Below are 57671 nucleotides of genomic sequence, written 5' to 3'. Positions count from 1 at the left end.
TACCCGCGTACCAACTCCAACTATGTTACGGAGCAGAATATTCCTGAAATGCACAAGACGCTGTCGGCCCTTCAAGGCACGCAGTACGACGATTGGGTGAAGGGTGCGAACCGTAACCTGGTCCATAAAGGCAACAAGTTTATTTGTAATCCGTCCAAAGTGGAGGATCACCATGCGATTCTGCCAACGAACCGCAAGGCGAACGGTCTAAGCACGGACGAGGCCAAGCTCTATGATCTGATCGTCCGCCGCTTCCTCTCCCAGTTCTATCCGGCAGCGGAATATAAGGTGCATACGGTGATGACGGAAGTGGAAGCCGAGAAGTTCAAGACTACGGTCAAGGAGCTGCTGAGCCTCGGCTGGAAGGTGATCTACGCAGACCAGAAGAAGGACAAGTCTAGACCGGCCAAGGGCAAAGGCAAGGAAGACGAGGAGGAAGAAGAGCTTGAGGTGAACGAGCCGTTCTCGGTTCAAGCAGAGGGTGAAGTGATCTGCAGCGATGCGGTTGTGAAGGAGAAGGATACCCAGCCTCCAAAAGCTTACACGGAAGGAACCTTGCTGAAGGCGATGGAGAGCGCAGGCAAGCAGATTGAGGATGAAGAGCTGCGCGATGCCATGAAGGATTCGGGGCTGGGCACTCCGGCGACCCGGGCCGCTACGATTGAACGGCTGAAGAATGTCGGCTATGTGGAGATGCAGGGGAAAAAGATCGCCATCACCCAAAAGGGGCGGACGGCGGTTGAACTGATCCGCGGAGCAGGTGTGGAGCTGCTGACCTCCCCGGAAATGACCGGGCAGTGGGAGCGCCGCCTCAATGAAATTGCCCGCGGGACCGCAGCGGACGGGCAGTTCATGGAGAATGTGAAGCGGTTCGCTTCGATGATTGTGGACAAGGTCCGCGTGCAGTCGCGCGCCGCTAAGACCTCCTTCGAAGGGGATACGCCTTCGCTGAACAGCGGCGGCAAGGGCCGCAGTTCGGCTGCTGCGCCGCGCAAGACTGCCGACTCCAAAGCGGCTGAGCGCAAGCCAGCGGCGGCCAAACCGCGCAGCGCGGCGTCTGCCGCTGCCGGGAAGAGCGGGGATGCCGGGCCGAAGGTTATCGGCTCCTGCCCGCGTCCAGGCTGCGGCGGCATGATCTTCATGGGCCGCAAGGGCTACGGCTGCTCCCATTATAAGGAGGGCTGCGGCTTCGTGATCTGGAAGGAGAATCACGGGCGCACGCTCACCGACACCCAGGTGAAGGCCCTGATTGAGAAGGGCCGGACCGGGAAGCTGAAGCTGACCGGTGAGGACGGCGCGCCGCTTGAAGGCAAGCTGGTGCTGCAGAATATGGATACCGGCCAGCTGGCCGTGGAATCATAATTCCTGAATATCAAAAGCGCCCCGGCCAGATTTTCATGGCGGGGCGCTTTGTTATAGGATGATGAGCTTCACCTGCAAGAAAGATTACGGGGATTCATTCAAAGCCGCTTCAATGGCGGCACTTAAGCCTTCATAGGAGGAATCCGGCAGCAGGACGCCGTTCACCATGAATTTCGGTGTGCCGTTGACGCCATAAGCTCCGGCGATTTTGAAGTCCTCTTTGACATCGTACATATACGTATGGTTCTTCAGATCCTGCTCGAACCGCTCTTGGTCAATCCCTGCAATATTGTCCTTCACGAACTTAAGGATGAACTTCTGGGTTGCCCAGATCTTGCTCTCATCGCCCTGGCTCTCGTAGAGCTTGTGGAGATACTCCCAGAACTTCTCATTATTCTGCTGATAGATAGCTTCCCCCGCACTGGCGGCCAGGTAAGAGTCCCGGTCAATGAAGGCGAAGTTCATGAAGTAGAACTGGACTTTCCCGCTGTCTACGTAGTCTTTGATGAACGTATCCAGGTAGGAGGCGGTCCAATTTTTGCAGGCAGGGCATTTGAAATCGGCGAATTCAATCACCTTCACCTTGGCGGATTCGCTGCCCAGATGCGGCTGCTTCTCGTATTTCAGCCCGTCCACCACGATCTTGCCCTTCACATCGGTGTAGTTGGGGAGATTATCGAGCGCCTCAGTGCCGGACGATTTGCCCTGTGTAAGGAAGAAGGCAAGAAGGGCGATCAGCAGCACGGCAATCACTGCAAGCAGCATAGGGAGCAGACGCCCGTGATTCGGGGTATTCCTGGAACGGTTAGCTTTGTTATTCATGGCCAGCCTCCTGCACGATGTGAAAATCTACTCAAATAGTATAATCATACCGGCGGCAGGCTGCCTATGCCATTTGTAACAATTGCCCGATTCTGATGGTGCAAGTCAATCAGCCGTGATGCTCCCGCAGCGCAGCGGTGCGGATCACCGGAGGCACCTCGTGAATGGCAGAGATGGTCATGACGGACTGCTGCATCTCCCGTTCCAGCTCAATCAGATTGTAGAGCCACTCATTCGGCTGCTTCAGATAGATGCTATTGATCCCGGCAGTCAGCGCGGGCAGTACATCTGTACGCAGGGAGTTGCCGATCATCCAGGTGATATTACGGTCGAACGGATAGGTAGTCAGGATATTCTCAAGCGCCTCCACATTTTTGTGCTGGCGGATATAGATGCGGTCATCGAAATAGGCGTCCAGCTTCATTTGGGCGATTTTGCGCTGCTGGATGGTGTCGTCGCCACCGGTATAGAGATAGAGGGAATGGCCGTCCTGCTTGAGGGTATCCAGCGTCTCTACCATGCCGGGATAAGCTTCCACCTCCTGGTCGTACACACTCAGTCCCAGCTTCATCAGCTGCCGCTCCTCGAAGGCATCCGGCTTGCGGTTATATTTGCTGCAGAAGTAACGGTAGGTGGCAATCAGCGATTTCGGGAAATTGTCGCTGGCCAGGCCGCTTGTGCTAACGGTCTCGACATCGATTTCCACCTGCTTGCTGCGCAGTTCGCCGATGGTAGGCTGGAAATCGCTGAACCAGTTAGACATCAACTCGAAATATTGTCCAAGGATAAGGTCAAAATACTTATTGCAATGCACCAGGGTATCGTCGAGATCAAAGATCACTTGTTGGGTCAAATACTTCATGAGGTTCACTCCTAAGTTGGTCTGTTAGATACGGATGTAGGACTCCAGAAACATCTGGAGCTCCGAGGCCCCGTCAGGACGTATGCTGTAGCGTTCGGTGCCTTCACCGCGCAAATGGACCCGCAGAAGCCCGGCGACTCTTAGACTAAGCAGGTGATGCATCAGCATCTCCCGGGACAGGCTCAGCTCGGACTGCATCTCCCACAGTGTCTTCGGTTCGTTCGCTACGAAGCGCAGCAGTCTCAGCCGGGTAGGATCAGAGAGAGCCTGTGTTAAACGAAGCAGCACCGTTGGAGGCTCCTCCTCATTGTCTGAGGGGACATCAACCGGATATTGCACCAGCATCAGGTTCTTGAAGAAGCAGTACGTGTTGATCGGCCGGTTATGCACGGTAGGCAGCAGCACAATCGTCTTCAGTCCGGGAATGTCCTCAATAACAATTCCGCCGGAAGCATATTCGATCAGCGGGACCATGTCCATTTTGCTTTCCAGCATTTTTTTCTCAGAGGCGTCTTCAATCAGCAGCGGCAGCAGGGTATGCTCCACATGGCGGAAATAATGCTCATACCATATCCGCAAAAGAGGCGTATATCCGTTCTTGATCCGCGCGCATTCCTCGGCCGTGAATTGATGGAAGAAAGGCTCGGTCCGCCGGAGGCAATCCTCCAGAGACAAGCTCTCCAGCTCAGCCAGGAACTGCAGCACCTTGGAAGCCTCGCCCCGGCTGTAGGCCCAGGCGTAGAGTACATCATAATCTTCGAACGGCCACTCGGCGGCCTGCTTCAGTGCAGCCAGCTGTGCGGGAGTGAAGCGGCCATCCACATCTCGGATCCAGTCGGTGCCGATGTCCAGATTGGAGGTCCATTTCTTGGTCACATATAACATGAAACTGTCCAGCAGTTCGTATACGGGGGAAACATCAATGTTCAGTTCATACTTCATTTAAGCCGGGTCACCTCCAGAAAATCAGTCACTTCTATATATTATCTCTTGTTTTGAAGAGGGTTGTCTACTATAATGTTCGGTGTTTGCCGCATGGACATCAGGTTCCGTTCATCAATGAATTACATAGGAGGATTTATTTGTGTCAGATTCTATACCGATGCCGCATGGACAGAGCGGTAGAATGAATTATTCGATTTTGATTGCCGTGATTATTCTGGCAGGGCTGAGCCAGGGGATGCTGCTGCCGGTCTTATCTATTCTGCTGGAGCAGGAAGGCGTATCGTCCTCGCTGAACGGACTTAATGCGGCTGCCTTGTATGTAGGCTCATTTGCCATGACCTTGATTGCAGAAAGGGTACTTGGCGCCATCGGCTTCAAGAAGCTAATCGCCGCGGGTCTCGCGCTGGTGCTGGTATCACTCCTGCTGTTCCCGCTCCTTACCGGCGTGAAGGTCTGGTTCGTGCTCCGCGTGCTGGTCGGGATCGGCGATTCAGCGGTGAATTACGCCGCGCAGCTCTGGGTGCTGCTCATGACACCGGCGGAGCACCGTGGACGGAACCTGTCGCTCTACGGGATGTCCTACGGACTGGGCTTCAGCCTCGGACCGCTGGGCATCAGCCTGCTGCGGTTCGGGCAGCCCGCACCGTTCCTGATTACAGCCCTGCTGTTCGTAATCGTGCTGCTGATTGTGGGCTTCAAGCTGCCTGACTCGCGGCCGGAAGCTATGGATCACAGCGAAGGCCAGGCGAGCAGATTCGGCCGGAGCTACCGGCTTGCTTGGTATGCGCTGATTCCGGCGCTGCTATACGGCTATATGGAAGCCAGCCTGAACAGCAGCTTCCCGGTATACGGGCTGCGCACCGGGTTCAGTGCAGACCAGATTGCCGCTTTGCTGCCCTTTGCAGGCATTGGAGGCCTGCTGCTTCAGCTGCCGCTCGGCATATGGAGCGACCGTTATGGCCGCAAGGCCATTCTGATTGCTGCGGGGACAGGAGGAGGCTTGGCCTTCACGCTGCTGCCGCTTACTGGCGACCATGTCCTGCTCACCCTGCTGGTGCTGATGGTGGCCGGGGGACTTGTCGGCTCCTTTTTCTCACTAGGATTAAGCTATGCCGCCGATATCCTGCCGCGCAAGCTGCTTCCCGCTGCCAATGTAGTCGCTTCCTTCCATTATAGTCTGGGAAGTATTGCGGGGCCGGGCATCGGCGGGCTGCTGCTGCAGTTCGGCTGGGGCGGCAGTGTGTTTGCCGTAATGGGCGGCCTGTATATTGTATTTGGGCTGGCAGGGTTATTGTTCTCGCCAGGGAAGAAGATATGAGGTAGAATAAGAACGAATGCTCGCATGGAATTTGATCCCGCTTTCAGAGTACACTATAGAGTAGAGTCGAAGACAGGAGAGGCTGACCTATGATTACAGTTGAACATTTGGCCAAAGCGGTCGGGGAAGATAAAACACCGGTACTTCAGGATATCGGATTTCAATTAGAACCGGGAGAATTTGTAGCGCTGCTGGGACCCAGCGGCAGCGGGAAGTCAACGCTGCTGCGCTGCCTGGCCCTGCGCGAGAAGTGGGACAGAGGGAATTTTAGGGTAGATGGGCAGGATATTATGAAGAGCCCCTTCGCCGGCAAACGCAAGATCCGCCGGGAATGGGCCTATCTGGAGCAGAACGCGGAGCTGAATCCGAACCGTACTGCACTGAAGAATGTGCTGATCGGACAAGCCTCCCAGACGCCGCTGTGGCGGATGGCTACAGGCATGGTCCGCTCAGATGATTATATGGGGGCGATGGACCAGCTCGATCTGCTGGGTCTGCTGGACAAGGCCAAGCTGAAGTCCGGCCAGCTCAGCGGCGGCGAACGTCAGCGTGTGGCGATTGCCCGGGCATTGGTCCACGGCGCCAAGGTCATCCTGGCGGATGAGCCGGTGACGGGCCTTGACCCCAAGACTGCGGAGAATGTGCTGGAGACCCTCCGCAATCTGTGCAAGGAGACAGGCCTTACCGTGCTTACGGTGCTGCCGATCGAGCTGGCCGAGCGTTATGCCAGCCGTCTGTGGGTGCTGGAGGACGGAAGAATCAAGTATGATGTCAAAGGACGCCGGCTAACCTCACAGGAGCGGCTTCATCTGTGAATTAAGGCAAGACGTTCAGTAAGGAGAGCGTAAATGAAGTTGAATATGCGTATGCGTCTACTGGGAGGAATTGCCGCAGCCGCCCTGTCGCTGTTTGCCCTGTCGGGCTGCACCTTCATCAGCGATCCGGTATCCCAGATGAGGGTGCCCCAGCTGCCTGCGGACAAGGCTTCGCTGATGGCAGCGATTAATTCTTCATTGAAGGCACTGGATGGCACTTTAACCCGTCCAGCCAATGCGGATAACAGCTCGATTTTCACCGAGGACCTGGATCGTGACGGCGTGATGGAGACGCTTGTGTTCTACCAGACGAAGAATGAAGCTGTGGTGATGCACGGGATGATTCTGGAGAAGCAGGGGGATACCTGGGTCAAGAAGCTGACCTTCGACGGCGACGGCACCATGCTGGATTCTGTGGAGCTCAGAGATGTAACGGGGGACGGTAAGCTCAATATTGTGACCGGCTATTCCCGCGGGGAAGAGAAGGGCGTGAAGGGCATGGTTGTCTACAGCTATTCCGGGGGAGTGCTGGAAGAGATTCTAACCAAGCCGTATACCAAATATATCATCGATGATCTGAATGAAGACGGGATTGCAGATATTACCGTGGTATACTTCAAGCGTAATGAATTCGCTACAATAACTACCTACCAGTACAATGACAGCTTCAAGGTGCTGGATGAGCTTGACGACCTGGACCCTTATTTCAATAGTTATTACAATATTGTCTCAGGAAAAGTAGCTGCGAATAAAGAAGGTATTGTACTGGATTCTGCTGTGGATTCGCGGTCAGCCTATACAACAGTGGTTGTAATGGAGAATAACAAGCTGCGTGTGGTGGTTCCAGGGGATGCCAGCACCTTCAAGGACCGCAAAATTGTCAGCGAGGATATTGATCTGGACGGCATTATTGAGATTGGCATGCTGGTTCCTCCCAAGGGCTGGGAGTATTTCGATCCGGAGACCATTCCGTATTTCAATTCCTATTACAAATGGGACGGGAAAAACGGCCTGACCTTCAGTACCCAGCTCTATAATGATCCGCTGGACCGGTTCACCATTAACTTCGCCCCCGAATGGCAGGAGCGGGTGACCGTGGACACAAAGTCGGTTCAGAACAAGTCGCTCAAATTCATTATGACGGATACCGGGGAGACCGTCGCTGAAGTAACGTTCTTCTCGCCTGCAGAATGGGACAATGTGAAGAACACCGGCTGGAAGCTGCTCGGACGGGATCTGGATAAAATGATCGGATACCGGGGAGAACTGGAACAAAGTACAATTGGAGGAGAGGACGGACGAATTAAATCCTCTATTGAAAGGAAGGGAATCGATGAGTAAAGTACTGATACTGGAGGATGAAGAATCCATCCGCAGTTTTATTGTCATTAACCTGAAGCGCAACGGCTTTGAGGTGCTGGAGGCGGCGGATGGCCATGAGGCGCTGCATAAGCTGAGCACAATCCATGACATTGATATCGCCTTGTTGGATGTGATGGTGCCCGGCATCGACGGCTTTGAAGTATGCAGACGCATCCGGGAGACCAATGAGCGGCTGGGAATTATTTTCTTGACGGCCAAGGTACAGGAGCAGGACAAGGTCTATGCGCTGTCCGTAGGGGCTGATGACCATGTCAGCAAGCCGTTCAGTCCAACCGAGCTGATCGCACGTATCCAGTCGCTGCTGCGCCGGGTCAATGTTCACCGCGAGCAGTCAGCCAAGGTATCGTTCCAGTCGGGCCCGTTCACCCTGGATCTGATCTCCAAGCAGTTCAAGCGGAGCGGGGAAGCCATTGAGCTTACGCCAACAGAGTTCTCGCTGGTGCAGTTCTTCCTGGAGAAGGAGAATACGCCGCTCAGCCGTGATTCCCTGCTCGATCATGTATGGGGCAAGGAATATATGGGGGACCCTAAGATCGTTGACGTCAATATCCGCCGCTTGCGCCAAAAAATCGAGAACAATCCATCGGAGCCTGAATTTCTGCAGACGGTGTGGGGGCACGGCTATAAATGGAAAGGTCAGGTACAATGATCAAGAAGGGGATGCGCAGACAGATCGTACTGCACTATATATTAGTAGTCTTTGTAGCGCTTCTCCTCGTTGAGACGATCTTCCTGCTGGCGATCCGCACCTATTATTACAACAGTATCTACAGCAAAATCACCACGCATATCAGTGTGGCTGAGACTTTTGTGAAATATGAAATCCCGGATGACAAGTCGCAGGCCCAACTGGAGAAGCTGCTTAAGTTATTCAATGTGGAGTTTACCGAGCTGGAGGTCCTGACGCTTAAAGGGGATATTATTACCAGCTCAACCGGGTTCCAGCCGGACCGGACGATCACCACCAGTGATGTCCCCGAGGCGGTAGGCGGCAATATCGGCCGTTGGGTGGGCCGTCAGGCCGGTACTAATGAGAATGTTATGGCAGTATCCAAGATGGTGCAGATCAACGCTCATGACACCTATGTCCTGCGTTATCTGACATCTATGGAGGGCGTGAACAGTAATCTGCTTAATCTGACTCTGCTCTCCATTGCCATCGGTGTAGCAGTGCTGACGATTGTTCTGCTGCTCAGCTTCGGTCTCGCCAATTCGATTGTGCGTCCGCTGAATAATATTACGGCCGTGTCGGCGCAGATGGCGAAGGGCAAGTTCACGACCCGGATCAAAGGCGATTACCGGTACGAGATCGGTGAACTCGCTTCAACGCTTAACTATATGGCGGACGAGATTGTCCGCAGCAACCAGATTAAGGATGATTTCATCTCCTCGATCTCTCATGAGCTGCGCACTCCGCTGACCAGCATCAAGGGCTGGAGCGAGACGCTGGTCTCCGGGGGCTATGACCCTGAAGAGACCAAGCTTGGGGTCGGAATTATCTCCAGGGAGAGTGACCGGCTGATCGGGCTGGTGGAGGAGATCCTCGACTTCTCGAAGCTGCAGCAGAACGAAATGAAGCTGTCGATGGGGCAGGTGGATATTAAGGTTCTGCTGCAGGAGACGCTGCTCAATATCTGGGCCAAGGCCGAGAAGAAACGGATTCATCTGCTGCTGGAATGTGAGGAGACGATTTTCATCAAGGCGGATGCCAACCGCCTCAAGCAGGTCTTCCTCAATCTGGTGGATAATGCGGTGAAGTTCTCGCCGGAGGATTCCAGTATCGTGCTGTCGGCGGAGCGTCTATCCGGTACCGAGATGGCTGTCACTGTCCGTGACAGCGGTATTGGCATTAGTGAGGCGCACCTGGCCAGAGTACGGGACCGCTTTTTCCAGGTCGATGCACTTAACGGGGGAACGGGCCTCGGACTGGCGATCTCCCAGCAGATTGTGGAGCTTCATAACGGCAAGCTGGAAATGGACAGTGAGCTGGGCAAGGGTACCCAGGTTACCGTCATTCTGCCGCTGGATGACAGCCAGCAGGGGAATGCCCGTCCCAGCAACTCACCGGTAACTTCATAAGCAAGCCAAGTGGAAACGGCTTTGGCGTCCTTACAGGGACGGCACCCGTTTCAGCGAGAAATATAAGGATAAGTTATCGTGTGAAACATATAATTTCTTATATTTATACAAAAGGGATACAGCTATCGTCCGGACAGACCGGAGCTGTATCCCTTTGTATGTAGCAGCCCTAAGGGCTGAACGATTGTTATGAAGGCATTCCTTCCGCACGCAGACGGCCAGCCTTCTCATAGACCTCCTGAAGCAGGCGGGCAGGCTGGGTACGGACCAGCGGCTTGGCAGCTACAATCTCATGCGGGCCGACAACCACAATGTTGTCTGCACTGCCTTTGATCACAGCGCCGTCCTTGATCACAGCACCTTCACCGATAATGGCGTGTTCAATCAGAACACCGCGTCCAATACGGGCACCGGGCATTACCACACTCTGCTTGATTCTGCTCTGCTTGCCGATCTCTACACCGCTGAAGATGACCGAGCGCTGAGGGCTGCCTTCGAGCTGGCAGGTCTCGTGAATCAGGCAATCTGCTGAAGCCGCTTGTTGAGTGCGTGGTCTGAGCGCAGCCAGCTTGGTCCGCTGTGCACGGCTGTACATCGGCCAGCGTGAATTATCAAGCTGGAAGCCGTCTTCTTGCAAGAGATCCATATGAGCTTCCCAGAGGCTGCCAACGGTACCCACATCTCTCCAGTAGCCCTCGAAGCGGTAAGCGAACAGTTCATCATTCGCATCCAGCATAGATGGAATGACATCCTTGCCGAAATCATGACCGGACTCCGCATTTGCGGCATCCCGCAGCAAATGAGCCTTCAAGTACGCCCACTCGAACAGATAAATACCCATGGAAGCCAGATTGCTCTTCGGAGCCTTCGGTTTCTCGGCAAATTCGGAGATCTTGAAATCTTCATCCACGTTCATCACGCCGAAGCGGCTCGCTTCATCCCAAGGAACCTCCATAACCGATATCGTTGCCTTCGCAGACTTGGCGATGTGATAATCGAGCATTTTGCGGTAGTCCATGTGGTAGATATGGTCTCCCGACAGAATAAGTACATGCTCCGGGTCCTGACTGTCAATATATTCAATATTCTTATAAATAGCATCGGCGGTGCCTGTATAGCTGTCTCTGCCTTCAATCCCAGAAGGGAGCAGTCTTACACCACGGTCACTGCGGCTGTGCAGCCCCCAGGGCTCACCTTCACCGATATGCTGATGCAAGGATTCTGCTTCGTACTGAGTCAATACTCCGATGGTGTCAATCTTGGAATTCACACAGTTGCTTAGGGGAAAATCAATAATTCGGTACTGTCCGCCGAAAGGGACTGCAGGCTTAGCCATGCTGGAAGTCAACGGGGCTAATCTGCGGCCTTCCCCGCCTGCCAGGAGCATGGCGATACATTCTTTCTTACTCATGTGTTATCCCTCCCATTTTTTTGTCAATGCTTGTAATATACACGCAGAACAAGCGCTTGAAACGACATAGGTGAATTATATTGCTGCATATCTGCAAAAATTACATGTTTATTTTCAATATTCAGAAATTGCCTGGACTTCTCTCAAAATCATTTTCAAAATCTATATATTCGGGTAATGTAATAGGTGCATCATATATCCTAAGGTGGTGATGATTTGGCCGATTTACCAAAAACAGAAAACCTCCCGTCCGCTGAAGATATTTATCTGTTCCATGAGGGCACGAATTATCGCAGCTATACGATGCTTGGCGCGCACATTGCCGTCCAAGAAGGGCAGGCCGGCGTTCGCTTTACCGTGTGGGCTCCTCATGCGGCATATGTAGGACTGGCGGGAGATCATAACAGCTGGGATGGAACATCCGATCTTGATACGTTATATAAGATACCCGATTCAGGATTTTGGAGTCGTTTTTTTCCGGGAATGGAGCCGGGAACTTTTTACAAATACAGGATTACAGGAGCAGATGGTACAAGCTTCCTCAAAGCAGACCCATATGCCTTCCACGCGGAAGTTCGCCCGGCAACAGCATCTGTTGTAGCGAATCTGGACGGCTACAAATGGGGGGATGCTGCTTGGAGGCGGAAGAGTAAAGGTCCGTATCAGGCACCCATGAATATTTATGAAATGCATCTGGGCACCTGGCGGCAAAAGGAAGACGGCGAACTCTATACTTATCGGGAGATCAGCAGTCTGCTGATTCCTTACCTGAGCGAAATGAGCTATACCCATGTGGAGTTTATGCCGCTCGCTGAACATCCATATGATCTGTCCTGGGGCTACCAGGGAACCGGTTATTTTGCGGCTACCAGCCGCTTCGGAGAGCCGCAGGATCTGATGTATCTGATCGATCAGCTGCATCAGGCCGGCATCGGGGTTATTCTGGACTGGGTTCCTGCCCATTTTGCCAAGGATGCTCATGGCCTGCGCCTGTTCGACGGTTCGCCGCTGTATGAGTATGCTGATCCGATGCTGGCGGAGAAGCCGGGCTGGGGCACCTTGTCCTTCGATTTCAGCAAGCCGGAAATCTCATCCTTCCTGATCTCCAATGCCTTGTTCTGGTTCGAGAAGTATCATATTGACGGCATGCGCGTGGATGCGGTTACGAGTATGCTGCGGCTTGATTTCGAGAAGGAACCCCATCAGTACCGGACGAATGAGCATGGCGGGCTGGAGAATTTGGAGGCTATCCGGTTCATTCAGCAGCTCAACCAGACGATTTTCCAGTATTATCCGAAGGCGCTCATGATGGCGGAAGAATCCAGTGCCTGGCCGGGTGTAACCTCACCGGTGCATGAAGGGGGCCTGGGCTTCAACTACAAATGGAATATGGGCTGGATGAATGACACCTTGGGCTACATAGAACGGGATTTCGATTCGCGCCCTTATCATCATAATTTGTTGACCTTCCCGATATGCTATGCGTATGCCGAGAACTATACACTTCCGCTGTCGCATGACGAAGTAGTGCACGGCAAGAAGTCGCTGCTGGACAAAATGCCGGGGTCCTATGAGCAGAAATTCGCCGGTCTGCGCCAGCTTCTGGGGTATCAGATCAGCCATCCGGGCAAGAAGCTGCTGTTCATGGGCGGAGAGTTCGGGCAATTCATTGAATGGAAGGATCAGGATCAGCTCGACTGGCTGCTGCTGGATTATGAGAGCCACCGGCGGATGCAGGCCTATACAGCTGCGCTGAATAAGCTATACCTTGCCGAAAAAGCGCTGTGGGAGCTCGATCATGACATGACGGGCTACCAGTGGATCGATGCCGATGACAGCGGGCAGAGTGTCGTATCCTATATCCGCAGAGGCAAACGTCCGGTAGACACGCTCTTAATTATCATCAACTTCCAGCCGGCCGAGCGCCGCCATTACCGTATCGGCGTGCCTCGTCCGGGTGTTTATGAAGAGTTATTTAGCTCGGAGAGCAACGAATACGGCGGATCGGGCTTCCATAATGAGCCGCTGAAGAGCACCAAGACCGAGTGGCATAATCAGGTGAACAGTATAGAACTGACCCTGCCGCCACTTAGCTTCTTGGTGCTTAAGAAGTCAGGCCGCAAGACCGTTTAAGGGCAGGAAGTGTCCGAATAAGCCACTATATAAGGGGGAGATGGAATGAAAGTATTATTTGCTGCGGCGGAAGCCCATCCATTTATCAAAACAGGCGGACTGGCCGATGTCATCGGCGCTTTGCCGAAAGCCCTCAAGGCGGCCGGGGTCGATGTCCGGGTAATTTTGCCCAAATACAAAGGAATTCCTGAGAAGTATTCCGCTCAGATGGAGCATGTCGCTACTCTGGAGGTCCCGATTGGCTGGCGCAATCAGTATTGCGGGATCGAAAAGGTGGTATTTGAAGGGATTCCCGTCTATTTCATCGACAATGAGTATTACTTCGGCCGTGACGGAATCTATGGCTATATGGATGACGGCGAGCGGTTCGCGTACTTCAACCGGGCGGTGCTGGAATGTCTGCCGGCCATTAGCTTCCAGCCGGATGTAATCCATTGCCATGACTGGCATGCTGCGGTGGTTCCGCTGCTGCTGCAGGCGCATTACCGCCATAATCCGTTCTACAGTGAGATGCGTACGGTATTCACCATACATAATCTCCTGTATCAGGGAGTCTTCCCGTATACCGTGCTGGGTGAGCTGCTGGGTCTGGACGACAGTTATTTCCTGGGCGTGGAGTATTACGGGAATGTGAATTATATGAAGGGCGGGATTGTCTACAGTGACCATGTCACCACCGTCAGCCCGACTTATGCCGATGAGATCCGGACCCCGTACTACGGCTATGGTCTCGATGGTCTCCTGACTGCGCGCTCTGACGCGCTCAGCGGCATTGTGAACGGAATTGATACCAAGAGCTATAATCCGTCCAGTGATACGGCAATCTTCACCAAGTACCGCTCTAACCTGGCCAAAAAAGCCGAGAACAAGCTGGGACTCCAGCAGGAGCTTGGATTGCCGGTGGCCCCTTACATTCCAATGGTAGCAATGGTTACGCGTCTGGTGGATTCCAAGGGACTGGATCTGCTAACCCGTGTGCTGGATGAGCTGCTGTACTACGATGACATTCAGTTCGTGCTGCTGGGGACGGGGGATGAAGTCTACGAACGCTGGTTCCGTGAGGCGCAGTGGCGTTATCCGACCAAGCTGTCGTCACAGATTACCTTTAGTGATGCCTTGTCCCGCAAAATCTACGCCGCCAGCGACATCTTCCTGATGCCGTCCAAATTCGAGCCTTGCGGCATCAGCCAGCTCCTCGCGCTGCGTTACGGCAGCATTCCGGTGGTCCGTGAGACAGGCGGGCTGAACGATACCGTGCAGGCATACAACGAATATACCGGTGAGGGCAACGGCTTCACCTTCAAGGATTACAACGCCCATGATATGATGCATACGCTCCGCCGCGCCGTATCGTTCTACCACAAGCCCGAGCACTGGAAAAAAGTAGCCAAAAACGCTTTCTCCGGCGACTACAGCTGGAACGTATCCGCTCAGCAGTACATTGATATTTATAACAAGATTACTGTGACTGCAGCGGAATAGGTACAGTAAGGTTTAGATGGGAAAAGGCACCCCTCAGTTCATGATGAACTTAGGGATGCCTTTTTGACGTTGTTCACCGCAACGGCGACCATGCAACGTGTTCAAAACTTAAATGTGTCTAATTTCATCAAGCCTCCACAATATGCCGGAAAAGAATCCGGTACTCGTACGGCTCCAGTGCCACATTCATCATCCCGCGTTCCGGGGCTACTGCTTCGCCGGTCAGCGCATCCAGCCAGTCACTGGTCTCCATCGGGTGGCTGAGCGTGCGTTGCTGCGGTGAATTGTTCATCCAGACCGTGAAATGGATCAGCTCATCTGCGCGCTCATAGACAATGCACGGGTCATGCTCACAGGCCTGAAGAATCCGGAAGCGGCCTTCACGAAGCGCCTTATGCTCCTTGCGCAAACTAATCATCATCCGGTAAAAGTCATACAGCTCGCGGTCCTGCTTGCCCTGATCCCATTCCATACATTTGCGGCAATCCGGGTCCTCATTGCCGGTCAGGCCAATCTCATCGCCGTAATAGATGCAGGGGGTGCCCATGAAGGTGAACAGGAAGACGACCGTCAGCTTCAGCTTCCGTTTGTCTTCACCAAGCACGGTGAGCAGGCGGGGGGTGTCATGGCTGCCAAGCAGATTGAAGACCACCTCGTTCGTCTGCTGCGGATAACGCATGAGCAGGCCGCCGATCCGGTGACCGAAGGTGATGCCGTCCATCCCGCCGTTGAAGAATTCCAGCACTGTCCCCGAGAAGGGATAGTTCATCACCGAATCGAACTGGTCGCCGAGCAGCCAGGTTAAGGAGTCGCTCCATACCTCGCCGACGATGTAGGCATCCGGGTTCGCGGCTTTGACCACCTTGCGGAAATCACGCCAGAAGTGATGGTCCACCTCGTTGGCCACATCCAGCCGCCAGCCGTCCACCTTGATCTCCTTGATCCAGTATTCGGCCACCTCCAGCAGATAAGATTTTACTTCATGATTGGCGGTGTTGAACTTTGGCATATTGCCATAGAAGCCGAACGTGTCATAGGTGGGAATACCGTCCACAATCTCAGCCGGAAAAGAGTTCACATGGAACCAGTCCCGGTAGACGGAATACTCCCCTTTGGCCAGCACATCCTGGAAGGGTGGGAACTGGTCGCTGCAATGGTTGAACACCGCGTCAAGCATGACGCGCAGGCCCCGTCTGTGGCATTCCTCGACGACCTGCTTCAGCAGCTCATTATCGCCGAAATGCGGGTCAACTCTCCGGTAATCCACAATGTCATATTTATGGTTGGAAGGGGAGACGAACAGCGGCGTGAAGTAGAGGGCGTTGACGCCCAGCTCCTGCAGATCATCCAGATGGTCCAGCACGCCCTGAAGGTCCCCGCCGAAGAAATTATTCAGCTCAGGCTTGCCGCCCCAAGGCTGCGTGCCTTCTGGATTAATCAGGGGATTGCCATTCGCGAAACGCTCGGTCATGATCTGGTAGAACACGGCATCCTTTGCCCAGGGAGGAACCCGGAACAAGTCGATCCCGTGGATATAGGGGAATTCGTAGAAGTGATTCGGAGGCGGAGGACACTCAGAGCGAATACCGTTATCGAGCAGATAGACCGTCTCCATACCCTTACTTACGCGAAAAGTATAGCTAAGCCGCTTATATTTGGGCCGGACCGCCGCTTCCCAGTAGTCGAATTTATCATCGGAGGCGGCTTTCTCCATGATAATGTCATAAGAGGTATGCTGCCAATCATACTTGTCGCCGGTAAGGGCGACTACGTAGTCCACATCATCACGTTTGGTGCGCACACGCAGATGAATCGTTTCAGTATCATAGGCATAGGCCCATTTGTCACGGGGAACATGGTACATCGCTTCAAGCAGCATAGTAGCACCTCCTGTAAGTTGGGTGGAAGCTGTAATGATTCGTGCGGCATTTGGAGATAATCTATAGTAGATAGTATTATATACCACCTTCATAGGATGTGCATTTTTTTGTCGCCGTAACAGGTTTTTGTCACAAAATCGTCTTTGCATATTCATGCGAAGTGATTTATAATAAGTCGGTCCATGGGACGGATAGAATAGAGAATATAAATAGAACAGGGAGACGAGACAAATGAACAAATGGGGTAAACTTTCTATGGGACTGCTGCTGGCAGCAGGACTCTTGGCCGGATGCGGCTCCAATAACAATAAGAACAATACCGCAGCAAGCGGAAATGGCGGTGCTGCAAGCACGGAGGCGCCGGCCAAGAAGCTGATTATGGGTACAAGCGCAGACTTTCCTCCATATGAATTCCACAAGATGGTTGAAGGTACGGATACGATTGTTGGTTTCGATATCGAGATTGCCAAGGAGATCGCCGCTGATTTGGGCCAGGAGCTGGAGGTTAAGGATCTTCCGTTCGACTCTTTGCTGAATGAGCTGGCAAGCGGCCGGATCGATATGGTGATCTCGGGACTTAGCCCGACACCGGAACGCGCTGAAGCTGTAGGTCTCTCGGACATCTACTATAAGGCAGAGCAGGCTGTCGTAGTGCGTGAAGCCGACAAGGACAAATTCGCCAGCATGGACGCACTGAAGGGTGCCAAGATCGGAATTCAGACCGGTTCCATCCAGGAGGGGATCGCCAAGGGCATCGAAGGCGCACAGCTGACCTCCCTCAGCAAAATCTCCGAAATCGTCCTGCAGCTGCAGTCGAACCGGGTGGATGCTTCCATCATGGAAGGACCTGTTGCCAAGTCCTTTGTGAAGAACGTCAAGGGCCTCGTGATCACGGATGCCAAGCCGGAGGTTGAAGATGACGGCTATGTCATCGGTGTGAAGAAGGGCAACACCGAGCTGCTCGATCAAGTGAATAAGACACTCGGACGGCTGAACTCCGAAGGCAAGATTGATGAATTTGTAGCGGCAGCAAGCGAGCTTGCTGAGAGCAAATAACACGCGAAGCCGCATATACGGTTAGCGGAGATCAAGATAGACCCGCAGCTGGCTGCGGGATTATGCTCTACCATGCAGAAAATGGCGGTGATCCGCCGTTTTCTATTTTTTTGAGAAGAGGAGGGGTTGAGGCAATGAATGTATTCGATATGGCTTATGAGTACCGCAATTTATTCTTATCCGGTCTGCAGTACACACTGCTGCTTGCGGTGCTGGGGGTATTCTTCGGTTTCGTACTAGGCATCCTGGTTTCGCTCCTGCGGATGTCCAAATGGAGAATTCTGCGCTTTATTGCCACCGCATGGGTGGAATTCTTACGCGGGACGCCGATGCTGGTGCAATTGTTTCTGATTCACTACGGGTTGACGGAGCTTGGACTTGAGTTCACACCCATTCAGTCCGGGGCGATTACATTAACCATCAACAGTTCTGCTTATCTGGCGGAGATTTTCCGTGCGGGGATTCAGGGGGTGGATCGCGGTCAGGTTGAAGCGGCGCGTTCACTCGGAATGAAGCAGGGGATGACGTTGCGCTACATTGTGCTGCCGCAGGCGATTAAGAACGTGCTGCCGGCCATTGGTAACGAATTTATTACCATCATCAAAGAATCTTCAATCGTGTCTATGATCGGGGTTGCAGACCTGTTCTTTCAGGCGAAGACCATTACAACGATTACGTATGAGGGTCTAACGCCCTATGTTATCATTGCAATCATGTATTTCGTACTAACATTCACACTATCCAAGCTGCTGGGTATATTGGAACGGAGGCTGAACACGGATGATCGAGGTTAAGAACCTGCGGAAGAGCTTTGGGAAGCTGGAGATCCTGAAGGGTATTGATCTGAATATTCACAAGGGTGAGGTTGTTGTTGTCATCGGTCCCAGCGGATCGGGTAAAAGCACCTTCCTGCGCTGCCTGAACCTGCTGGAGCAGCCCACAGGCGGGGAGATTAGCTTCGAGGGTCAATCCATTACCGCGAAGCGCCATGACATCAACGTGACCCGCGAGAAAATGGGGATGGTGTTCCAGCAATTCAACCTGTTCCCGCACAAATCCGTGCTGCAGAACATTATGCTCGCTCCGCTCAAGGTGAAGAAGCAGCAGGCTGCTGAGGCCGAGAAGTACGCGATGGAGCTCCTGCGGACTGTAGGCCTTGAAGACAAGCGCGATGCTTATCCGGCGCAGCTCTCCGGCGGACAGAAGCAGCGGATCGCAATCGCCCGGGCGCTGGCTATGCAGCCGCATGTCATGCTGTTCGACGAGCCAACCTCGGCGCTGGACCCGGAGATGGTCGGTGAAGTGCTGGAGGTTATGAAGCAGTTGGCGGTGAACGGCATGACCATGGTGATTGTGACGCACGAGATGGGCTTCGCCCGTGAAGTGGGGGACCGGATCCTGTTCATGGACGGCGGAGTGATTGTGGAGCAGGGGACACCGGCAGAGGTATTCGGCCATCCCAAGCATGCCCGCACGCGCGATTTTCTCAGCAAGGTATTATAGTAGACTGGCTAATAACCCCGCTGTATGGGGTTATTTTATTTTGGCGGAGTGCACAATGGGTGATATAGTATACAAATGATCAATCTACTTGAAAAGGAGTACATACAGATGAGAGATGATCTTTGCCGGATCGGCATTATTGATATTGGTTCCAACTCTATACGACTTGTAATTTATGACACGACGCAGGCAGGCGGCTACAAAATCATCAAGGAATGTAAGTACTCTGCCCGTTTGAGCGAGAAGATTACGAAGGAGGGCAGGCTGGAGAAGAAGGATATGGATACGATCATACCTGTTCTTCAGCAGTTCAAGGAGATTTGTGATGATTTTGAAGTAGAGAGAATCCGCGCAGGCGCCACCGCCGCCATTCGAAATGCAGCGAACTCAGCGGAGATCATCAGCTATCTGTCAGAGGCTTCGTCGATTCCGATTGAGGTGGTCAGCGGATATCAGGAGGCGTATTTCGGCTTCCTTGGGGTGATTAATGCTTTTGACGTCCAGGATGGCTTCGTGATTGATATCGGCGGGGGCAGTACCGAGGTTACCTTATTCCGCGGACGGCGTTATCAGCAGAGTATCTCGTTCCCGTTCGGTGCGGTCAACACCAATCAGATGTTCAGCCAGGGCGGCAACTGGAATGCGGATCAGCTCCGCAAGCTGCAATTATACGTAACCGGCAGGCTGGTGGAGCATGACTGGCTATCGACGGGCACAGGACTTCCGCTATACGGGCTGGGAGGAACGCTTCGCTCACTGGCTAAGCTCGATCAGAGAAACCGCGATTATTCGCTGCCTAATTCCCATGGTTACGTACTGGAGAACGAGACGATCGAACGGTTCATGGAGGTTCTGCCCGCTACCCCGTTTGAGAAGCGCAAGGATCTGGACGGGCTGTCCAAAAGCCGGGCAGATATCATCGTGTCCGGGCTGATTATTTTCCATACCGTCTATCATTACATTGGAGCCAGCCGGGCGCTGATCAGCGGCGAAGGCCTGCGTGAGGGCATGCTGCATGATCTGCTGGAGCCGGAGCAGCCGGTGCGTGACAGCGCGCTGGAGTACAGTCTGGATACGATTATCCGCTTCGATATCCGTACCTCCAAGCGGCATCTCGACCATATCAACAAGCTGGCGCTGAGCCTGCTGGGGGCCTTTGATCGGGAAGGGGACCGGGAGGAGCAGGAGATGCTGGTCTATGTGGCGATTATGCTGCACCGGACAGGCTCCAACATTAACTATTATCAATCCAAGCGGCACACTCACTACTGGCTGATGAATTCACCCATCCGGGGACTGACGCACCGCCAGCTGATTCTTAGCGCGTACATCGCTTCCTACAGCACAAAAAGCCGGAAGCAGAAACTGTCCCTGATGCATAAGGACATTTTGCTGCCTTCCGACGAGGAATGGATTCATAAGCTGGGTACATTAGTGCAGTTAAGCATTGCGCTGGACAGCACCGAGATCGGCATTGTCAGCGGGCTGAAGTCCCGTCTGCATAATCATACGCTGGATCTGGAGCTTCAGGGCGGACAAGTGCTTATCGGCCTGGAGGACATTGAGAATGCACTCAAAGCCTTCAGGAATGCTTGGTCGGTGAAGGTAAAGCTCGGCTTCCCTTCCAGCGGGTAACATCCATAGCGGCGAACTGGCTCCGGAGCGGGGCCTTTTTGTCGTCGATCCGTTCATAGTATCCGTTGGGCTGAAGGAAGCTGGATTTGACATTGTCCATCAGCGACAGCTCCAGAATCTTGACAATCTGCCCCCGGATACTGCTATCCTTCACCGGACACATCAGCTCGATCCGCCGGGTCAGGTTGCGTGTCATCCAGTCGGCACTGGACAGGTAGACCTCGGGATCGCCGCCATTCTCGAAGTAATAGATGCGTGAATGCTCCAGGAAGCGGTCCACAATGCTGCGTACCGTAATGCGCTCACTGAGGCCTTCAATTCCCGGACGCAGACAGCAGACTCCCCGGACGATCAGGTCGATAGACACTCCCGCCTGGGCCGCGCTGTACAGATAATCAATAACCTCCTGGTTCGACAGAGAGTTCATCTTGGCGATAATCCGTGCAGGCCGGCCTGCGGCGGCATGCTCCGCCTCACGCAGAATCAGCTTCTGGAGCGATAGACTCATATTGGTCGGTGCTACGATGAAGGAGTTCCAGTTGTAGTTGGCGGAGTAGCCTGTCATTTGATTGAACAGCTCTGACGCATCCAGGCCAATCTCATGATTGGCGGTGAACAGGCTAAGGTCGGTATAGGCCTTGGCCGTGCTGTCATTGTAGTTGCCTGTCCCCACGTGAACATATCGGCGCAGCTCTGAGCCTTCCTGACGGACGATCAGCGTCACCTTGGCATGGGTCTTGAGGCCGACGAGACCGTAGACCACGTGGCAGCCGGACTGCTCCAGCTTACGCGCCCAGGCGATGTTGCGTTCCTCATCGAAGCGGGCCTTCAGCTCCACGACCACCGTAACCTGCTTGCCGGATTCGGCTGCGTTGGCGAGGGCAGTAATCAGCGGAGAATTGCCGCTGACCCGGTACAGCGTCATTTTGATCGCCATCACTTGCTCATCCTCGGAGGCTTGGATAATGAAATCCGTCATCGCATCGAAGGATTCGTACGGATGATAGACCAACACATCACGGGTGCTCAGCACCTCGAAGAAATCCTCATTCTCCTCGAATTCTGCCGGATACATCGGCTCGACAGGCGGGTTGAGCAGATAGCTGAAGCCCTTCAGACTGCTGGTGAAGCTGCGCAGGAAGCCGAGATCAAGCGGACCTTCAATTTCGAAAAGGAAGTCCTCCAGCTCGAATTCAGCCTGAAGCTGCTCCAGTGCATAGGGATGGATGCCTTTCTGGACCTCCAGACGGGCAGGCACACCACGGCGGCGTTTGCGGAGCTCCTTCTCAATCTCCTCCAGCAGATCCTCCGCACCTTCTTCATCTATCGTCAGGTCGGAGTTGCGGGTCAGGCGGAATTCGCTGACAGCTACCGGATCATAACCGCTGAATAAGGTCTGAATATGATGGCGGATCACATCTTCAATGAATACGAATTGCCGTTTTTTGCTGTTCGAGCGGTGAGGCAAGGGAATGCAGCGCGGCAGATTGGACGGAATCTGCAGAATGGCGAAGTAAGGCTCATCCTCCTGGCTGTCCTTGCGTGTCAGCACGACAGCCAGATAGATGAATTGGCTGTGAACCAGCGGGAACGGACGGCTCTGGTCCACGGCCATCGGAGTCAGCACAGGGAAAATAATATCACGGTAGTATTCCTCAACCGACAGCTCCTGTGCCGGTGTCAAGTCTTCATAATCAACGAACACGATGCCCTCTTTGTGCAGGCTGCGTGAAATATCCTTAAAGGTGCGGTACTGGTCGGCGACGATCTTTGTCACCCGTTTGCTGAGGCGTTTATAGAGGCCGGAGGGCGTGTAGCCGGTAAAATCTTTTTTGGTATATCCCGCCCGGATCTGATCCTGGATGCCCGCTACCCGGACACTGATGAACTCATCCAGGTTACTGGACACAATGGCCAGGAATTTGGCCCGCTCAATCAGCGGATTCTCCGGGTCCTGTGCCTCGCCGAGCACCCGGCGGTTGAACTCGATCCAGCTGAGGTCACGGTTAAGATAGGCTGTTGCAGGACTGATATTGTTGATTTTTTTCTCATCTGTATTCACGTTCATGGACCCTCCAAGTTGCTTCAATGTCTAGTTAAGATATCGTATTCTTTCATTCTACTATTTGCTTAAGCGAGAAATGTTAAAACTGTGTAAAATTTTTGCGAATATTCAGGAAACATGGCATAATTCTGCAGAGTCTCTTCATAATGATTAAGAATATGTAATATTTACATCCTTGATAACGCTCTATTAGGGCTAATTATTTCCAATATCCACAAAAACATAGCCAATGGTTACAAAGTTGTGATATATTCATTACTGTTAGTTTACAAACTGCGCGTCACCATTGAAGGAGGCAATTCATGAAACTCAAGATCAGAGCCATCACCGCCCTGGCGGCCGTACTGGGACTCGGCACCTTGCTTCACGCAGCTCCCGTTCAAGCCGACAGCGTACATATCGCTGGAGAGACTACAACCTATTATACTCTATCCAATCATTATGGCATAAGTGTAGAAGAGCTTATGAATGCGAACCCGCAGATTTCAGCGCTAAATATTTATCCCGGGCTGAAATTCACCATTCCGGGTGATGTTCAAGCCAAGACTGTGGCAGCAGCCAATACTGCAGCAGCTTCAGTAGAAGCTGTGGACGCTGCAGAAGTTCAAGCCTTTAGTGTGCAGCCGGCAACCAACACTGTTCAAGCCTGGGGCAAAGAATTTAATTATGCCAAAGTGCTGCAGGTCAAGGCTTCCGCCTATTCCTCAGCAGCCAGCGAGAATGGCAAGTGGGGCGCAGTCGATTATTTCGGCAATACGCTGAAGCTCGGAACCATCGCCGTTGACCCGAGCGTGATTCCGCTGGGAACGAAGGTGCTCGTAACCGGGTATACCCATCCGGGCCTTCCGAAGCAAGCTTTCGTAGCTACAGCCACGGATATGGGGAGCGCGATCAAGGGCAACCGGATCGATATCTTTATTCCGGGCAGCCAGAGCTTTGTAGCCGATTTCGGTTATCAGTATGTACATTTATATATTATTGAATAAACCGATAATGATAAGTTGCACCACTACAAGTATAATAGGTATTAATGAAAAGGAAACAAAACCAGGCAGCTTCGCCGGTTTTGTTTCCTTTTTTGTTCCCCTGCTTATCAAGCGGTTATTTGCTTTTGCTGACCTGGAGCATCTGGGGAACGGTTACGAAGCTGTATCCGCGCTGGCGCAGATTGCTGATAATCTCGGGCAAGGCCTGCAATGTTCCCTGAAGATTACTGCCCCTGCCGCCGCCCCCGTGCTGTAGGATGATGGCCCCTCTGCCGGCCCGGGAGAGGATGTTATGTTTGACCTGATTTTTGGATAGTCCTCTCCAGTCGAGCGAGTCGACGTTCCAGTTCACCAGCTTATAGCCATGTGCTTTCGCCCATTTAAGCTGCGGCTCGTTGATGTCTCCATACGGCGGGCGGATCAGCTTTGGCTTGTATCCGGCCAGCAGCTGCAGAATATTCTCCGTCCGGATAATCTGGATGCGGAAGGCATTCAGACTCAGCTTGCTGAACTGGGGGTGATTATAGGAGTGATTGCCGATAGCATGGCCTTCGCGGATCATCCGGGCTACCAGGGCGGGATGCTTCTCCGCACGGCTGCCGACCACGAAAAATGTAGCTTTGACTTTATATTTGCGCAGCACATCCAGGAGCTGCGGGGTGAAGCGCGGATCAGGCACATCATCGAAGGTGAGAGCAATCATTTTGCGGCGGGGACCCTGGGTCTTGAGGGTCTCCGGGTATTTGCGCAGCAACTGGCTGAGGGAGAGGCCTTTGCTTTTTTTATGGCGCCTTACTGAAGATTGGGAAGCCGCTGATCCTGCCGGTACCGCCGTTTCCTCTTCAATAGAAGCTTGTGGCCGGGAAGATGGCAGGATCTCTTGTGCTGGCACTGGCGCAGGACTATCTGCCGCTGCAGCAGAGACAGACACAAGCTCCGCAGCCGGTGCAGGAGCAGACAGGGCCAGGGCAATGACGGTTATGAGCAGCACAATGCGGCGAAATATTACCAGTTTCATCGGAATGATGCCTCCTCCAACCACGGGTCCGGTTATTTTAGAATATAAGGGTTGTTATTTCCAAGCAGCCGTGAAATTATGCCGTACAGGCAGCAGAGCATTCAAAGATTTATCACATCCGCAAATCGTTGTATACTGAAATGGATCATAGATACGGGAAGGATGGAGACAAGAATGACCGATTTGTTCACACCTTATGAACTGAAGGCTCTGACCCTGAAGAACCGCGTGGTCATGCCTCCAATGTGCCAGTATGCGGTTGAGAAGCAGGACGGTATTCCGACGGATTGGCATCATGTGCATTATGTCAGCCGGGCTGTCGGCGGGAGCGGCTTCATTATTGTAGAGATGAGCGGAGTTCACCCCGATGGACGGATCACGAACCGGGACACCGGGATCTGGGAGGACGGACAGATTCCGGCGTTCAAGCGTCTGACGGCTGCCGTTCATGCCCATGGTGCTAAGGTTGCCATCCAGCTCGGCCATGCCGGCCGCAAGGCCGTCGATGCCGCTCCGCCGGTTGCACCTTCGGCAATCCCGTTTGATGATACCTATGCTATGCCCAAGGCGCTTAGCCTTGAAGAGATTGCGGAGCTGATTATCGCCTTCCGGGAAGCGGCGCGGCGCGCGGTTGAAGCGGGATTCGATACCGTTGAGCTGCATGGAGCCCATGGATACCTCATTCACCAGTTCCATTCCCCGCTCTCCAATGTCCGGGATGATGAGTATGGCCAAGACCCCATCCTGTTCGGTGAACAGGTGGTAGAGGCGGTGCGTGAGGTACTGCCGGCTGAGATGCCGCTAATCATGCGGGTGTCCGCCAAGGAATACGTCGAGGGCGGTTATGATGAAGCTTATGCGCTGGAATTCTGCCGCCGCTACAAGGATGCGGGCGTAGACCTGTTCCATGTATCCTCGGGCGGAGAAGGGCCGATTGGCTCGAATGGAGGCCCTAATGCGGGGCCGGCTTACCAGGTGGGGCTTGCCGAATACATACGCAGCGGATTACAGGTTCCTGTTATCGCTGTAGGGCGTCTGGAGTCATATGCAGAAGCGCAGGCAGTGATTACGGAGGCGAAGGCAGAGCTGGTGGCTGTAGGCAGAGGCATGCTCAGCGATCCGTATTGGGTACATCATGCTGCTGAGGCGCTGGGCGGAATTGATCCGTCCGAGCTGCCCGCACCTTATGTGCGCGGAATCTGGAACAAGAAATAGAGGGCATCATTTGTGAATAATGTCACAGATTTTAAGTTCCTTCTCAGGCATGGTTAATAAGATTAAATTTGAAGGAGCTTGATAACGTGGCGACGGTGATTAGTAATGAGCGGCTGGCTGAAGGAGTGTACCACCTGGTAGTTGAAGGAGGAAACAGCGGGGAGATGGGTCAGTTCTACATGCTGCGGGCATGGGGAGCCTATCCGCTGCTGTCCAGACCGCTTAGCATACATCAGGTGAATGATAACGGTGTTGAATTCTTATATCACGTAGTGGGTGAAGGGACAGAGATCCTTGCCGGACTGAATCCGGGCGATCCGCTGGAGCTGGAGGGACCGTTCGGCACAGGCTTCCCGCAGGTGGAAGGCAGGGTAGCTTTAGTGGGCGGGGGGATCGGAATTGCTCCGCTTTATTATTGTGCGCAGAAGCTTCCAGAGAGCGATATCTATCTCGGCTTCAGCCGCGAGCCGTTCCGTACAGAAGCCTTCCGTCCTCTGGCTGCTGAGCTGACCGTCGATGTAGGCGGACTGATTCTGGACAGCGTGGATTTCTCGGCGTATGACCATATCTTTGTCTGCGGCCCGCATCCGATGCTGAAGGCTGCACAGCTCAAGGGCAGCACTCTAGATCCTGCGGGTAAGCGCCCTGACGTCTATCTGTCACTGGAGAACCGGATGGCCTGCGGCATCGGCGCTTGTCTGGTCTGCAGCGTCTCCTGCAAGGACGGGCAACGCAAAGCCTGCGCAGACGGTCCTGTCTTCCTGGCTGAGGAGGTATTGTTCCATGATTAATACAACTGCAACGATTGCCGGTGTGTCCTTCAAGAACCCGATTGTAATGGCTTCGGGTACCTTCGGCTTCGGCCGTGAGTATGGCCGGTTATATGATGTGTCCCTGCTTGGCGGAATCTCCGGCAAGGGGCTTACGCTTCATGCCAAAGCCGGTAATCCCGGAATCCGCGTCTATGAGACCCCTTCCGGGATGCTGAACAGCGTAGGGCTTGAGAATCCGGGAGTAGAGGCCTTTCTGGCCAAAGAGCTGCCGTATTGGGAGACGCTGGATACCGCACGTATCGTGAATCTGGGCGGTAACACGCTGGCGGATTACGTGCTGGGTGCTGAGCTGATCCAGCGGGATGCGGATGCCCGTCTTCTGGCCGGGACGCAGGCCGTGGATATGATTGAGCTGAATATCTCCTGCCCGAACGTGAAGGAGGGCGGAATTGCTTTTGGCGTGAAGACTCCGGCAGCGCAGGAAGTGGTTCGTGCGGTACGGGCGGCTACAAGTCTGCCGCTGGCCGTGAAGCTGTCGCCCAATGCCGAGGATATTGCGGAGATGGCTTTGATGTGTGAAGCAGAGGGGGCGGACGCCGTCTCTCTGATTAACACGATCTCCGGGATGAAGATCGACGTCCGCCGCCGCCGCAGTGTGTTTAATAACCTCTATGCGGGACTATCCGGACCAGCGGTTAAGCCGGTGGCTCTGCGTATGGTGCATCAGGTAGCCCGCCGGGTAACCATTCCGGTAATCGGAATGGGCGGCATCACTTCAGCCACGGATATTATTGAATTTATTATGGCGGGAGCGACTGTAATACAGGTTGGAACCTACAATTTCATGAATTTGCGGGCGGGCAGCACACTTGTAGAAGAATTGCAGCAGTTTATGAAGGAAGAGAATATTTCCTCACTGGATGAGATCCGTGGTATTGTATAGGCAGCAAGACGGTTTGCAATGATCTTTTTGCCGCAGAATGAGAGATCTCTACAGCCTATGGTTAATATAAAGGGAGGGGAGTTCTGCTTGACAACGAATCTGGTGCATCCTGACGATATTGTGCTGTCCGAGACCGAGGTGGGCCGTGATCTGCTGCTGCTGATTACCGGGGGAGTGCGCCATATCGGTGCAGCAAGCACGGCGTACATGGACGGAGAATTCGCACGGGTGATGACCTCTGCCGTTCCCCATCATAAGGAGCATACGATCAGTGAAGCCATTGCGCTGAAGGCTGCTGCCGCATTGAACCGGACAGTCACAGTTGTGATGGGCATCCACTATGACGATCTGAGCAAAGAGGGCATCCTTGCGGTCGTAAATATTGTGAATGATAAGGTGGAGCAATATTTAGTACAGAAGGCCGGAACAAATTTTTGAAACGATCCCCATCTCCCTGCGTAAAAGATACCATTGAACAACTAACTTTTATTTTGGAGGAATGAACGATGTCTATATTCAAAAGATTGCGTGATCTGACCATGTCCAATGTGAATGCGATTATCGATAAAGCTGAAGATCCGGTTAAAATGACCGACCAGTACATTCGTGACATGACGGAGGATCTGGAGGATGCTGAGAAAGCGGTAGCTGCCCAGATCGCTATTGAGAAGAAATTCAAACAGTTGTACGAAGAGCAGGAAGCGCTCGTGAACAAGCGTAATCAACAAGCTCATGCAGCCGCTCAAGCCGGTAACGCCGATCTGGCCCGCCGTGCTCTTGAAGAGAAGAAATCGGCAGAAGCCAAGCTTGTAGAGTACAAGGCCAGCTTCGACCAGAACAAGGCTTCCGCCGACAACCTGCGCGGCAAGCTTGATGAAATGCGCAAACAGCTTACCCAGATGAAGAACAAGCGGGAGACACTCGTTGCCCGTTACAACGCTGCGAAGGCACAGACCGAAATCAACAAAGCGATGAGCGGCTTCAGCTCCGACTCTGCTTCTGCCGGACTCAAACGGATGGAAGACAAAATGCTGCAGGCCGAAGCACAGGCAGAAGCCAGCAACGAGATGAGCTCGGGCAACAAGTCGCTCGATGATGAGTTCGAGAAGCTGGGCAAAGACCAGGCGGTTGAAGATGAGCTGGCTGCGCTGATGAAGCAATACGAGAAACAATAACATATTGGCATAAGCCGGACTTTAGGCTGATGGCCACAGGCGAAGGGGAGACAGAACCAGCGGTTTCTCCTTCGCTTTATGTTTGTCTTACCTGTTGTGAAATATGAACAAGCGGGGGCTGGAGTAATGGATTTCGATACCCTGGTGTCCATGGTAGTATGGACGGTCAGCGGCGCAGTACTGCTGTGTGTGCTGATGCTCGTGGATTCGCTGTTTACCCGTTATAATGATATGGAAGAGCTGAAGGCAGGGAATATGGCCGTGACTACCCGGCTGGTGTTGAAGCTGCTGTCACAAGGCTACATTTTATCGGCATCCATTGCTGCGGCGAACCGGCTCGGGACCGCTCTTATCGTCTCGATTGTCTCTTTTATCCTGTTATTCGTGCTGGAGAAGACGGTAGAGCAGCTCCTCAGCCGGTGGGGGAACCTTGAACTGGATCATGGCACTCAGCTTGGCAAGGTCGGCTACGGCCTGATGGCAGGCTCGCTGCATGTGACGGGGGCATTGATTATAGCGGCCTTTATTCGCGGATAAGAAGAAGGATTAGCGTACCAATTGTAGGAGGATGATGGCTTTGGGTCTTTGGAAAAGAATCGGCAATCTGTTCTCGAAGCCGGAGGCGCCTAAAGCGCCCGCAAGCATGCTGACCCTGTCTCCCGGAGATATCTGTGAGGTCTCCCTGGTCACCTATGAAGTGACGGGCCGGACGAAGACGAGCGGCCGTAATGCAGTTGTACTGACGCTGCGTGACGGGAGCCGGATCGCCTATCTGTATATAGAAGAGCGGGAAGAGCTGCAATACAGATTGTATCACCCGATAGACGGGCGTCTGGACAGTCCTTCCGAGGTCCCGGCTACCCTGGAGCTGGATGACCGGACCTTCTATCTGGAGGAAGAATATGAAGGATATGCCGCCGTTACCGGGCAGACGCCTTATATGAACGGCGGGGAGCAGCATGTCTGGCAATACCAGGCGGATGATTCGCGGCTGCTGCGTGTGGAATGGCAGAATGGACGGTTCATGCTCTATGAGGGTGAAAGCGTCCTTTCGGCTGATGTCAGAGTGATCCGCGCGTCTTAAGCTTGAACTGGAGCTGGGCTGCGGCTGGGCTCCTGACTGCGGAATAGAATCGCAATGGAATAAGGGATGCATGCGCTTGTTACAGGCCTGTGCATCCCTTTTCCCATGCCTTCATGTTAGAATAGGGCGTAATTGGTTTAATCAGCAGCAATCTACCGGAGAAGCAGAAGGAGTGAATTCAACAGTGACTAACCGAGAGCATCATAACAAGGAATATAACAAGGAATACAGTAATGATAAATTTCAGCGCGCAGCGCTTCAAGTTGCAGAGGCGCAAGGCAGGCTGAAGCCTTATGCTGCGCTGCTTGCGCCGGAAGCTATACCCCTGCATCTCAGCAGCGGGCGTTATCTGGCTGAGTCTGCCCATGCACCACATCCCTTTCCGGCATTTGACCGCTCCAGTATGGACGGCTTCGCCGTGATTGCGGCAGATACTTTAGCGGCAGGAGACCCTGACACGGTGTGGCTTGAAGTCATCGATGTCATACCCTGCGGCGCATTAGCCTCAAGGGAGATTACGGCTGGCACTGCTGCTCGCATTATGACGGGAGCGCAGATTCCTGGCGGCGCAGACACCGTAATTATGATGGAGGCTACGGAGAGCCGGATAGAGGGCGGAGTCACTTATGTCGGTATCCGCAAGCCGCAAGAGCGGGGTCAGCATATTACCCCTTGCGGTCTGGAGCTTCGTACAGGTGATCCAGTGCTTCCTGAAGGGACTCTAATCGGCGCTGGCGAGATTGCTGTTCTGGCAGCGCTCGGGGTGCCGGACGTTCCTGTCCGCCGCAGACCCAAGGTGGCGGTCTTCGCTACCGGGACTGAGCTGCTGGAGGTGGACGAGCCGTTAGTGCCGGGCAAAATCCGCAACAGCAACTCACCCATGCTGGAGGCGCTAATCCGGGAAGCGGGCGGGGAGCCCGTGATGCTGGGTGCAATCATCGATGATCTGGAGCTGGCCCGCAGTAAGGTGCATATGGCACTGGAGAGCTATGATCTGGTGATTACTACCGGCGGCGTATCTGTCGGGGATTATGATATTATGGGTGATTTGGTCCGTGAGCAGAGCGGAGAGATGCTGTTCAATAAAATAGCCATGCGCCCCGGCAGCGTCACTACGGCAGCCGTTCGCGGCGGGAGCATCCTGCTCGCCTTATCCGGCAATCCGGGCGCCTGCTTCGTAGGATTCCAACTATTTGCCCGTCCGGTCATCGGGCTAATGCAGGGTGCAGCCCAGCCGTATCTGCCAGAGTGGACAGCAGTGCTGGGTCAAGATTATAAGCGGGCCAACAGCTTCACCCGCTATGTCCGCGCCCGCCTGGAGATCCGCGAAGCAGTTCTCTATGTTTATCCAGCCGCCGTGGACGAGTCATCCGTCACAGTTACGATCAAAGACAGCGACTGCCTGATCATCATCCCGCCGGACAGCGGACAATTATCTGCCGGTGACAAAGTAACTGTGCTGAAGCTGCCGGGTGAGATTCGAGGGTGAATTTGAAGCAAAGGATTTGGGGAGTATCAGAGCTTATGAAGTGAGTTCAGTTAGGAGGGAGATGAGGCTATGGATAAGCGGATGGACGAACGGATGGATGGATGGATGAATGGATGGATGACCGGAGGACGTTCGCTTGAGGCGAGCTTTCAGGGATAGATGTATTCAGTACAATTAAAAACAGTAAAAATCAAGGATTTCCTCCTCTAATTGTAGTCTGTACAACTAAATTTGCCCGAATAGACCAGAATCGAGGAATCAGGTTAGTTTAAATGCACGAAATACAACTAAACGGATTATCGGCGGGACATCAGGAGATTTAGTTGTACAAACTGCACTTAAGCATATCGCGTGTAACTAAATCGGGGCACGGCAAGTCTCAGCATTTCTAGTGACGACCGGCCAGCAAGCCGATAAGTCAAATGACTAACCAACTAAACCTTTATTATTAAGTTTCAACATATGAAAAATTCATAACAGAAACAACCACAACCAAACCACAACCAAATAACAACCACCAAACAACACCAACAATAATTAATAAAAATGAATTGTTAGAAGATCAAGGTATATTGGGATATTGGGACAGTAGGACCTCGGGATCACTCAAAAACTCAACAGCTGGAATTAATGAAGTCAGAACTGGAGCAGAAATTGAAGAATGGAGCTCTGGCAACAGACAATTATCCAACAATAGTAGTTAAATTCCAAAAATTCAACATATGAAAAATTCACAATAGTAAGTTCAAAACACTAACCAGCAGCCAACAAGCAGAATCATCCAATCGCACGACAGCATCCAACGCCGTAACCGCAAAACCCGGTCATAAAGGTAACAAACAAAACCCTCCAGTTCTTTAATAGGGGACAGTCCCTAACAGAAACGGGAGGGTTCTTAGGGTTCGTAAGGAAATAACAAAATCTAACCTATGTGTTAACGTTCTACTACAATGTTTACTGGGCTGTTAAAATCAGCGGTCCATCTGCAGTAATTGCAATGGTGTGCTCATACTGTGCGGACAGCTTGCCGTCAGCCGTTCTTGCGGTCCATTCATCATCGTCAACGGTGATCTGGTACGTGCCTTCGTTAATCATGGGCTCAATCGTAAATACCATGCCTTCTTTGAGACGAATGCCTTTGCCTGCGGTGCCGATGTGCACGTAGCTCGGCTCCTCATGCAGGCTTCGTCCGATGCCATGCGCCAGCAGATCGCGCACGACCGAATAACCGTGTGCTTCGGCATGCTGTTGTATGGCCGATGTGATGTCGCCCAGCCGTCCTCCCGGAACAGCCCGGGCGATCCCCAGATCCAGGCACTCCTTCGTTACCTGCATTAATCTCTGTGCCTCCGGCCCGATCTCACCGACAGCGTAGCTCACGCACGAATCTCCGAACCAACCCCCGTATTGCGCCACAATGTCCAGCTTCAGCAAGTCGCCTTCCTTCACGACCCGTCTGCTGGATGGAATCCCATGGGCAACCACATCGTTAATGGATATGCAGGTCTCGGCGGGGAATCCGTTGTAGCCTTTGGTAAACTGCTTGCCGCCGAGCTTGGTGATATGTTTGGCTACCAAATCATTAATTTCAAGCGTAGTGATTCCAGGTACAATGTGTTTGGAGACTTCACGGTAGCAATCGGCAACAATTTGGCTGGCTTGCTTCATCTCTTCAATTTCTCTGGGGGATTTAAGAATAATCATGCTGTGTGTATCCGCTCCTTCATCCTTTAATAGTTTCAATCTTTTATAGTTTCAGAACTCTGACGATCTCCGTTGCATCTTCATTAAGCTGCCCTCGGCGGAGGGAAAATGCAGCACAGCCAACCAGGGCGGCTAACAGCATCTCTGTATGTTGTAATCCACACGGCGCATCGACTACTGTCCCTCCAGGAGAAAGTGATTCCTCCGTAAGTCCAGTGCCAAGCATCATGGACAGCGGGGTCAGCACCTCCCGCCGGAACTCGGCAGTGAGCGGGGAAGAACGGGCTTCAGGCAGGGAAGGAAATCCCTCACCAGCCTGCTTACACAGCAGATAGATAGCGTGATCCTCCGCCCATAGCTGCAATAGCAGCACCCCGGCGGCAGAACCCTCCAGCGGAATCTTTAGCGGTAGCCCGGGCTCTGCCATAGGCGGGGACTTCAGCCATTCCCCGGCCCGGTCGAGCGCATCCCATAACAAGTCGTGAAGCAAATCACCCTTATTACTGTAATAATGATAGACCGTACCATAACCGAGACCGGCCTCCGCAGCCACATCCCGGATTTCTAATAAAGGCCCTTTATTCAAAAATACGTCCGCTGCTGCTTTTCTGATCTGCACCAGCCGCCGCAGCCGGATCTCTTCGTTCTGTTCCTTCGTGCGGGGAGTCATCTAATCCGTTCACCTCATTTATTTTAGACCTGCTGTCATGTCAATATAAAACATCGGCAGGCAATTGGCAAGGGAAAATCGTTGAACCAACCATCTGGACGACACAAAAAAATCGGATAGAACATCATCCGGTTTCTTCTCCAAATATAAGAATGTATATGTTTCACGCTATAAATTATCCTTCTATTTCTCGCCGAAACGGTACCGTCCTTAAAAGGACGGCAAAGCCGTTTCCACTTATCAAGCCCAGTGCTCCGGATGCCTTAAGGATTCCGGCAGCTTGGTGGACGGGCTGCCTTGCGCAGCTTGCAGCTGCGCCTGAGTCAGGAAGAGACTGCCCCGCAGATCGGCTCCGCGCAGATTCGTATCGCGGAAGTCCGCGCCAATCAGATCGGCGAACCGCAGGTCAGCGCCGCTAAGATCCGCAGCGATCAGATACGCGCCCCGTAAGCTGAGGCAGCGGAGGTCGGCCCCGCGCAGCTTGGCTCCAATCAGATCGGCCCCGCGCCCATAGTTCTTCTGGCGCTTCGGGGCCGGAGAGAGCTGCTTGCGGGCAGCGGTGCGCGCAAGCTCGCTGGCACGCAGCAGCAGCTCGTTGACTTCAGCACGGTGCAGGGGCACTTCGAGCTGAAGCAGCTTGTCCGGGCTGAGCAGGGTGAGGGCCTGCGTCTGCTCCAGCATTTTGATAAGCGAATCATGCAGGGTCTCGGCCCCGTGTAGCGTGAGTGCCTCGTGCAGATACCATAGCAGCTCATGCAGCTGGCGCATTACGGGAAGAACCTCGAACATCTGTCCCGCAGTCTCTGGAGCCTGACGCCAGTCGCGTCCGCCATAGGTCAGATTGGAGATTTTCTGCCCGGCCCCGAAGCAGTCATACACGGTGCAGCCCCGGAAGCCGCGTTCCCGTAGCTCAGTATGAATGCCGCAGAGGAAGTCTTCCCGCAGATTGGGACAGGGCTGTCCGGCAGGCTTGTCTATAGCGAAGTCTGAGGAAGCAGAGAAATGAAGCGCAGCGCAGCATAGCCCGAAGCAGTTCAGGCAATCCGATTGCAGCTCCGGCAGTCCGGAATTCGTAGTATGGGATTCAGGAAATGAATGATTGTCTAACAAACGTATTCCTCCAAAAAATAAATGAGATTAACATAGCGGTCATACAGCTTACTGCGGCGGTTCATTGTCCAGACGGCGTTCAATCGCCTCAGACATCGTTTTATCTGTGAGATGAGCATAGATCTCGGTAGTCTCCGTAGAAGCATGGCCCAGTTGTTCTTTCGTCCGGTAAATATCGTTCTGCAGGTAATAATCGGTGGCAAAAGAGTGCCGCAGCTTATGCACCGTCAGATAAGGCTTGCCGAACCGTTTGGCGTATTTGATGATCATCTCCTGGATCGCCCGTTTGGTCATCCGTTTGCCTTCTTTGCTGCCGTTGGGCAGGGCAATGAAGAGCGCTTTTTCCCGTTTCGGCGTCTTGTACCTGCTCTGGCGGAGGCTTAGATACAAGCTGAGATCATCCTTCGACTGTTCCCGGAAATAGACCGGGGTCTTGAAGGTCTCGTCGTTATGACCCTTGCGGAAGACATAAATCAGCTTATTGTTGACATCCAGATCATCCACGTTGAGGTTAACCACCTCGGAGACACGCAGGCCGGAATTCAGAATCAGACTGGCAATACAGGCATCCCGTTCACGGTTAAGCTGCCAAGAATAATAAGCCTGCTTATTGGCTTCCACAGCTGTGCCATATCCTTCATAGATGTAGCCAACGAACTCCAGCAGCTCCTCGTCCTCCAGAATTTTACCTTTGAGCTTGGCGGCGGTATCCTTCGGTTTGTGAATGCGCTTGATCTCAACCTTGGCCATAATGTTACGCTTCAGCAGCGGGTAGAAGTTCTCATCCTCGGCAATCTGGCTTAAGTAATGGAACAGCGAGCGCAGCGCAGACAGCTTACGGGATACGGTCACCCGCGAATTGGCATTCTCAGCCCGGGTGGTCAAGTGCAGACGGTAGCCGACAATGCTGTCCATATGCAGGGTCTCCAGCTCAAGCAGTGTGATGTCAGCATTGCTGGCCGCTACAGAGAGACCTTCACCCCGCAGCCAGCCGAAAAAGGATTCATAGTCCCGGATATACTCCAGCAGCGTGGAGGGGGACAGATCCGGCCGTTTATAGTCGATAAACTGCTGGACAAACCAGGGCATTTGCGGCAGCCGCTGATCCAGGTTTGCCCGGTCGGTCGCTTTTTGAATACTGATGAGCTTCACCTTCTTTATAGTTTCCCCAAGGGGGAGGGCTGTCCTTCTATCTTACCATGTTTCTGGCAAACCTTGCTCCTGATGAGACAAAGTTATATGATGGGTAGTAAACAAAAACGGTTGAGGTGAACCTGAATGGAACTTGGAATCGAGCTGGTTCCTAAAGAGCAGAAGCAGATTATCAGCAGATTAATGCAGTTCTACTTGTATGACTTTACCCGCTATCTGGAGCTGCAGGTCGACCGTGAAGGATTGTTCCCGTCCTATCCGGGACTGGAGGCTTACTGGAGCAGCGGAAAAAATAAATTTGCCTACCTGCTCACCGTAGACGGCAATGTCGCAGGCTTTGCCCTGATCGACCGTCTGCTGCGCGACCCGGAGGGCGAGTTCTATATGACGGAGTTTTTTGTAATGCAGCGCTACCGGCGCAGCGGCGTAGGAACCTGGGCAGCACACCGGCTGTTCGATATGTTCCCCGGCAACTGGAAGGTGTCACAGATTCGTGCCAACACTCCAGCGAGGGATTTCTGGCACCGGGTTATCGGAGCTTACACCGGCGGTGATTTCCAGGAGCGGTTCAACTCCCGCCAAGGCAATCCGAGTCAATACTTCAGCACATTAAATACGAATAGGGTTAAGAAATAAATTTACCTATTCCTGGCAGGCTTCAGCGCAACTTTGGATCGTATCCAGCGTCTGGTAACTGAGGTGATTAGATTGTCCAAGCGAATGAGCTTATGGGGAGCGGGCTGTATAGCAGTTGCAATAGCAATCAGCACAGGCTGCAGCAATGCTGCGGATCAGGGGTCTTCGGGTGCAGAGCACACCGATCTGGCGTCAGCAACGCCCGCAGCTGCTACTGCAATAACTGCTCCTGCAACCGTGGTTCCGGCTCCGTCTGCAACAGCCGCGCCTGCTGTTAAATCCGTGTCGCTGATTCCCGAAGTACGGGAGTATACAGGAAGCGGCAGTGGCTACGAGCTGGATGGCGTCAATGTCCAAGCAGATTATTCCGCAGACCAGACCTTACCGCTCGGGGTATTTCTGCCGGAGACGATGATCCGTTTTGAACAGGATGGCAGAACGGCATGGGGGACAGCGGACAAGCATAATTATATTACGTTAATTAAGCTAAGCTCTGCGAAGGATACAGCTGGAGGGAAGTTTGAGCCGGGCACGGACCGGAGGCTGCTGAAGTTCAAGGAATATGAAGGGAGCAGGATGGAGGAGGACCGGAGGGTTGAGGCATTTATTTTCACAGCCTATAACGATTCTTACCGGGCCGAAATCCATATTCAGGATGAGCAACGCGATAAGCTGCTTCCACTCTTCACATCCATGCTGAGTGGTATGGAATACCTGGAGAAGCAACCTCCGATTAAGCCGGGAGTGTTCTTCAAAGCCCCTGATGTAGGTACAAGTCCAGGCAACAAGCAAGCGCTCCGGGAGACACTGGACTGTATTGCAGCCTGGGCCGCCGGAGACAAAGAGAAGTTCGCAGCAACTATGCAATCACCGCAGCTTAATGAAGCTCTGCAGTACCTGCTGGATAAGAAGAATGTCTACCGCTTCAATAAACTGACCGTAGTCGGAATTCCTATCGAGGGAACTAAGCGGGCAGGCTTCTATGTGGAGTTTACCCAGATGACCTCTGAGGGCTATATTACTGAGGGCACTTACGAGATTTCATTGCTGCCGAATAAGCAGGGGGAGTGGAAGATCGCTAATATTGATTAGGCAGAGCATCTGCCGAAGCTCGAAAGCTTGAGACACCTGCGGGGTTTCAGGCTTTTTTGCTGTAATGTATTAATAATCACAACCTTCCCAGGTTCCGGCGTCTATAATCTAAGTTGAACGATGTTCAAAAACATTACAGTGTTCAACGAAGCGGAACAGCAACACCCTGACAGAAGGAGTCTAACAATCATGGGCAAAGCAGAGAGACAAGAGCAGGAGCGCGAAGCGATGCGTAATCTGATTCTGACTACGGCTGGCGAGCTGCTGGCGGAGAAGGGGATCAGGCAGCTGTCGATTCGCAAAATCGCTGAACGGATGGAGTATTCGGCCGGCATTATTTATCACTATTTTCAGGGAAAAGAGGACATTGTGGAGCAGCTTCTTCAGCGGGGCTACCGGGAGCTAATGGGCGGACTAATTGCCGGATCGGAAGCTTCACCGGATGAAACATCTCCAGAAGAGCGCTTAAGACGAACGCTGAGACAGTTCATAAAAATCACAACCGCAGAAGGCTCACAGTACCGGAGTATGATGCTGAATGATTCTCCGTCCGTGCTTAGCCACACCGGGGTGTTGCATCAGGGGGCTGCCCTGGAACGCAGTGGGATCGCGGGTCTCTGTGATACGCTCCGTCAATTCAGCGGGATGGCCTCCTGTGAGGAGAGGGAGCTTGAGCTCACTGCCCAAATCATCTGGAGCGCAGCATTCGGGCTGATTATGAGGCTGATGGTGGAGGAGAATCTGCCTGAGGCGCAGAAGGAGGCTCTGATTACCCGGCACATAGAAGCCATGGTGCATATTGCACAAGGATAGGAGGATTAGAATGAGCCATAGACGAACGATTACCTTTTTAACGTGGATGGTGATAGCGCTTGGTGTTGTTGCGTCAGGCATCGGGCTATTTTCAGGGGAAGGAGCTGAGGAGAATGAGGGGAGCCATCCCATCTTCACCACCATCCGGGGAGAACAGATTGAATTGTACGGAAGCGGAATCTACAAGAATGATTCTTTGTCCGCAGCAGCACAGGCGATCGCTCAGGATGGCGTTACTTTAGTGGTGGGCATTCCTTTGCTGCTCGTATCCCTGCTGCTGAGTCTCAGAGGAACGATCCGGGGTCGGCTGCTGCTTGCCGGAGCGCTCGGATACTTCACCTATACCTATGCTTCATACAGTTTTCTGGCCATGTATAATGATCTGTTTCTGGTCTACGTCTTGCTGTTCTCGGGCAGCTTATTTGCATTTATTTTGGTCTTTCGCTCGGTGGAGCGGGAGGGGGTGTTGATGAAGACGAAGCTTCCGTGTAAAAGCATTGGCTTCATCCTGCTGCTGATCGCCTTCCTGATTATTATGCTATGGCTGGGCCGGATTGCCGGCGGCTGGCGGAATGGAACCGCACCTGCTCTGCTTGAGCATTACACCACGTTGGTGATTCAGGCACTGGATTTAGCTGTATTGCTTCCGCTCATGGTTCTAACAGGCGCATTGCTCGTCCGCAGACAGTCTTACGGTTACCTTCTGGCTCCTGTTGTTCTGGTAAAAGCCGCAACCCTGCTGACCTCCATCTCCTCCATGATGATTGGGATGCTGAGGGCAGGAGTTCATGTCTCGATGGTAGAGTTGATCCTGTTCCCAATCTTCAATCTGGCAGTCATCTGGTGTCTCATTCTTGTACTGCGCAACGCGCAGGAACCCGCACCACCTGCAAGCCCATTACCTATAGAATAGAGGCGGACTTAAGTGAGCAACCGGATCTTGATCGTGTATGCAAGCAAATACGGATGTACGGAAAAAGCCGCTTTACTGCTGCAAGCCAGGCTGAACGCGGCCGAAGTGGTGAATCTGAGAACTGGCAAGTTGCCGGTTCTAACTGGCTATGACACAGTAATTCTAGGCGGCTCCATCTACTATGGCAGAATCCGGAAGGAGATGACTGCATTCACAGCAACGCACAAGCAAGAGCTTTTAACCAAACGGCTGGGATTGTTCATCTGTGCAGGAATGACAGGGGAGAAGGGGGAGGAGGAACTGAAGCAGGCTTACCCTGAGATTATCTACAACAAGGCGCTTGCCAGGGAGATTATGGGCGATGAGATCTACCCGGACCGGATATCTGCGCTCGATAAGTGGATTATACGTATGGTAAAAGGCAAGGAGCACAAGACCGGAGGCGGGCTGTCCATGGATAAGCTGGAGCGTTTCGCGCATACGATGTCGGCAGGCGAGTAGGGTAGGGGACGAGGGATAGTTGTAATGAGCAGGGACTGCAAAGTAACATAAAAATAATTATGTTAACTTCCGCCATATCCCCTCACCGATTAATCGCCAAACGTCTAGCATCTAACGTCGCATGATGATTTAACATAAATCTACCCCCTATAATTATAATATTTCATTATATGAAAAATTCATAATAGTAAAACAAAATTACCTGCTCTCCTAATTACTACGCTCAAATCCGGCACATTACAGTAACTTAGCAACTAACAAAAGGAAAAAGTGAGGCCAACCCCCTGCCAAAACAGGTTCTCGCTGTCAACCCGGGCGAGATTTCGCACCAGAATCCTGAAAATACATGGAAAAATGTATCTTGTATCAACGCTTTCCGATAGATTTCCTTAAGCAATTGGAAAAACAGCATCTACTGGAGGAAATTATGCTTATTTGCGGGCAAACAGCCTGAAGAAGTGCCATTTTTCCAATTGTTACCCCATCCTGGGCTGTATAATCACAAAGCTACTGTGCCCGCTGTAAGCTGATCCGTCAGCTTAGAGGCCATATCCACGGACTTCAGTGCAGATTGCAATGACAGTTGGGAGAGGGTCCCGTTCTGCAAAGAGAGCAGGGCATGCCGCAGGCTTTTCTCATAAGGATTGTTCGGGATTACCGGGATAACCGTCTTGCCCTCAGAAGTATAGCTGGTCAGGCTGGCTTCAACCTCTCCGTTCGCAGCATTGGTCTCATGGAATACCAGCTTGCCGCGCTCAAAATACGCTTCGTAACCCACCGTGAACGGGTACGCTTCCGGCATCTGTGAAGAGACGGTTAACTGCGCACTAACACCGGCCTTAGCGAAAGAAGCATGAACCAGCGCCTGACCGTCCACACCTCCAGAGGTCCCCCAGACGGAAGTGGGTACAGGGGTGTCCAGCAGCCACGCGATAGCATCCAGGTCATGAATCATCAGATTGGCAGCGATGGCAGACAGGCCCAGATCTCCCCACACCGGAGCGGTCTCCCTGCGGAAGCTGACATGCAGCAGTTGGCCGTAGGCGGATTCACGGGCGGACTGTTCCAGGTATTCATAGGCATAATCGAATTTGATGAATTGATTGACGAGGATTCTGCGGCCATACCGCTGTTCGGCATCCAGCAGTTCCCGTCCTTCTTCAGGCTCCAGAACAACCGGCGTCTCGCAAAAGACATGTTTTCCCCGTCTCAGTGCCTCTACCGCATAGATCTTATGTAGCGCAGAAGGCAAACAGAGATCGATGACATCCACTTCGGGATCAGACAATATGTCCTCGATGGACGTTGTAACCTCTACCCCCAGCTCATCCCTCAGCTTCAGCAGCTTGGCTTCATTTCTCCCGAAGACCACGATCCGGTTCACGAACTCCATTTGCTTCAGAAGAGAGGCGTGATACGCCCCGAATCCAGTTCCCAATATACCAATATTCATTTGCAGCAGCTCCTTGATTTTGATACATTCATCTTAACGCAGTATTGTTGACAACAGAGTGGCAAGAATAAATGACGAATAAGAAGGTTTGGGGGAGACGCATGCGGCTACACCGTTTGATTGCTATACTTTTACTGCTTGAATCCCGGGGCCGGATGAAGGCGAACGAGCTGTCCATCGCCCTCGAAACGTCCGTCCGCTCCATTTACAGAGATATCGATGTGTTGGCGGAGTCTGGAATCCCGCTGGTCACCACCACCGGGCCGAACGGCGGGATTTCGCTCATGGAAGGCTATACGGTGAGTCTGCGGAGACTGCATGGGGAAGAGGTGGTCCAGCTATTTTTGACCGGGATGGGAATGCCGGCGGGCGGTTCAGGAGAGACCAGTCTGCTGCTCAAAAATGCGCTCCTGAAGCTGGAAGCAAGCTTGCCTGCTCCGTATCAAGAGGATATCCGTACCGCGCAGCGCCGGTTTCTGTTCGATGATACGCCGTGGTGGAGCGGTCAGGCAGCGGTGCCGTATCTTGAGATTCTGCGCACTGCGGTGTGGCGGGGACGGAAGATTGCGGCAGAGTACCTTAAGGTGAATGGGGAGAGCTCGCAGCGGAAGCTGCAGCCTTATGGACTCATCGTGAAGCAGGGGGAATGGTATCTTGCCGCCTACTGCGAGAGCGCCGGGGATCTGCGGACATTCAAGTGCGAACGGTTCACAGCCGTTACTTTATTGGAGGAGACCTATGCCATCCCTGAGCATTTCTCCCTCCAAGCATACTGGAGTCAAGCAGAGCAAGCCTTCGTTCAGACCAGCAGAGCGCGGGAGTTCTATCCGGTGGTCATCCGTACCCGTGTTAAGAATGAACAGATGTTGCAGGGGCTGGAGGTTATGAATACCGGATCTGATGGAGATGCCTGGCTGTTTACTGTGAATATGTATGATTATAGCTCGGCCTGTGCGAGGGTGCTGCCGCTATTGGTTCATGCTGAAATTGTGGGGCCGCCAGAGCTGAGAGAGTATATCAGCAATCAAGTACGAATGTGGGATAAAATGTATAATTGAAACAAGGCGACATAATCAATATTATGTTAACTTATTCTACACTCGAAGAGTGAAAATAATAAACCCCAGACCTTGCTTTTCAGCAGGTTTGGGGTTTATTGACTTTGTTGAACCGTACCTTTTCCAAACATAAGAGGATAGAATTCAAATACGGAACATTATACGATAAACTGTATAGAGGTTTGGATGTCAGATAACTTGACAAAAGGAGGACATGAGATGCTGCGGAGGCTGATCCTACGGTTGAGAAGAAGTAAAATGCGTACCAGACTGCTGCTCTTGTTCACCATGCTTACGCTGCTGCCGTTAAGTGTGCAGGGGATGGTGACGTACCGTCATTTCTCCTCCACCTTGAACGAGAAAACAAAGCAATATACGGTGGATGTCGCCGGACAGGCCAACGCCAATCTGGACAGGCTGCTTAAGGATCTGGAGCGGTTGTCGCTGATGCCTCTGTATGACGAGCAGGTGTTATCTATTCTGGCTAAATACGATGGTCCTATGGGCTCAGGCACATGGGCGCTGTCTGATGATTATCAGAAAATGAAGCTATATACCTCCGCACAGGCGTACGATCGTCCTGAAATCGGGGGTATCCATCTGCTGAGCAACAGCGGAACCCTGTTCTCCAACGTGGAGCCGTTGGCAGTCAACACCTCATGGGATGGCAGGCATGACGAATGGTTCAGCGCCTTGGAACGGTCGGACGGCGAGTGGATCCTTCTTCCTCCGCATCATCCCTCTTATTATGCCGGAACCGACCCCTCATCCTATATTTCGGTAGCCAGGGTGATCAAGGAACCCAGAACGCTGAAGCGTCTGGGCTACATACTCATTGACGCTAAGCAGTCAGCCTTCGGCTCCGTCTTCTCGAAGCTGAAGATTGAACAATCCACGAACCTGATGATCATTGACGGAGACCAGCGCTTGCTGTATGAGCAAAAGCCGGATAACGGGCAGTCGGCCTACGGCGAGCTTATGGGCTCCGGGCGGATTAAGGAGCTGCATGGCGGGGAGCGGGAGAGGCTGGGAGGCACAGATTATTTGTTTGTCAGCCATAAGTCCCCGTATTCGGGCTTATCCGTCATCGGTCTCACTCCCATTGGAGTCATGCTGAAGGAATCACGTGCGATGATGATTTTTACGTTATGGCTTGCCCTCTTTTGCCTGGTGACGGTGCTGTTGCTCGCTTATGCGGTATCGTACCGGATCACCCTCCCTCTGGTGGAGCTCAAGAGCAATATGTCCAGGGTGGAGCGGGGGGATTTCAACATGCGGGTCAGTCCGCTGGGGGGAGATGAATTCGGGCAGCTCGGGCGCGGATTTAATAAGATGATGGAGGAAATCAACCGCCTGTTTCATGAGGTACTCGTGATTGGACTCCGGGAAAAGGAGGCTGAGCTGTCTGCCCTGCAGAGCCAGATCAACCCGCATTTTATCTATAATACGCTGGAATCAATCAATATGATGGCCGTCCAGCGCAGGCATGATGAGGTATCCGATATGGTGTCCGCACTGGGCAAGCTGCTTCGCTATACGATTGACAAGGCCGGCCGGCTCGTATCGCTGGGAGAGGAGATCGCGTTCGTAGACTCCTATGTGCGTATCCAGCAGATTCGTTTCGGCGGGAAGCTGACGGTGCATAACGAGATTGAAGAGGAAGTGCAGCATTTGCGCATACCGAAGCTTACTATTCAGCCGCTGGTGGAGAATGCCATCGATCACGGGATCGCCGGGCGCGAAGAAGGGACGATCTGGGTGTCAGCGCTGCGTTTTGACAACGAGCTATTGATTACGGTCCGCGATGACGGGAACGGACTGGAGGAGGAGGAACTCACGGCGCTGAACCGGGAGATCCAACAATCTCCTTCCATGGATTCGCTCCGGCGCAGCGAGGAGGAGAGTCTGGGGCTGCGCAATATCGGCCAGCGGATCAAGCTGCTGTACGGGGAAGGCGGGAGCCTCACGGTTGACGGAAGTCCGGGACAAGGGCTGGCCGTGACCATTACGATAACGATACCGGAATCAGGGGGAGAAGAGAATGTATAAAGTGCTGCTCGTAGAGGACGAAATCGTGATTAGACAAGGGATGCGCGAGCTGATTAGCCGGTCGGCGCCCTTTTTCGAGGTGACAGCTGAAATGCCGGGCGGACGGGAGGCGCTCCTGTACTTAAAGTCCGAGCTGCCGGATGTGATGATTACCGATATCCGCATGAAGGAAATGGACGGACTGGCGCTGGCCGAAAAGGTGAAGTCGATGTATCCCGGGCTGCTGGTCATTATTGTGAGCGGATACGGCGAATTTGAATATGCCCAAAAAGCCATTGAATACGGTGTCCTCCATTACCTGCTCAAGCCGGTCGAACGCCATGAGCTGGTTAGTGTGATGGAAAAAGCACGGCTGCTGCTCGATAACCGTCATGGCATCACTTCCCTGGAACAGACGACAGGCCCGCTGCGGGTGGAGAGCGGAGGAGATACACGCAAGATCATACGGGATGTTAAGGAATATATCAGACTGCATATTGACGGTGATCTGCGCCTGCAGACGGTAGCTTCCCATGTCAATCTGAACGCTACGTATCTGAGCCAGCTGTTCAAGGGGGAGGCGGGCTGCAATTATTCAGACTATGTAACCGATTCCCGGATGGAACGTGCGAAGTGGCTGCTCAGCCATACCCAGCTCAAAATTTATGATGTCGCCCGCCTATCCGGCCATCAAAGCCCGAAGCATTTCATGCTGGTATTTAAGCAGCAGACGGGGATGACGGGTGGAGAATACCGCAATCAATATAATAGTCAGGAATGAGGTGTTAGTTAATCTAACGTAAAACATAAATATAACGAACCATTCCTGTATTTTGGATGATTTCTACACCGAATACGTCTCCTTTATACTAAAAGAGTCATTAAAACTAACATATCAAAGGGGGATATTCATGAAAAAAGCAGGAGCAATGCTTCTTTCAGCCATGCTGCTGGGTTTAACGGCAGGTTGTGCCAAGCCCGCAGCAAGCGGAAATGCCGAGAGTCCCGGGAAACAGGAAGATGTGGAGTTAAAGTTCTTGATGTGGGGCAATCAAGGGCATATGGATGTGTACAACAAGCTGATCAGCCAATTCGAAGCAGACAATCCGGGTATTAAGGTGACTATGGATTCGGTGCCATTCACGGATTATCAGCAGAAAATATCGGTGCTGGCCGCAGGGAAATCCCTTCCGGATATCGCCTGGGTCTCGGAGCGGATGATCCCGCAGTTCAAGGCTAACGGGATTCTGGCGGATGTCTCCTCCTTCAAAGACGATGCTTCCTTTAACCTGGACGATTATATTCCGAGCACACTAGACTTGTTCCGGGACGGGGATCAATTGCTGGGCCTGCCGTTCTCAACACCGCCGGTGGTCATGTTCTACAACAAGACATTGTTCGACAAGGCGAACCTGACAGACCCGAATACGCTGGCCTCCGAAGGGAAATGGACCTGGAAGACCTTTGAGGAATCGGCCAAAGCAATTGCTGTCAAAGACGCTGGGGGCCGGGTATATGGCGCGAATTTCTTCCGTGACTGGAAGACCTGGGCGATTCTATCTTCGTACGCGTGGTCTTATGGAAGCGGCCCGTTCAATGAGGATCTGACCGCATTCACCTGGAATGATCAGTACGGCGTAGAAACGATGGAGCTGCTGGAGCGGATGATGTATGAGGACGAATCCCACCCGAAAGCAGGCGAGCAGATCAGCTTCGACGCAGGGAATCTGGGCATGTTCTTCGACAACTACAGCTATGTCTCGAAAGCGCGTGACATTAAAGGGTTTGAATGGAGCATTGCTCCGATGCCGTCCGGCTCCGCAGGCAGTGTTCCGATGCTGGGCCAAGCAGGTTATACGCTGTTCAAGGACAGCAAGCATCCGGAGGAAGCCAAAAAGCTGCTCAAGCTGTTCGCCAGCCAGTCAGGCATTGAGGCGACATCCACCTATTTCGTACCTCCGCGCAAATCGGTGCTCAATTCTGATGCGTTCCTGAATCAGCCGAACAACCCGCCAGCTGAGCACATCGTGCAAGCGGTTATCGATGAAATGCCGAAGGCGCGCATCATTCCAGGCCACATCCGCTGGCAGGATATCGACAATGCGGTGCTGCAAGGCTTTGACCGCCTGTTCGGCAGGTCCGCGTCCGCCAAGGACAATATGGCGAAGATGCAGAGCGATGTCGAGGCTATTTTGAAATAAGACTCCGGGCAAGGGGCCGTCAACCGGCGTTCAGCAGAGTGCAGCGTCCGGCTTGACGGACCTCCCGAAATGGGGAGCGAAATACAATGGGTAAATTGCAGCAAAGATTGGAGCAAAGCGGCTTGTCCTTGATCATCAGCCTTCCTGCCAATGATGTAAGACTGGCAAAGGCAGCGCTTGAGGAAGGCGCGGATGCATTGAAGGTTCATTTTAATGTCGGCCACCGGGCCAGCGGTACGCATTTCGGTCCGCTTGACAGCTATGAAGACATTTTTAGCGAGATCCGCTCTTCCTTTGACGGTCCCTTGGGGGTAGTTCCTTCAGGCAGCTTAGAAGGTGTGGCGGAAGAAGAGATTAGGCGGCTTGCTCCGCTCGGGTTCGATTTCTATTCGATCTATGCCCATCATCTGCCGCCCTTTATGCTGGAGGATCACGGCTTGGACCGGACCTTTGCCATTAATGACACCTATGATCTCAGTCAGGTTCAGGCAGGGGCGCAATTCGGGATCACGGCGCTTGAAGCTTCAATTGTGCCTGGCAGCGAATACGGTACGGGACTTAGCTTCGCAGATCTGCTGAAATACCGGTATTTGGCCGACCATTCCGGTCTTCCCGTGCTGGTGCCTTCCCAGCGTAAGCTGCTTACAGGAGATGTACCTTCCTTGCAGCGCGCGGGAGTGAAAGCGATCATGTTAGGTGCGGTGGTGACGGGCAAGACAGAGGAGGAGCTGCGGCGTGCGGTTAGCTCGTTCCGTGGTGCTATAGACAAATTGAGCTAGGGGGCGGTGAATTCCGGCATGAACAGAAAGGTCAAGAGACGAAACAAGGGTCCGCTTGCCCGCGAGGCACAGGTGACCGGATGGCTTTTTATATCGCCAATGCTGCTCGGGTTCACGTTATTATTGTTATTTCCAATGGGGAAAGCGCTCTATATGAGCTTAAATGACTGGCCGCTGCTTGGCGGGCACCGGTTTGTCGGTCTGGATAATTACAAGGATATTGCGGTGGACCCGCTGTTCTGGAAGGTCTTCGGCAACACGGCTTATTTCACGCTGGGTCTGGTGCCGTTTAACATTGTGCTGGCTCTGATGCTGGCGCTGCTGTTATCCCGAAGCTTGAAGGGCATCGGCATCTTCCGCACCGCGATCTTCGTTCCCGTGATGACTTCGCTGATTGTATGGTCCATCGTCTGGAAGTATATGTTCGCCACCGATTCCGGGCTGATCAATCAGCTGCTGATGTTGTTCAACATTAAAGGAGCCGCCTGGCTGTATGATGAGAGACTGGCGATGCCAGCCGTTATTGTGACAAGTGTACTGAAGAACGTGGGCCTAAATATGGTGCTCTTCATCGCTGCGATCCAGCAGGTATCGCGTTCGTTATATGAGGCGGCTGAGCTGGACGGGGCAGGCAAGACCAAAACCTTTTTCAACGTGACCCTGCCTATGATTACGCCCACCGTATTTCTGACCGTGGTGATGACCGTAATCGGCTCGCTGAAGGTGTTCGGCCAGATCTATGTCATGACCCAGGGCGGACCGAGTAACAGCACCAAGGTGCTGGTCTATTACATCTGGGAAAAAGCGTTCAAGCTGTTCCAGATGGGCTACGCTTCGGCGCTGGCATTTGTGTTGTTCTTTGTCGTGTTGATCTTGACTCTGCTGCAGTGGCAGCTGCGAAAGAGGTGGGTATTCAATGAAGGCGACGCCTAACACCAGCAAAAGGCTGTCTGTAGCAGGAGTGTATGCTGCATTAACGGCGGTATCGCTGATTATGCTTGTTCCGTTTCTGTGGATGCTGTCCACTTCCTTCAAACGGCCGCAGGATATTTTCACCTACCCGCCGCAGTTGATTCCGCCGGTATTCCAGTTTCAGAATTATGTGGATGTCTTTACACTGATCCCGTTTCACCGCTTCTATTTTAACAGTGTCTATATCTCGTTTGTCGTCGTGGCGGGAACGGTATTTTTCGCTTCGCTGGCCGGTTATGCTTTTGCCAAAATTCCCTTCACAGGCAGAAATGCTGTGTTTCTGGTGCTGCTCAGCGCCATGATGATCCCGCATGAAGTGACGGCGATCCCGATGTTCCTGTTCATGCGCGACCTGGGCTGGATTGACACGCATCTGCCGCTGATTCTGCTGCCGATCTTCGGCGCAAGCGGCGTGTTCGGAATCTTCGTCATGCGGCAATTCTTCATTACTGTACCCACGGAGCTTGAGGAGGCGGCGATGATCGACGGCTGCAGCCGGTTCCGCATTTACTGGACAATTATGCTGCCGATTGCCCGTCCCGGCATGGCGACACTGACGATCTTCACGTTCGTGTCCATCTGGAATGAGTTCTTCGACCCGCTTATTTTCATTAATACGCGTGAGCTGATGACCTTGCCGCTGGGATTATCGTTGTTTACAGATGAAGTGGGCACTTCCTGGCATTACCTGATGAGCGCCACCGTCATGGCCATCGTGCCGCTGCTGATCGTCTTTTTCATGGCGCAGAAGCGGTTCATCGAGGGCGTAGCTATGACGGGGCTGAAGGAATAGCACACATAAAGGAGTGGATGATATGAATCCTGCAATAGAGGCAGATGTCGTTGTCGTGGGGGGAGGCCCGGCAGGAATCACGGCGGCCATTGCTGCCGGACGGCTGGGGGCGCAGACGGTGCTCATTGAACGTTACGGATTCGTGGGCGGGATGTCTACCGCTGCTATGGTCTATCCGTGGATGACCTTTCATACCGATAGCGGCGAGCAGGTTATCAAGGGCATCGCCCAGGAAATTGTAGACCGGCTGCAGGCAAACGGCGGTTCGCCGGGCCACCTGCGGGATACGGTCGGCTTCGTCCATACGCTGACGCCATACCATCCTGAGATTTATCAAGTGGTAGCTACAGATATGCTGCATGAAGCGGGAGTGAAGCTGCTTCTGCACAGCTTTGTGGATGAGGTGATGACCCGTGACGGCGTGATCGAACATGTGGTAGTGACTAATAAATCCGGGCGTACGCCTATCAAAGGGCGCATCTTCGTGGATTGCAGCGGAGATGCCGACGTAGCCAAGCTGTCCGGGGCCGAAACGCTGCAAGGCCGGGAGGGGGATAACCGTTCCCAGCCGATGACGATGAAGTTCAGAATGCGCGGCGTTGATCTGCACAAGGTCAAAGCGTATATGATCAGCCATCCCGAAGAGTTCTACAGCAAAACGCCGATTGCCGAGCTGCCGGACCTGCCATTGACCGGGGTAAGCGGATTCTACTCGCAATGGAAACGGGCCGAGGTGCCGATCAACCGTGACCAGGTGTTGTTCTTTGCCGGTCCGGCAGACGATGAGGTGTTGATCAACTGCACCCGTGTCCAGGGGCTGGACGCAACGAATGCGGAGGATCTGACCTTGGCGGAGCAGGAGGGCCGCAAGCAGGTGTTGCTCATGGCCGAGTTTCTGAAGCGCGATGTTCCGGGCTTCGAACGGGCCTCAATCTCAGCGGTTGCGCCGCAGATCGGCATCCGCGAATCGCGGCGGATCAAAGGCTACTACCAGCTGAGCAAGGAGGATGTCGTAGAAGGCCGCAAGTTCAGTGATGTCATTGCCCGCAGCGGCTACCCGATCGACATTCACGATCCGTCCGGCAAGGGGGTCACAGCCTCCTTCATCGCCGGAGACGGCGCGTACGATATTCCATACGGCTGTCTGCTATCCGCCAATGTGTCCAATCTGCTGGCCGCAGGCCGATGCATCTCGACCTCGCACGAAGCGCTAGCCACGACCCGGCTGACGCCAAGCTGCATGGCCACGGGTCAGGCGGCCGGAACAGCTGCGGCGCTCGCGGCGGCTGCCGGGGTGAAGCCGCAGGCGCTCGATATCCTTCAGCTGCAGGAGCAGCTGAAGCGGGATGGGGTAGTTTTATAGAGCTGCGGAGCGGGAATGTAATCGGAAAACCGATTACATTGGGCACTGGGATGGTTCGTAGGCGGAATGTAGTCGGAAAACCGATTACATTGGGCACTGGGATGGTTCGTAGGCGGAATGTAGTCGGAAAACCGACCACATTGGACACTGGGAGGGTTCGTGGGCGGAATGTAGTCGAAAAACCGACCACATTGGGCTAGTGCAGCGGCGTTTAGTTGCAGTATAATTATTATTTGCGACATAATAATTATTATGTTAACTTATTAACGATCATAAGAGTTAAAAACAATGATAAGTATATATTAATAAACCCCAAATCCGCCTTACAGCAGGTCTGGGGTTTATTTTCGTCTCACATAGCTCAAGCACCAAGCTCACGCTGCGCACTTACTTCAGCAAGCTCGCGGATGCGGAGTCTTTTATGAGCGGTAATCAGGAAAGGAAGGCCGAGCGCCGTGGTCAGCGCAAGCGGTACGAACACAGCGGGCCCGTTCAGAGCGCCGAACTGATCCAGCAGCAGTCCTCCGAGAATAGGTGCCATTACGCTGCCCAGATTATTGAAGCCGATCGTGCCGAAATAGGTGCCTTTCCACTCCGGCTTGGCAATCCGGTCGATCAGCATATCCATCATCGTGAAGAGCAGAACCTCCCCGACCGTGAACAGAACCACGCTGAACATCAGCAGGGGCACCCCTCCGGGCATTCCGAACAGCAGCAGACTAAGGGCTACGCAGACATTGCCCAGAATGAGCGGGATAATCGGCGCGAACTTGCTGGCTGTACGCACGATGGGATACTGTACGACCAGCACCGTGACTGCATTAAGCGACAGCATGTAAGAGAAGACTTGGCTGCCATTGCTGAAATGGGTGTTCATCGCCAGAAATTGCGCCAGTGTAGAGCTAAAGTGGCCATACCCGAGGACGCAGAAGATGGTTCCCAGCAGAACAGGCAGAAATACCTTATCCCTTCCGGTGACCGCGAGCGCATCCAGCAGCTTCGGCGTCCGCACTTCTCCATGAACAGGCAGGCTGGCACGGTGCACCGAGAATTGCAGGAACAGAACAAGTCCATAGGCGATATAGACAATCCCTGCGATCACGAACGGGAAGGTGGACTTGGCGGAGCCGAGCTGGAGGCCGATAATCGGGCCGAAGACCACACCCAGATTCACCGCGGCATACCGCAGATTGAAGACCAGCAGCTTTTGCTCCGGCGGGGTGATATCTGACAATAATGCCCGTGAAGTTGGTTCAAATACGGCGCGACACAGTCCATTGAGCGTGTTCACCAAGAAAAACACCCATAAATGCTGCGCTGCGGCGAAGCCGAAGAATACGCAGGCCCAGCCGAACACGGAGACCAGCATGACGATCCGGCGCCCGATCACATCCGAGATATAACCGCCGTAGAAGCTGATCATTACCCCTGCCAGCGAGCTGACGGCCACCGTGAACCCGGTTTGGGTAGCGGAAGCTCCAAGCACCTGCGTGAGATAGATCGAGAGAAAAGGAATGCTCATTGAAGTAACCAGCCGGCCGAACATCGTTCCAATGATGATGGTCCAGGCCAGCGGGTGAATGTGGCGCAGATGTTGTTTCATTTGAATCCCTGTCTCCTAGTCAATGGTTTGAATTTGAAGCATGCTTCTTAGCGAATGATTATGTATAATTGTATAGAACAAAGGGGGAAATAAAAGTGTAAGAATTACATGTCACTTTTCACCTTTTAAAAGGAGCTTGAGAACATGGATACCAGCAGTACACATTATCTTTGTTTGACCGCAGCCCTGGCTCCGGCATATAACCTCCAGCAGCCGATTCCGGTGACGATTGAGCAGTTGACAGGTATCCTGTGCTGCACACCGCGCAATGTGAAGTTTATTCTGCGGAAGCTGGAGGAGCAGCAGCTGATTGCCTGGATACCCGGAAGAGGGAGAGGAAATCGCTCGCAGATGACTTTTTTGCGTCATATAGATGAGGTGCTGGAGGAGAGATTTCAGGAGCTCGTCAGCAAAGGCCGGATTAAGCCTGCCATCGAATTGATTGGTCAATACCCGGTTAACGAGCCGCTCAAAGAACGCCTGCTGGCGGTTCTCGATAAGCAAATGGGCTTCTGGAGAGAACCCGGCTCCATATCCGGGCAGGAGGTGCTGCGAATCTCCCGTAACCGTGCGATGGAGAAGCTGGACCCGGCCACCGTATACACCGCTTTTGAGACCTATTTGCTGGGGCATGTTTGCAGTACCCTGATTACCTATGATGCACAGAACGAGGTTTTCCTGCCGGGGCTGGCCCACACGTGGGAGGCTAACGAGAGCAGTACAAGCTACCTGTTCTATCTCCGCAAGGGGGTGCGATTCCACCACGGCCGCATGATGACTTCAAGGGATGTAAAAGAAACCCTACAGCGTCTGATCGGGCTTAAAAGTCCGGCGATCTGTCATTTTGAGGATATCATTCATGTGGAGCTGGAGGGGGACTACGTTATACGGTTCGATCTGGTGCAGCCTAATTTCTTCTTCCTGCATCTGTTCAGCTCGATCTATATGTCGATTGTTCCATACGATGTGGATTTCGCTGTGCATCCTGTCGGCACGGGGCCTTATCAGGTAGTGGATCTGAGTCAGGATGTGCTTGTACTCGGTGCCTACGATTTCTACTATGGAATACGCCCTTTGCTGGACCGGGTCGAGATCTGGTACCTGCCGCATTTGGCCTCGGGGGTACGACAATATCAGCTGACGGGTGCCAGTACCAGTCTGAACAGCTTGCCGGCAGCGGAGGACGGGAGGAGTCATAATATCGATTATCCGGCTGTCGGGTGCAGATACATTCTGTTTAATTTTAGAAAAGAAGGCGTACACCATCATCCTGCAGTCCGGCAGGCCATGCGTATCCTCTATAATCAGCTTGCCCTGATTCGTGAGCTGGGAGGCAACCGGATTATGCCGGCAGACAGCTTCCTTCCCTGGCAGAGCAGCAAGTATGAGTTCGCTGAGCCGCAATTGGAGGAAGCGCGGGCGCTGCTTGAGGAAGGCGGATACAGAGGAGAGGCAGTTAAGTTGGCCTACCGGGCCTGTAAAGAGGATCAGGATGAGGCGAATTGGCTTCAGGAGCGCAGCAGGAAAATTGGATTACAGCTTGAGCTGTATCCTTTAGGGGATTATGATCTGCCGGACTTGGTGAACCAAGCGGATCTTGTGATCTGCGAAGAAGTACTGGAGGATGACTGGCAGTGGGGGATGATTAATTATTTTCGTAATGAGTCGAATTATCTGCATCACCTGCTGCTGGACAGCCAGAAATCTGAGCTCACAGAGGTGCTGAAGCCTTTCGCCCGGCTGGCCGCCGGGGAGAGGGCAGAGATACTGGAGCTGGCAGAAGGCAAGCTGCGTGATAACGATTGGGTACTGTATGGCTGTCATATGAATAAAAAAGCGCAATTAAGTCAGAATCTGTTCGGACTGGAGCCCGGCTCCTTCGGATTTTTGGATATCTCCAAGCTGTGGGTGAAATCGGGGTTTGAGTAGGCACAAAGAAACGGCTGCTCTCCTGAAGGGGGAGCAGGCCGTTTTTTTGTGCGTGATGCGGTTAGCGCTTAAGCCGTAGTTCAGACCGCTTGCTGCTGCTTGCCGTCACATTTCTTGCAGACCGTCAGCTTCTCACCCTCCGGGCCTTTGCCGAAATACAAAAGCTTAATCCGGGTGCTTCCGCAGATCGGACAGGTGCCCCTGGCCCGGGAGGGGGTACTGTAAAGTGCTTTACCGCGCTTATTCTTGGACATGTGAATTCCCACTTTCGTCTGTAATACTCTATCCTATGCCCGGGTGGCAGCGGCGATTCGACGGAGATGCATTTTTATTGCGGCATAAAGGAATCTAATGAATTGTTTGTTTACTCTATTGTATGAATCTGGTAAAGTGGTTTTATACTATAGAGCTTGGAGGAAACGTAGTGGTAAAAGCATTGAAATGGGTAGCCTACATAACTATTGCAGCAGCCTTCATTGGGGGGATCGTAGCAGGTAATATTTTTGCACCGGAGCCGGAATTTTCATTTGATGATAAGACATTTTCCTGGGGATTCATGGTAACATTCTGGGTTAGCGGCGCAGTCTCAAGCATCTTCATACTGGGATTCGCATCCTTGCTTCAGCATGTTGAGTACATGTCCGAAAGACTGTACAATTTGGAAGAGTTAACGCGGCGGCAGAAAGAACTAACCGAACGCGGATTAACCCAGTTCTCCCAATCTTCATAGACTAATAGGAAATGCCTTGCCTTGGACTAATCCATGCAGGGCATTTTTGCTATTTAGGAGCTGCTGGTCAATTATTCGAAGGAGGGCATTATGAAAAAGCTTGTAATCGTAAACGGAACCATGGGAGTCGGAAAAAGTACGATTGTCAGTAAGCTGTATAAAGAATTAGAACATTCCGTATGGCTTGATGGAGATTGGTGATGGTTAATGAACCCCTGGGAGGTTACCGAAGAGAACAAAACGATGGTAATGAATAACATCCATTATATGCTCAATCAGTACCTTGAGAATTCCATGTTCAAGTATGTCTTCTTCTCTTGGGTGATTCATAAGGAAAGCATATTCGATGAAATTCTTGCAGGCTTAAAAGGAAATGAATATGAGCTAATAAAAGTTACGTTAATGTGCTCTGAGGAAGAATTGATAAAGCGTATGCGTCAGGATGAGAGGAGCGAGAGTGAAATTGAAAATAGCATTAACAGGTTAGAGAATTACAAAGAAATGAATACACAAAAGCTGAATACGAACGGCAAGGAGATTGATGTCATCATAAAAGAGTTCCTACATATGATTGCTGGCGGGAATTAAAAAAGATAGCGATGAAGGCGCATAATAACATCGAAAAAACAGCGTATAACATAAATTATACGCTGTTTCACTTCTAAGGGACTTTTATATGACTTCTCGAACTAGTTGTCACCTTAAATCGAATGTTTTTGCTAGAATAATATATTAATAATGGGATTATTACCCATCCAAAAAGTTCATCTGTTCTTTCTCCTCTTCGGAGTGTGGAACCCATGCTATACTATCAAGTGGAAACGGCATTGAAAAACATACGCTGGAGGGAGTCCATTGATTCATAGCAGCAAGCAGCATAAATGGAGATCAGACAAACTGTCTCATCTGGGATCCTCGATCTTTGCCGAGGTGGCGGCATGGAAGTCAGAAGCCCGGCAATCGGGACTGGACATCATCGATCTTGGAATTGGCAGTCCGGACCGGGCGCCTCTGCCGGAGATCCGTCAGGCATTAAGTCAAGCAGTACTGCGGGAAGACAGTTATGCCTATCCGTCATCCAAGGGGAGTACAGCGCTGCGCAATCAGGCGGCGAGATGGATGCAGTGGCGATTTGGCGCGGAGGTAGACCCGGAGGAGGAAATTGTGTCCCTGATGGGTTCGCAGGACGGGCTGGCGCATCTGGCCCTGGCCATCTGCAATCCCGGTGATCTGGCGATTGTACCTGACCCTGGTTATCCCATTTATTCAGGAGCGCTCGCAATAGCGGGGGTTAGGTCTTGGCCGCTGCCGCTTCTAGAGGAGAATGCGTTCCGGCCGGATCTGGAGAGTATTCCTGATGAGGTCTGGCGGGAAGCATCTTTTATGCTGCTCAGCTTTCCCGGCAATCCGATTTCGGTTACTGTGGATCTGGCTTATATGGAGCGGCTCGTGGAGCTTGCCCGTAAGTGGGAGGTGCTGGTCGTGCATGATCTGGCGTATTCAGAGATGGGCTTCGATGGTTACTGGCCGATCAGCATCCTCCAGGTACCGGGGGCGCGGGATATCGCCGTTGAATTTCATTCCTTCTCCAAAAGCTTCAACATGGCCGGATGCCGCATCGGCTTCATGACAGGCAATGCTCAGGCCGTCGGGGCGCTGCGGGAGCTGAAAAGCAATGTGGATTACGGTGTCTTCGAGCCGATTCAAGAAGCTGCGGTTGTGGCGCTAGAGCAAGCGATGGACTCCGGGCCGGACCAAGGAGTGGCTGTACTGTATGAGAGGCGGCGGAATCTTCTGGTAGAGGCGCTGCAGCTTGAAGGGTGGGCAGTCCCCTCGCCGGAAGCTACTATGTTTATTTGGGCAAGGCTGCCGGATGCCTATGGGAATAAGGGTGAAGCCAGAAGCTCGCGCCGCTTCGCGCATGACCTGCTGCTGAGAACCGGAGTAGCGGTTATTCCGGGAGATGCTTTTGGCAGCCAGGGGGAAGGGTATGTGCGAATTGCACTGGTAGAGGAGGAAGAACGTCTGCTGGAAGCCGCCAGAAGGATCGGGGAGTTTCTGCGTTCGGGCAGGTGAGGTTGAGAAGTGCTGTTGAGTAACATAATCAACATTATGTTAACTTGTATAATTCGCTGATCTGAATTCGGGGTAATAAGGATCAACTACAGATTTTCAGGAGGTTGACCTTATGGGATTTAACATTGGAGGATTAGGCGATAAAATACAAGGAGTAGTCGGTTCCCTCAAAGAAGGCCGTGCCTACGAGCTGCTGCAGAAATTACCGCTAAACAAGCTGCCTTTCGAGCAACTTCTGCAGAAGCTGCCGCTGGAGCAACTGCTATCGAGTTCTTTTTTGCAAAAGTTCACTCCCTTCGAGTCCTTGAAGGATCTGCTGCAAAAAGGAGGATTCTCTGCCGGATCAGCAGAGGAGATAAAATCGCTCCCGTCGGATCAGCTCGATGAGCATGTAGCGAAGACGACTTCTTTTGGTTCACTGAAGGATATGCTGATCAAAGCAGCGGAGTTCTATTCCCAGCGGAAATAGACGGACCGCAGGTTGCTTCGAAGCAGGTAGTCTAAACCGCACTGCTGCCGGTTCCGGCAACCTCATATATGTAAGCAAGCCCGCACTGGAATTCTCCGGTACGGGCTTGCTTTATTTTTACATAGTTATATTCTAGTGACTTAGTCCTTCAACCATGCCGTTGCTAGCAGCAAAGCTCCTTGGTTAGCCTTA

General features: G+C 52.8%; 54 protein-coding genes and 1 pseudogene (2 of these 55 cut by a window edge). 40 read left to right on the top strand and 15 right to left on the bottom strand.

All coding sequences use genetic code 11. The features are described from left to right. Positions 1–1362: the 3' portion of a DNA topoisomerase 3 gene (locus MKY12_RS16495; protein ID WP_339248878.1), read on the top strand. The gene continues 918 nt to the left of window position 1, outside the view; the window shows 1362 of its 2280 coding nt (coding positions 919–2280); its start codon lies beyond the left edge, outside the window; the stop codon is at positions 1360–1362. Positions 1363–1446: 84 nt separating this feature from the next. On the opposite strand, the gene MKY12_RS16490 is transcribed toward MKY12_RS16495, so the two are convergent. The 3 genes from MKY12_RS16490 to MKY12_RS16480 all read right to left on the bottom strand — a co-directional run bounded on the left by MKY12_RS16490 (position 1447) and on the right by MKY12_RS16480 (position 3988). Beyond that, complete coding sequence (locus MKY12_RS16490; RefSeq protein WP_209873688.1) at positions 1447–2184, bottom strand: DsbA family protein; 738 nt, start codon at positions 2182–2184, stop codon at positions 1447–1449. Between the two features lie 109 nt (positions 2185–2293). After that, complete coding sequence (locus tag MKY12_RS16485) at positions 2294–3046, bottom strand: HAD family hydrolase (protein ID WP_339248877.1); 753 nt, start codon at positions 3044–3046, stop codon at positions 2294–2296. Between the two features lie 24 nt (positions 3047–3070). Beyond that, entirely contained in the window at positions 3071–3988 is a 918-nt protein-coding gene (locus tag MKY12_RS16480; protein ID WP_036726468.1) for a helix-turn-helix domain-containing protein, read from the bottom strand. Positions 3989–4148: 160 nt separating this feature from the next. Here MKY12_RS16480 and MKY12_RS16475 point away from each other — a divergent pair, with 160 nt between their 5' ends. The 5 genes from MKY12_RS16475 (at position 4149) to MKY12_RS16455 (ending at position 9586) form a co-directional block, all read left to right on the top strand. Further along, positions 4149–5309 carry an MFS transporter gene (locus MKY12_RS16475; RefSeq protein WP_209874183.1) on the top strand — a complete coding sequence of 387 codons (1161 nt, stop codon included), beginning with the start codon at positions 4149–4151 and terminating at the stop codon, positions 5307–5309. A gap of 89 nt (positions 5310–5398) precedes the next feature. Continuing rightward, positions 5399–6124 (top strand): ATP-binding cassette domain-containing protein, encoded by a 726-nt coding sequence (locus MKY12_RS16470; protein WP_339314728.1) that lies wholly within the window; start codon positions 5399–5401, stop codon positions 6122–6124. 33 nt (positions 6125–6157) lie between these two features. Next, entirely contained in the window at positions 6158–7465 is a 1308-nt protein-coding gene (locus MKY12_RS16465; protein ID WP_339314726.1) for a hypothetical protein, read from the top strand. After that, positions 7458–8156 carry a response regulator transcription factor gene (locus tag MKY12_RS16460; RefSeq protein ID WP_339314724.1) on the top strand — a complete coding sequence of 233 codons (699 nt, stop codon included), beginning with the start codon at positions 7458–7460 and terminating at the stop codon, positions 8154–8156. Before MKY12_RS16465 ends, MKY12_RS16460 begins: the two co-directional genes overlap by 8 nt. Then, positions 8153–9586 carry a HAMP domain-containing sensor histidine kinase gene (locus MKY12_RS16455; RefSeq protein ID WP_339314885.1) on the top strand — a complete coding sequence of 478 codons (1434 nt, stop codon included), beginning with the start codon at positions 8153–8155 and terminating at the stop codon, positions 9584–9586. Before MKY12_RS16460 ends, MKY12_RS16455 begins: the two co-directional genes overlap by 4 nt. A 187-nt stretch (positions 9587–9773) precedes the next feature. On the opposite strand, the gene MKY12_RS16450 is transcribed toward MKY12_RS16455, so the two are convergent. Continuing rightward, positions 9774–10997, bottom strand: a complete 1224-nt coding sequence (locus MKY12_RS16450; protein WP_339314722.1) for a glucose-1-phosphate adenylyltransferase — start codon at positions 10995–10997, stop codon at positions 9774–9776. A gap of 216 nt (positions 10998–11213) precedes the next feature. On the opposite strand from MKY12_RS16450, the gene glgB reads away from it, so the two are divergent. Next, complete coding sequence (glgB, locus tag MKY12_RS16445) at positions 11214–13130, top strand: 1,4-alpha-glucan branching protein GlgB (RefSeq protein WP_209873706.1); 1917 nt, start codon at positions 11214–11216, stop codon at positions 13128–13130. Between the two features lie 45 nt (positions 13131–13175). Beyond that, the gene (gene glgA, locus MKY12_RS16440; RefSeq protein WP_339248868.1) at positions 13176–14612 is read left to right on the top strand and encodes a glycogen synthase GlgA; all 1437 of its coding nucleotides are present in this window, start codon (positions 13176–13178) and stop codon (positions 14610–14612) included. A 127-nt stretch (positions 14613–14739) separates the two neighbouring features. On the opposite strand, the gene MKY12_RS16435 is transcribed toward glgA, so the two are convergent. Next, on the bottom strand, positions 14740–16491 hold the full coding sequence (locus MKY12_RS16435) for an alpha-glycosidase (RefSeq protein ID WP_339314719.1): 1752 nt from the start codon (positions 16489–16491) through the stop codon (positions 14740–14742). Positions 16492–16723: 232 nt separating this feature from the next. On the opposite strand from MKY12_RS16435, the gene MKY12_RS16430 reads away from it, so the two are divergent. From MKY12_RS16430 to MKY12_RS16415, 4 genes are all read left to right on the top strand, one after another. After that, positions 16724–17548, top strand: a complete 825-nt coding sequence (locus MKY12_RS16430) for a transporter substrate-binding domain-containing protein (protein WP_339314717.1) — start codon at positions 16724–16726, stop codon at positions 17546–17548. Positions 17549–17682: 134 nt separating this feature from the next. Next, positions 17683–18342, top strand: coding sequence for an amino acid ABC transporter permease (locus MKY12_RS16425; protein ID WP_339314715.1), 660 nt, complete (start codon positions 17683–17685; stop codon positions 18340–18342). Beyond that, positions 18329–19051 carry an amino acid ABC transporter ATP-binding protein gene (locus MKY12_RS16420; RefSeq protein WP_036726484.1) on the top strand — a complete coding sequence of 241 codons (723 nt, stop codon included), beginning with the start codon at positions 18329–18331 and terminating at the stop codon, positions 19049–19051. The genes MKY12_RS16425 and MKY12_RS16420 overlap by 14 nt, the downstream gene beginning before the upstream one ends. A 108-nt stretch (positions 19052–19159) precedes the next feature. Continuing rightward, positions 19160–20686, top strand: a complete 1527-nt coding sequence (locus MKY12_RS16415) for a Ppx/GppA phosphatase family protein (RefSeq protein ID WP_209873721.1) — start codon at positions 19160–19162, stop codon at positions 20684–20686. Here the strand turns inward: MKY12_RS16415 and ppk1 are convergent. Continuing rightward, a complete protein-coding gene (ppk1, locus tag MKY12_RS16410) occupies positions 20634–22754 on the bottom strand; it encodes a polyphosphate kinase 1 (protein WP_339248865.1) in 2121 nt (706 codons plus the stop codon). The two genes, MKY12_RS16415 and ppk1, sit on opposite strands and share 53 nt — an antisense overlap. Positions 22755–23053: 299 nt before the next feature. Here ppk1 and MKY12_RS16405 point away from each other — a divergent pair, with 299 nt between their 5' ends. Beyond that, positions 23054–23737: a 3D domain-containing protein gene (locus MKY12_RS16405; RefSeq protein WP_209873728.1), complete on the top strand. Its 684-nt coding sequence runs from the start codon at positions 23054–23056 to the stop codon at positions 23735–23737. A 115-nt stretch (positions 23738–23852) separates the two neighbouring features. On the opposite strand, the gene MKY12_RS16400 is transcribed toward MKY12_RS16405, so the two are convergent. After that, positions 23853–24755, bottom strand: a complete 903-nt coding sequence (locus MKY12_RS16400) for a polysaccharide deacetylase family protein (RefSeq protein ID WP_339248863.1) — start codon at positions 24753–24755, stop codon at positions 23853–23855. A gap of 174 nt (positions 24756–24929) precedes the next feature. Here MKY12_RS16400 and MKY12_RS16395 point away from each other — a divergent pair, with 174 nt between their 5' ends. From MKY12_RS16395 to glp, 8 genes are all read left to right on the top strand, one after another. Beyond that, complete coding sequence (locus tag MKY12_RS16395) at positions 24930–25970, top strand: NADH:flavin oxidoreductase/NADH oxidase (RefSeq protein ID WP_339257513.1); 1041 nt, start codon at positions 24930–24932, stop codon at positions 25968–25970. Between the two features lie 86 nt (positions 25971–26056). Beyond that, positions 26057–26761: a dihydroorotate dehydrogenase electron transfer subunit gene (locus MKY12_RS16390; RefSeq protein WP_339248862.1), complete on the top strand. Its 705-nt coding sequence runs from the start codon at positions 26057–26059 to the stop codon at positions 26759–26761. Further along, on the top strand, positions 26754–27686 hold the full coding sequence (locus MKY12_RS16385) for a dihydroorotate dehydrogenase (protein WP_339248861.1): 933 nt from the start codon (positions 26754–26756) through the stop codon (positions 27684–27686). Before MKY12_RS16390 ends, MKY12_RS16385 begins: the two co-directional genes overlap by 8 nt. Before the next feature lie 87 nt (positions 27687–27773). Continuing rightward, a complete protein-coding gene (locus MKY12_RS16380) occupies positions 27774–28124 on the top strand; it encodes a hypothetical protein (RefSeq protein WP_339248860.1) in 351 nt (116 codons plus the stop codon). Between the two features lie 68 nt (positions 28125–28192). Continuing rightward, complete coding sequence (locus MKY12_RS16375) at positions 28193–28861, top strand: PspA/IM30 family protein (protein ID WP_036695416.1); 669 nt, start codon at positions 28193–28195, stop codon at positions 28859–28861. Positions 28862–28987: 126 nt separating this feature from the next. Continuing rightward, positions 28988–29398: a DUF350 domain-containing protein gene (locus MKY12_RS16370; RefSeq protein ID WP_036726501.1), complete on the top strand. Its 411-nt coding sequence runs from the start codon at positions 28988–28990 to the stop codon at positions 29396–29398. Between the two features lie 40 nt (positions 29399–29438). Beyond that, entirely contained in the window at positions 29439–29945 is a 507-nt protein-coding gene (locus MKY12_RS16365; RefSeq protein ID WP_036726503.1) for a DUF4178 domain-containing protein, read from the top strand. Between the two features lie 184 nt (positions 29946–30129). Continuing rightward, positions 30130–31434, top strand: a complete 1305-nt coding sequence (glp, locus tag MKY12_RS16360; RefSeq protein ID WP_339248859.1) for a gephyrin-like molybdotransferase Glp — start codon at positions 30130–30132, stop codon at positions 31432–31434. Positions 31435–32388: 954 nt separating this feature from the next. On the opposite strand, the gene map is transcribed toward glp, so the two are convergent. From map to xerS, 4 genes are all read right to left on the bottom strand, one after another. Then, on the bottom strand, positions 32389–33138 hold the full coding sequence (map, locus tag MKY12_RS16355) for a type I methionyl aminopeptidase (protein ID WP_339257511.1): 750 nt from the start codon (positions 33136–33138) through the stop codon (positions 32389–32391). Positions 33139–33181: 43 nt separating this feature from the next. Then, a complete protein-coding gene (locus MKY12_RS16350) occupies positions 33182–33808 on the bottom strand; it encodes a TetR/AcrR family transcriptional regulator (RefSeq protein WP_339248858.1) in 627 nt (208 codons plus the stop codon). 240 nt (positions 33809–34048) lie between these two features. Further along, a complete protein-coding gene (locus tag MKY12_RS16345) occupies positions 34049–34918 on the bottom strand; it encodes a pentapeptide repeat-containing protein (RefSeq protein ID WP_339248857.1) in 870 nt (289 codons plus the stop codon). Between the two features lie 48 nt (positions 34919–34966). Next, entirely contained in the window at positions 34967–36061 is a 1095-nt protein-coding gene (xerS, locus tag MKY12_RS16340) for a tyrosine recombinase XerS (RefSeq protein WP_036726635.1), read from the bottom strand. A 135-nt stretch (positions 36062–36196) separates the two neighbouring features. Between xerS and MKY12_RS16335 the strand changes: the two genes are divergently transcribed. The 5 genes from MKY12_RS16335 to MKY12_RS16315 all read left to right on the top strand — a co-directional run bounded on the left by MKY12_RS16335 (position 36197) and on the right by MKY12_RS16315 (position 40025). Beyond that, positions 36197–36706 (top strand): GNAT family N-acetyltransferase, encoded by a 510-nt coding sequence (locus tag MKY12_RS16335; protein ID WP_339248856.1) that lies wholly within the window; start codon positions 36197–36199, stop codon positions 36704–36706. An 84-nt stretch (positions 36707–36790) separates the two neighbouring features. After that, on the top strand, positions 36791–37798 hold the full coding sequence (locus MKY12_RS16330) for a hypothetical protein (protein ID WP_339248855.1): 1008 nt from the start codon (positions 36791–36793) through the stop codon (positions 37796–37798). A gap of 189 nt (positions 37799–37987) precedes the next feature. Further along, positions 37988–38611 (top strand): TetR/AcrR family transcriptional regulator, encoded by a 624-nt coding sequence (locus MKY12_RS16325; protein WP_339248854.1) that lies wholly within the window; start codon positions 37988–37990, stop codon positions 38609–38611. Positions 38612–38621: 10 nt separating this feature from the next. Continuing rightward, positions 38622–39524 carry a hypothetical protein gene (locus tag MKY12_RS16320; RefSeq protein ID WP_339248853.1) on the top strand — a complete coding sequence of 301 codons (903 nt, stop codon included), beginning with the start codon at positions 38622–38624 and terminating at the stop codon, positions 39522–39524. Between the two features lie 12 nt (positions 39525–39536). Next, positions 39537–40025: a flavodoxin domain-containing protein gene (locus MKY12_RS16315; protein WP_339248852.1), complete on the top strand. Its 489-nt coding sequence runs from the start codon at positions 39537–39539 to the stop codon at positions 40023–40025. A gap of 499 nt (positions 40026–40524) precedes the next feature. Here MKY12_RS16315 and MKY12_RS16310 read toward each other — a convergent pair whose 3' ends face one another. Continuing rightward, positions 40525–41478: a Gfo/Idh/MocA family oxidoreductase gene (locus tag MKY12_RS16310; protein WP_339248851.1), complete on the bottom strand. Its 954-nt coding sequence runs from the start codon at positions 41476–41478 to the stop codon at positions 40525–40527. Positions 41479–41594: 116 nt separating this feature from the next. On the opposite strand from MKY12_RS16310, the gene MKY12_RS16305 reads away from it, so the two are divergent. The 9 genes from MKY12_RS16305 (at position 41595) to MKY12_RS16265 (ending at position 50872) form a co-directional block, all read left to right on the top strand. Beyond that, complete coding sequence (locus MKY12_RS16305; RefSeq protein WP_339248849.1) at positions 41595–42536, top strand: WYL domain-containing protein; 942 nt, start codon at positions 41595–41597, stop codon at positions 42534–42536. Between the two features lie 243 nt (positions 42537–42779). Then, a complete protein-coding gene (locus MKY12_RS16300) occupies positions 42780–44585 on the top strand; it encodes a sensor histidine kinase (protein ID WP_339314713.1) in 1806 nt (601 codons plus the stop codon). After that, entirely contained in the window at positions 44578–45345 is a 768-nt protein-coding gene (locus tag MKY12_RS16295; protein WP_339248847.1) for a response regulator, read from the top strand. Before MKY12_RS16300 ends, MKY12_RS16295 begins: the two co-directional genes overlap by 8 nt. A gap of 130 nt (positions 45346–45475) precedes the next feature. Then, positions 45476–46765 carry a sugar ABC transporter substrate-binding protein gene (locus MKY12_RS16290; protein ID WP_339248846.1) on the top strand — a complete coding sequence of 430 codons (1290 nt, stop codon included), beginning with the start codon at positions 45476–45478 and terminating at the stop codon, positions 46763–46765. 86 nt (positions 46766–46851) lie between these two features. Beyond that, on the top strand, positions 46852–47544 hold the full coding sequence (locus MKY12_RS16285; RefSeq protein ID WP_339248845.1) for a hypothetical protein: 693 nt from the start codon (positions 46852–46854) through the stop codon (positions 47542–47544). Positions 47545–47562: 18 nt separating this feature from the next. Further along, complete coding sequence (locus tag MKY12_RS16280) at positions 47563–48477, top strand: sugar ABC transporter permease (RefSeq protein ID WP_036726527.1); 915 nt, start codon at positions 47563–47565, stop codon at positions 48475–48477. Beyond that, the gene (locus MKY12_RS16275; protein WP_339314711.1) at positions 48461–49309 is read left to right on the top strand and encodes a carbohydrate ABC transporter permease; all 849 of its coding nucleotides are present in this window, start codon (positions 48461–48463) and stop codon (positions 49307–49309) included. Before MKY12_RS16280 ends, MKY12_RS16275 begins: the two co-directional genes overlap by 17 nt. 13 nt (positions 49310–49322) lie before the next feature. Next, positions 49323–50672, top strand: a complete 1350-nt coding sequence (locus MKY12_RS16270; protein ID WP_339248844.1) for an FAD-dependent oxidoreductase — start codon at positions 49323–49325, stop codon at positions 50670–50672. Between the two features lie 38 nt (positions 50673–50710). Beyond that, positions 50711–50872, top strand: a complete 162-nt coding sequence (locus tag MKY12_RS16265; RefSeq protein ID WP_339314709.1) for a hypothetical protein — start codon at positions 50711–50713, stop codon at positions 50870–50872. Positions 50873–51033: 161 nt separating this feature from the next. On the opposite strand, the gene MKY12_RS16260 is transcribed toward MKY12_RS16265, so the two are convergent. Beyond that, positions 51034–52275, bottom strand: coding sequence for an MFS transporter (locus tag MKY12_RS16260; protein ID WP_339248843.1), 1242 nt, complete (start codon positions 52273–52275; stop codon positions 51034–51036). A 144-nt stretch (positions 52276–52419) separates the two neighbouring features. Here MKY12_RS16260 and MKY12_RS16255 point away from each other — a divergent pair, with 144 nt between their 5' ends. Then, positions 52420–54204, top strand: coding sequence for an ABC transporter substrate-binding protein (locus tag MKY12_RS16255; protein ID WP_339314707.1), 1785 nt, complete (start codon positions 52420–52422; stop codon positions 54202–54204). An 80-nt stretch (positions 54205–54284) separates the two neighbouring features. Here the strand turns inward: MKY12_RS16255 and MKY12_RS16250 are convergent, their stop codons facing one another. Further along, positions 54285–54458: a hypothetical protein gene (locus MKY12_RS16250; protein WP_209873793.1), complete on the bottom strand. Its 174-nt coding sequence runs from the start codon at positions 54456–54458 to the stop codon at positions 54285–54287. Between the two features lie 122 nt (positions 54459–54580). Here MKY12_RS16250 and MKY12_RS16245 point away from each other — a divergent pair, with 122 nt between their 5' ends. The 4 genes from MKY12_RS16245 (at position 54581) to MKY12_RS16230 (ending at position 57479) form a co-directional block, all read left to right on the top strand. After that, positions 54581–54934 carry a hypothetical protein gene (locus MKY12_RS16245; protein ID WP_209873795.1) on the top strand — a complete coding sequence of 118 codons (354 nt, stop codon included), beginning with the start codon at positions 54581–54583 and terminating at the stop codon, positions 54932–54934. A gap of 207 nt (positions 54935–55141) precedes the next feature. Continuing rightward, the gene (locus MKY12_RS16240) at positions 55142–55522 is read left to right on the top strand and encodes an AAA family ATPase (RefSeq protein ID WP_339314705.1); all 381 of its coding nucleotides are present in this window, start codon (positions 55142–55144) and stop codon (positions 55520–55522) included. Positions 55523–55789: 267 nt separating this feature from the next. Continuing rightward, the gene (locus MKY12_RS16235) at positions 55790–57010 is read left to right on the top strand and encodes an aminotransferase class I/II-fold pyridoxal phosphate-dependent enzyme (RefSeq protein WP_339314703.1); all 1221 of its coding nucleotides are present in this window, start codon (positions 55790–55792) and stop codon (positions 57008–57010) included. Positions 57011–57122: 112 nt separating this feature from the next. Continuing rightward, entirely contained in the window at positions 57123–57479 is a 357-nt protein-coding gene (locus MKY12_RS16230; protein ID WP_339314701.1) for a hypothetical protein, read from the top strand. A 140-nt stretch (positions 57480–57619) separates the two neighbouring features. Here the strand turns inward: MKY12_RS16230 and MKY12_RS16225 are convergent. After that, a pseudogene (locus MKY12_RS16225) lies at positions 57620–57671 on the bottom strand (alpha/beta hydrolase); its annotated part runs 557 nt beyond the window's last position; the annotation flags it as partial.

The sequence above is a fragment of the Paenibacillus sp. FSL M7-0896 genome, from assembly GCF_037975415.1.
GTDB classification, from domain to species: domain Bacteria; phylum Bacillota; class Bacilli; order Paenibacillales; family Paenibacillaceae; genus Paenibacillus_AQ; species Paenibacillus_AQ silagei.
This window is presented reverse-complemented; position numbering and strand designations above follow the sequence as displayed.

Excerpts from the sequence above, each read along its gene's own strand:
- MKY12_RS16415 (WP_209873721.1), top strand. The coding sequence starts at position 19,160 with ATGAGAGATGATCTTTGCCGGATCGGCATTATTGATATTGGTTCCAAC.
- MKY12_RS16350 (WP_339248858.1), bottom strand. The coding sequence starts at position 33,808 with ATGACTCCCCGCACGAAGGAACAGAACGAAGAGATCCGGCTGCGGCGG.
- MKY12_RS16405 (WP_209873728.1), top strand. The coding sequence starts at position 23,054 with ATGAAACTCAAGATCAGAGCCATCACCGCCCTGGCGGCCGTACTGGGA.
- MKY12_RS16295 (WP_339248847.1), top strand. The coding sequence starts at position 44,578 with ATGTATAAAGTGCTGCTCGTAGAGGACGAAATCGTGATTAGACAAGGG.
- MKY12_RS16375 (WP_036695416.1), top strand. The coding sequence starts at position 28,193 with ATGTCTATATTCAAAAGATTGCGTGATCTGACCATGTCCAATGTGAAT.
- MKY12_RS16395 (WP_339257513.1), top strand. The coding sequence starts at position 24,930 with ATGACCGATTTGTTCACACCTTATGAACTGAAGGCTCTGACCCTGAAG.
- MKY12_RS16255 (WP_339314707.1), top strand. The coding sequence starts at position 52,420 with ATGGATACCAGCAGTACACATTATCTTTGTTTGACCGCAGCCCTGGCT.
- MKY12_RS16420 (WP_036726484.1), top strand. The coding sequence starts at position 18,329 with ATGATCGAGGTTAAGAACCTGCGGAAGAGCTTTGGGAAGCTGGAGATC.
- MKY12_RS16465 (WP_339314726.1), top strand. The coding sequence starts at position 6,158 with ATGAAGTTGAATATGCGTATGCGTCTACTGGGAGGAATTGCCGCAGCC.
- MKY12_RS16485 (WP_339248877.1), bottom strand. The coding sequence starts at position 3,046 with ATGAAGTATTTGACCCAACAAGTGATCTTTGATCTCGACGATACCCTG.
- MKY12_RS16320 (WP_339248853.1), top strand. The coding sequence starts at position 38,622 with ATGAGCCATAGACGAACGATTACCTTTTTAACGTGGATGGTGATAGCG.
- MKY12_RS16330 (WP_339248855.1), top strand. The coding sequence starts at position 36,791 with ATGAGCTTATGGGGAGCGGGCTGTATAGCAGTTGCAATAGCAATCAGC.
- MKY12_RS16275 (WP_339314711.1), top strand. The coding sequence starts at position 48,461 with ATGAAGGCGACGCCTAACACCAGCAAAAGGCTGTCTGTAGCAGGAGTG.
- MKY12_RS16400 (WP_339248863.1), bottom strand. The coding sequence starts at position 24,755 with ATGAAACTGGTAATATTTCGCCGCATTGTGCTGCTCATAACCGTCATT.
- MKY12_RS16240 (WP_339314705.1), top strand. The coding sequence starts at position 55,142 with ATGAACCCCTGGGAGGTTACCGAAGAGAACAAAACGATGGTAATGAAT.
- MKY12_RS16425 (WP_339314715.1), top strand. The coding sequence starts at position 17,683 with ATGAATGTATTCGATATGGCTTATGAGTACCGCAATTTATTCTTATCC.
- MKY12_RS16310 (WP_339248851.1), bottom strand. The coding sequence starts at position 41,478 with ATGAATATTGGTATATTGGGAACTGGATTCGGGGCGTATCACGCCTCT.
- MKY12_RS16450 (WP_339314722.1), bottom strand. The coding sequence starts at position 10,997 with ATGAGTAAGAAAGAATGTATCGCCATGCTCCTGGCAGGCGGGGAAGGC.
- MKY12_RS16335 (WP_339248856.1), top strand. The coding sequence starts at position 36,197 with ATGGAACTTGGAATCGAGCTGGTTCCTAAAGAGCAGAAGCAGATTATC.
- MKY12_RS16245 (WP_209873795.1), top strand. The coding sequence starts at position 54,581 with ATGAATCTGGTAAAGTGGTTTTATACTATAGAGCTTGGAGGAAACGTA.
- ppk1 (WP_339248865.1), bottom strand. The coding sequence starts at position 22,754 with ATGAACGTGAATACAGATGAGAAAAAAATCAACAATATCAGTCCTGCA.
- map (WP_339257511.1), bottom strand. The coding sequence starts at position 33,138 with ATGATTATTCTTAAATCCCCCAGAGAAATTGAAGAGATGAAGCAAGCC.
- MKY12_RS16460 (WP_339314724.1), top strand. The coding sequence starts at position 7,458 with ATGAGTAAAGTACTGATACTGGAGGATGAAGAATCCATCCGCAGTTTT.
- MKY12_RS16290 (WP_339248846.1), top strand. The coding sequence starts at position 45,476 with ATGAAAAAAGCAGGAGCAATGCTTCTTTCAGCCATGCTGCTGGGTTTA.
- MKY12_RS16430 (WP_339314717.1), top strand. The coding sequence starts at position 16,724 with ATGAACAAATGGGGTAAACTTTCTATGGGACTGCTGCTGGCAGCAGGA.
- MKY12_RS16250 (WP_209873793.1), bottom strand. The coding sequence starts at position 54,458 with ATGTCCAAGAATAAGCGCGGTAAAGCACTTTACAGTACCCCCTCCCGG.
- MKY12_RS16475 (WP_209874183.1), top strand. The coding sequence starts at position 4,149 with ATGCCGCATGGACAGAGCGGTAGAATGAATTATTCGATTTTGATTGCC.
- MKY12_RS16480 (WP_036726468.1), bottom strand. The coding sequence starts at position 3,988 with ATGAAGTATGAACTGAACATTGATGTTTCCCCCGTATACGAACTGCTG.
- MKY12_RS16285 (WP_339248845.1), top strand. The coding sequence starts at position 46,852 with ATGGGTAAATTGCAGCAAAGATTGGAGCAAAGCGGCTTGTCCTTGATC.
- MKY12_RS16230 (WP_339314701.1), top strand. The coding sequence starts at position 57,123 with ATGGGATTTAACATTGGAGGATTAGGCGATAAAATACAAGGAGTAGTC.
- MKY12_RS16280 (WP_036726527.1), top strand. The coding sequence starts at position 47,563 with ATGAACAGAAAGGTCAAGAGACGAAACAAGGGTCCGCTTGCCCGCGAG.
- MKY12_RS16490 (WP_209873688.1), bottom strand. The coding sequence starts at position 2,184 with ATGAATAACAAAGCTAACCGTTCCAGGAATACCCCGAATCACGGGCGT.
- glgA (WP_339248868.1), top strand. The coding sequence starts at position 13,176 with ATGAAAGTATTATTTGCTGCGGCGGAAGCCCATCCATTTATCAAAACA.
- MKY12_RS16455 (WP_339314885.1), top strand. The coding sequence starts at position 8,153 with ATGATCAAGAAGGGGATGCGCAGACAGATCGTACTGCACTATATATTA.
- MKY12_RS16385 (WP_339248861.1), top strand. The coding sequence starts at position 26,754 with ATGATTAATACAACTGCAACGATTGCCGGTGTGTCCTTCAAGAACCCG.
- MKY12_RS16370 (WP_036726501.1), top strand. The coding sequence starts at position 28,988 with ATGGATTTCGATACCCTGGTGTCCATGGTAGTATGGACGGTCAGCGGC.
- MKY12_RS16435 (WP_339314719.1), bottom strand. The coding sequence starts at position 16,491 with ATGCTGCTTGAAGCGATGTACCATGTTCCCCGTGACAAATGGGCCTAT.
- MKY12_RS16470 (WP_339314728.1), top strand. The coding sequence starts at position 5,399 with ATGATTACAGTTGAACATTTGGCCAAAGCGGTCGGGGAAGATAAAACA.
- MKY12_RS16260 (WP_339248843.1), bottom strand. The coding sequence starts at position 52,275 with ATGAAACAACATCTGCGCCACATTCACCCGCTGGCCTGGACCATCATC.
- MKY12_RS16325 (WP_339248854.1), top strand. The coding sequence starts at position 37,988 with ATGGGCAAAGCAGAGAGACAAGAGCAGGAGCGCGAAGCGATGCGTAAT.